Here is a 55,170-nt window from a genome sequence, read left to right as displayed (position 1 = left end):
TGGCGACGTCCCCGATCGCCGGTCCGCCTCGCGAGGACATCTGGTAGAACGCCGTCACCCGTCCACGGATCTCGTCCGGGGTGTCGATCTGCACGGCCGCGTGGCGGATGGTGGTCGCCATCGCGTCGAAGGCGCCGAGCAGGAGCGCCGCCCCGACGGCCAGCCAGACGAACGGTGACTGCGCCAGGGCGATCGCCGCGATGCCGTAGAGGAACGTCGACAGGAGCAGGATGCGGCCCTGCCGCCGCGAGTCCTTGACCACCCGGAAGATGGTGTAGGTGGCCAGCAGGGCACCGGCCGACGGAGCGCTGGACAGCACCCCGTACCCGGTGGCGCCGACGGCGAGGACGTCGGTCGCGAGCGCGGGCAGGAGGACCCGGTAGGCCGACAGCACCGTCGCCGAGAGGTCCAGCCCCATGAGGCTGGTGATCAGCGGCCGCCGGATGACGTACCGCGCACCCTCCGCGATGCTGGCGACGATCGACGTCGGCGCCGCCGGGCCGGCCACCAGCGGCGGTGTCCTGATGAAGGACAGCCCGACGACGAGGACCGCGTAGGTGACCACGTCGACCAGGTACATCAGCTCCGGACCGCCCGCGGCGATGAGCACCCCGGCCAGCAGCGGGCCGAGCAGCACCGCCACCTCCCGCGACGGGTTGAGCAGCGCGATCGCCTCGCCGATGTGCTGGCGCCCCACCAGCGCCGGGATGAGCGCCTGCCGGGCGGGCTGGTCGAACGTCGCTGCCGCCGTCGTGAACAGCACGCTGACGACGACGTGCCAGGCCTGCACCGCCCCGGAGAAGGTGACCACGGTCAGGGCCAGCGCGACGACGAGTGCCGCCGCCTGCGCCGCCTGCAGCAGCCGCCGGCGGTCGTACCGGTCGGCCAGAGCCCCGCCCAGCGGGCTGAGCAGGATGAGCGCCACCGCCTGCCCTGCGCCGACCAGCCCCGTGTAGGCGATGGAGTCGGTCAGCGCGTAGACGTGGAAGTAGTTCGCCGCGACGGTGCCGCGGGTGCCGATCTGGCTGAGGACGACCCCGGACCAGTAGAGCGTGAAGTCGCGGTTGCGGAAGAGGGTGGGCAGGGGCACTCAGTTCACCGGGACGAGGGAGATCTTCGACGGGTCCAGCTGCAGGTGCACCGAGGTACCGGACTCGATGGACACCGACGGGTTCACCCGCGCGCGGATCTCGTGCCGGCCCACCGAGACGACGTGGTCGACGGCGTCGCCGAGGAACGCGCGCGCGACGACCTCACCGGTCCACTCGTTGGCCGCCTGCTCCCCCTTGCTGGCGGTGGAGAGCTCGACCGCCTCCGGGCGGATGGACACCACGACCTCCGAGCCGACCGGGAGGTGGTGCGGCGACTCGAGGAAGAGGATGCCGTTGGACGTCTCGACGCAGTGCCGGCCGGCCTGCTGCGAGGCGACCGTCCCCGGGATGAAGTTCGACGTGCCGATGAACTCGGCGACGAACTTGTTGGCCGGCTGCTCGTAGACCTCGCGCGGCTTGCCCAGCTGCACGACCGCACCCCGCTCCATGACCGCGATCTGCGTGGAGAGGGCGAGCGCCTCCACCTGGTCGTGCGTCACGTAGACCGAGGTGATCCCCAGCTCGCGCTGCAGCCGCTTGAGCTCGTAGCGCAGCGACTCCCGGAGCTTGGCGTCCAGGTTCGACAGCGGCTCGTCGAGCAGCAGCAACGGGGGCTCGATCACCAGGGCGCGGGCGAGGGCCAGCCGCTGCTGCTGCCCGCCGGAGAGCTTCGTCGCCTGCCGGCCGGCCTGCTCGTCCAGCTGCATGGTGGCCAGCACGCGCTCGACCCGCTCGGCGATCTCCTTCTTCGGCGGGCGCTGGCCGCGGGGGCGCACCTGCAGCGGGAAGGCGACGTTGTCGAAGACGGTCATGTGCGGCCAGATCGCGTAGGACTGGAAGACCATGCCCAGGCCGCGCTGGTTGGCCGGCATGTTCACCCCACGCCCGCTGCCGGTGGAGGAGAACAGCACCCGGTCGCCGACGGCGATGGTGCCGCTGTCCGGCTTCTCCAGGCCGGCGATCGAGCGCAGCGTGGTGGTCTTCCCGCAGCCCGAGGGGCCCAGCAGGGTGAACAGCTCACCCTCCTTGACCTCGAAGCTGACGTCGTTGACTGCGAAGACCGCGCTGTGCCCGGCCTCGTCCTTCTTCTTGCCGCGGGCCTTCTCGCCGGCGAAGGACTTGATGAGGTTGTCGATCCTCAGCATGGGAATCAGGAGTCCTTTCCGACTCGGAGCACGTGCGGTGGATTCGGGTGGGTGTCGCGGTGCGGACGGGTGCCGGCGGTCGGGTCAGTCCTCACGCAGCCCCACCTTGGCGCCGAGCTTGTAGGCGATCGTGACCATCACCATCAGGGCGATCACCATGAGGACGCCGATGGCCGCCAGGACGTTGAACGACCCGTTCTCGAACTGCTCCCAGATGAGGATGGAGAGCACCTCGTTGCCCGGGCTGTACAGCAGGATCGAGCTCGACAGCTCGCGGAAGCTGACGACCAGGATGTAGATGAAGCCCGCCGTGATGCCCGGCGACAACAGGGGCAGCAGCACCCGGCGGAACGTGGTCCACCAGCTGGCGCCGCTGACCATCGCCGACTCCTCGAGCTCCGAGGAGATCTGCGTCATCGACGTGGTCGCGTAGCGCATGCCGTACGGCATGTACTTGGTGCAGTAGGCGATCAGCAGGATGAACAGCGTCCCGTAGATCGGCAGCGGGAACCGCAGGTACACGAAGGAGATCGACAGGCCCAGGACGATGCCGGGGATGACCAGCGGCACGAAGCTCAGCTGTTCGACGATGCCGCGCCCCGGGATGGTGGAGCGGATGGAGATCCAGGACGCGACCGCCATCAGCGCCATCACGATCGTCGCGGCGCTGAGGCCGAGGATCAGGCTGTTCTTCAGCGCCCGCGCCGCCGAGTTCATCTCGAAGACCTGGACGAAGTTGTCGAAGGTGAAGGTGGAGAACGCCTCCCACGACGGTGCCTGGTAGTACGGCAGCAGGGCGGCGTAGAGCAGCACCAGCAGCGGGCCGAGCACTGTGACGAAGAAGTAGAAGAGGATGCCGACGCCGACGACCGGCTTCCACTTGCCCAGGTCCATCGGGCGCGGGCGGAAGCCCTTGCCGGTGACCGTCTGGTAGGTCTTGCTGCCCTTGCCGGCCAGGATGCGGCTGACGGCGACGCCGATGACGGCGACGGCCAGGAGGCTCACCGCGAGAGCGCCGGCCGCGCCGAGGTCCTGCGGATAGCTGCGCAGCACGAAGTAGATCCGGCTGGTGAAGACGTAGATGCCGTTCTGCAGCCCGAGCAGCGCCGGGACCTCGAAGGACTCGAGGCTGGTGATCAGGATGACCAGGACCGAGGACAGCAGGGCCGGCCGCACCAGCGGCAGGGTCACCTTGCGCAGGGCCTGGAGCCGCGTGGCCCCCGACATCAGCGCCGACTCCTCGAGAGAGGGGTCCATCGACCGGAACGCCGCGACCATCAGCAGGAAGACGATCGGCGAGGAGTGCAGCCCCTCGACCCAGATCATCCCCCAGAGGCTGAAGATGTTGAACGGGGCGACGCCGAGGAAGGGCTCGAAGAAGGCGTTCAGCAGCCCGATCTGCGGGCTGGCCAGGAAGATCCAGGAAACGGTGTACAGGATGCCGGGGATGACCAGCGGCACGATGGAGGCGGCGAAGAACAGCGCCTTGAAGGGGACCGCCGTCCGCACGTTCAGGTAGGCCAGCGTCGTGCCGACCGTGATCGACAGCAGCGCCGCGCCGAAGGCGAAGGCGAGGGAGTTGCCCCACAGCTCGCCGATCCGGCCGTCGCCGTAGGCACGCTCGAAGCTCCCGAGGTCCAGGCCCTCCGCGTCGAAGAAGGTGCCCCAGACGAGGTAGCCGAGGGGGACCAGCGCCAGGTAGCCGATCGCGGCGGCCACCCCCGCGACGATGAACATCTTGGGGGTCAGCGGCCCCCGCCAGCGCCCCTTGCGGGGCTCCGGCGGGCCGTCGGTCGGCCGGGTCAGCTCCTCCGGCGTCACCGCCGGATCGGCCAGGTTGGCGGTCATCCCGGGGGATCACTCCTTCGTCTGTGGTGGTGCGAAAAGGTGTGGGGGCCGGCCTGACCGGCCTGGGGCGGGTCGGCGGACGGGGCGGCGCCACGCGGATGCGTGACGCCGCCCCGTCGGGGATCAGCCGCCGATGGTCTCGACGCCGGAGAGCAGGTCGTCGTAGCGCTGGCTCCACTCGGCGCCCTCGTCGAGCAGCTGCTGGCCGTCGACCGGGATGAGCTCGGACTCGATGTCCACGGTGGAGGGGGTGGCCGCCTGGTCGGCCAGCACGGCCTGGCCCTCGTCGAGCAGCCAGTCCATGAAGAGCATCGCGGTCGCGGGGTTCTGCGCGGTCTTCATGCAGCTGCCGCCGTTGGGCCGGGCGATGATCGGGTTGACGTAGGGCTGGGTCTCCAGCGGAGCGCCGTCGGCCATGGCGGCCTCGACGATGTAGGTGTAGTTCGACGAGGCGAGGCCGTACTGGCCGGCGCTCATGAGCTCGGCCATGACCGTGTGGCCCTTGACCACCTTGGCGCCGTCGACGATGTCGGCCCAGAGCTGGTCGACCTCCTCCTGGCTCATGCCCTGCTCGAGCCAGTAGCCGGTGAGCGCCATGTACCAGTCGTAGTCACCGAGCTCGAGGGCCAGCTGGCCGTCGTACTTGGGGTCGGCCAGGTCCTCCCACACCGTCGGCGGGTCGGTGATGATGTTGGTGTTCCAGCTGGGCGCGAACAGGTTGAACCGCGTGGCGACCCAGTCCTCGTACTTGCCGGCCTCGGGCACCTCGTCGATCCGCTCCGGGGACGCGCACTGCGCCATGACGTCCTCCTGCTGGAGGGCCATGAGCTCGGTGGCGTTGGTCTCGACGACGTCGTTGCCGGCGAAGTTCGCATCCTGCTCCTGGAGGATGCGCTGCAGGACGGTCTCCGACCCGGCGCGGTAGGTGCTCACGTCGATGTCGAACTCGTCGGTGAACGCCTCGGTGACGGCGTCGACCATGTCGGCGTTCATCGACGTGTACAGGTTGAGCCCGTCCTCCTCGGCGGCGAGCTCGACCAGCCGGTCCCGACGCTCCTGGCCGGAGAGCTCGGCGATCTCCTCGTACAGCTGCTCGGCCGCGCTCGGGCCGGACGCCGTGTCGCCGCCGCCTCCGCCGGAGTCCGACGAGGTCGGGTTGCCACCACAGGCGGCGAGGACCATGACCGCGCCGGCCGCCAGGGCTGTGCGGGCAAGAGTGCGGGGCTTGCGCATGAGGTGCTCTCTTTCTCGGAGGGGTCGGAACGGGTGTTCAGGCGGTGCGGCGGACGATCAGTCGGGCACCCGTCCCGCGGCGACGAGGTGCTCGGCCGGCCGGTGGCGGAGGACCGCCGCCGGCGGACCGGGCCGGCGGGTCGAGGTCAGGCGGGTCCAGGTCAGGCGGGTCCAGGTGCCGTTCGCCATGTACCTCTCCCTCGCGGACGGGCCTGTCGGCCCCTGGACGGGCTGTTCCTGTGCCGTCCCGGGCGATCCCGGGGCCCCTGTGCGGGTGTGATGCAGTCAACACATCGGTGTCGATATGGGCTAACCATTCGACCTATTGTTATCGGACCGTTATCCAGTCCCGCCGGGTCGCAGCGGCCCGTCGGCGAGCAGCCGGGCGACGTCGTCGACCGTCGTCCGCGCCATGACCTCCCGCGCCGTCGACGCCATCGGGATGTCCAGGCCGACCCGCTCGGCGAGGTCTGCGGTGTTGGCCAGGTCCTTCGCGTGCCAGGTCAGCCGCATCTGCTCGAGCTCGCGGAGCGTGCGCGAGTCGGTCGGCCCGTCCTGCAGTGCCGCGCGCATGGCCGGGACGGGCACACCGCCGCGGCGGGCCAGCTCCAAGGCTTCGGTGATCGCCGAGATCTGCGCCCAGTGCACGAGGTTGTTCGCCGTCTTCCCGACCTGCCCCGCCCCCAGCGGGCCGAGGTGGTGCACGGCCTTGGTCCAGGGCTCCAGCAGCGGCCGGACACCGGCGAGCACGCCGCCGTCGCCGCCGACCAGGAGGTTCACCTCCCCGGCCTCGGCGCCCCGCACACCGCCGGTCAGCGCTGCGTCGAGGACACCGACACCCGGCGGTGCGGCGTCGGCGACCGCCTCGCAGGTCTGCGGCCGCACCGAGGAGCAGAGCAGCACCACCGCGCCCGCCGCGCAGCCGGCGAGCAGGCCGTCGACACCGAGGCAGACGCTCCGCACGTCCTCGTCGGTGGGGACGACGACCACCACCAGGTCGGCCCCCCGCCCCACGTCGCGCAGCGCGGCCACGGCCCGGGCACCGAGGGCGACGGCGCGGTCGACCGCGGCGGGATCGAGGTCGTGGACCTGCACCGGGACGCCGGCGGCGAGGAGGTGCCGGGCGATCGGGTCACCCATGGCCCCCAGCCCGACGACGGCGACAGCTGCGCGATTCCGCACCATCGGGTCTCCTTCTCGCGGACAGCAGCGTGGTCGCCGTCACTTTTCGCTTAAGGTAATACCTTCAGACCAGTCGTCAAGGGGGTGTCGTCGGTGCGATGGCTCCCGACCCCTCGCCGACGGGGTGCGCCGGGGACCGAGTGCCGGCAGCCCTGGCGCGAACGAGCGTTCCGGTCCCTCCGGGTGCCGAACTACCGGATCTTCTTCACCGGTCACGCGATCAGCGTCTCCGGCACCTGGATGCAGCGGGTCGCCCAGGACTGGCTCGTGCTCGAGCTGTCGGACTCGGCGCTCGCCCTGGGGGTGGCCACCGCACTCCAGGCAGTGCCCACCCTGCTGCTCGGCGTGTGGGGCGGCGTCCTGGTGGACCGGCTGGACCGTCGCCGCACGATCATGGGAACCCAGGCCGCCAGCGCGCTCCTGGCCGCCGTCCTCGCGGTCCTCACGCTCACCGGCACCGTCGAGCTGTGGATGGTGTTCGCCCTGGCCCTCGGCCTCGGCCTCGTCACGGTCCTCGACGGACCGGCTCGGCAGGCGTTCGTCACCGAGATGGTGGGCCCCGACGACTACGTCAACGCCCAGTCGCTGAACTCCACCATCCACAACCTGGGCCGGCTGGTGGGCCCGGCCGCGGCCGGGTTGCTGATCGCCTGGGCCGGCAGCGGGCTGGCGTTCGCCGTCAACGCCGCCTCCTTCCTGGCGGTGCTGGCCGGCCTCTGGCGGATCGACCCCACCCGGCTCCGGCGCAGCGCACCGGCGCCGCGCCGCAGGGGGCAGGCGCGGGAGAGCCTGCGCTACGTCTGGGACCGTCCGGACCTGCGGGCGTGCATGCTCCTCGTGGCCGTCGTCGCCCTCTTCGGGCAGAACTTCCGCGTGGTCCTGCCCCTGTTCGCCCGGGACGTCCTCGGGGGTGGCGCGGAGACCTACGGGTGGCTGACCTCCGCACTCGGCGCGGGAGCCGTGATCGGCGCCCTGGGCAGCGCGGCGCGGGAGCGGGTCAGCACCTGGTCGCTGCTGCTGTGGACCGGCGGCTTCGCCGTGGCGAGCATGCTGTTGGCGGGAGCGCCCGGCCTCGCGGTCGCCCTTGGGCTGCTCGTCGGGCTGGGCGTCACGAACATCTGCTTCAACACCCTGGCGCGGGTCCTGCTCCAGCTGGGCGTCGACGCCTCGATGCAGGGGCGCGTCATCGCGCTGCACGCCACCGTGTTCCTCGGCAGCACCCCCATCGGCGGGCCGCTGCTCGGCTGGATCTGCGAGCACTTCAGCGCGCGGGCGGGGCTCTTCGTCAGCGGTGCGGCGCCCGCGGTCGCGGCCCTCGCGCTGCTGCCCACGCTGCGCCGCATGCGCCGGCGGGCCGACCAGCCGGGCCCGGTCGACCGGGCCGTCGATCCCGGCGGGCGGACGATGCCTTCGTGAGCCTCCCCGGTGCGGCCGGCGGCGGCCCGCACGCCCCAGGGGCGGTCCCCCGGGTGGGGAACCCGGGGGACCGCCCCTGGAGGCAGCGGGTCAGTAGCTGGCGGTGACCAGTTCCTGGAACGCCGCGGGCGACTCGAGGACCTCGGCGACGAGCGCCCCGGCCTCCTCGCCGCTCAGCGGGGCGAGCGGCCGCTGCTGGCTCTCCAGCTCGTCGAGCAGCTCCTGGTTCTCCACCGCGCACTGGAAGCCCTCACGGAGCGCCTCGACCTGGGCGTCCTCCATCTGCGGCGACACGATCAGCGAGCGACCCGTCTCCCCCATCGCCACGAGGCTGTCCACGATGGCCTGCGCGTCGGCGTCCGGCGCCTCGGTCTCGCTGATGGCGGGGGTGTCGGGCAGCAGTGGGTCCGGCTCCTCGTCCACGGTCACGACCGGCCGGACGTCGCCGGACTCGATGGCACCCAGCTGGCTGTCGACGGGCAGCGCGTGGGCGTCGGCGTTCCCGGCGACCACCGACTGACGGGCCTCGGTCGACCCGGCGAACCCGGTGATGATCTCGAACGGGAAGCCGTAGGCCTCGCCCAGGATGTTGGGGGCGATGAAGTCGTTGGCCCCCGGACCCTGCGCGACGAACCGCACCGTCTCGTCGGCGTCGACGATGTCCTCCCAGGTCTGGAAGGGGCTGTCGGGGGAGACGACCACCACGTTCGGCGGCGCGGAGACCCGCCCGATCCAGTTGAGGTCGTTGAGGTCGAAGTTGGCGCCCTCGGCCCCGGCGATCTGCGCGGACACCAGCCCGACCGTGTTCACGATCTGCAGCCGGTTCTCCGACGCCGGGGCCGCCGCGGTCTTGTTCGTGGCGACGAGGCCGCCTGCCCCGGGCTCGTTGCGGACGACGAGGCGCGCGCCGGTGCACTCCTCGAGGTACGGGGCCAGCGCGCGGGCGTAGGCGTCGTAGCCGCCACCGGGCTCGTAGGGGACCACCAGGTCGATGTCCTCGCCCTCGAACACCTGCTCGGCCTCCGCGGAACCGGAGGAACCCGAGCCGCCCTCGGACCCGCAGGCGGTGAGCGCCCCGGCCAGCGCGAGCGCCACGGTCACACGGCCGACCGGCCGCCACGAGGTCCTGCTGGTTGCCATCATGTCCACTCCTTCGTGGGGGAACCGGTCCGCGGCGAACCGGCTGGGGGTGCGGGGAAGCTGTCAGCCGGCGGGCTGCTCGACCGAGTCCAGGAAGGCGAGGATCCGCGCCGGCGCGGTGTCCTCGGTCTGCTCCACGACGGGGGCGTCCCAGTACTCGGCGTGCGGCAGGCACTCCTGCAGGTACCGGGCCGCCGAGGGCGCGTGCGAGTCGTCCTGACCCGGCACGACGAGCGTCGGGGTGGTCAGCTCGAGCAGGTCCTCGGGCTCCGCGCCGGGCACCGTGTCCCGGTCGAACATCAGCCGCGCCGTCCCGCTGACCAGCACCGCGTAGCGCTCGGGCGCGATCCGCGCATACGCGTCGGCGAAGTCGGGGTCGGCCCGGACGACGCTGTTCCAGGGGCCCACCCGGGGGTCCTTGGTGAAACCGGCCTGGGTGGCGCCCACCAGGTCCACGACCGCGCGGAGCCCCTGCTCCTCCACGAAGGCGAGGTGCTGGGCGAAGCGCGCGTGCTGCTTCATGCGGTACTTCACACCACCGGCCGGCGAGTACAGCACCATGCTCGACACCCGGTCGGGATGGGCCACGGCGACGGCCGCCGCCGTGGAGCAGCCCACGCAGCCGCCCATGAGGTGGGCGGATGCGACGTCGAGGTGGTCGAGGAGTCCCACGGCCTGCGCGACGTAGTCCTGCCAGCGGATCCGCTGCACCCGACCCCCGGAGGAGCCCGACTCCCGCCGGTCGAAGGTGATGCACGTGTAGCGGGTGCTCAGGTGGTCCAGCAGCGCCAGCCGGCGGTAGACGCCCACCGTCCGCCAGCTCTCCAGCGTGGAGTCGAAGCCCCCGGGGGAGAACATCAGCAGCGGCGGCCCGGAGCCGGTGACCTCGTAGCGCGTGCGGATCCCGTCGACGACGGCGGTGGGCACGGTGGCAGTCCTCTCGGTCGGTCGGGTCAGGTCGCTGCCGGGACCGGGATGCCCCCGGGCAGCTGCCGGGCGGCACGGACGTCCTCGGCGTAGGCGGTCATCGCCTCCAGCGTCAGCTGGGCGACGTTGACGTAGCTGTCGCGCGCACCGTCCAGAGCGGTGGCCGCGTATCCGATGGCGGCGTTCACCATCCGCATGCGGCCGTCGAGCCACGGACCGCCGCCGAACCCACCGACGACCGGGATGGACACCGCGTCGGCGACCGCGGCCCCGACGACCGGGCCGGAGTTGGTGAAGTTGAGCAGGGTGGCCCCCGCGTCCTCCAGCCGCTTGGCCTCGGCGACCATCTCGTCCAGCAGCTCCGCCGGCACCGCGTCGGCGGCCGACGGCACGGACTTGTACTCGACGCCGTAGCGCAGCGCCGTCTGCGGCGTGATGCCGAACTGCGCGAACACCGGGATGCCGGCCCGGTTCACGGCCTCGACCGCCTCCGGATAGTCCGAGGCGGCGTCGAGCTTGACCATGTCGACGCCGGCCTCCTTGACGAAGCGGACGGCCGCGCGAACGGCGGAGTCGGTGCCCTCCTGCAACGGGCCGAAGGGGAAGTCCACGCTGACCAGCGCCCGGGAGACCCCCCGGCGCACGGCCTTGGCGACGACGAGCATCTCCTCCATCGTCACCTCGAACGGGTTCGAGTGACCCCAGAGGTTGACGCCCACCGTGTCGCCCACGGAGACGAGCTCGACCCCGGCGCGGTCCACGATCCGGGCGACCTGGTAGTCCCAGGCGACGACCCCGACGATCTTGCGGCCGTCGTCCTTCATGCGCTGCAGGTCGCGCAGCCCCACCCGCTCAGACACGGAGCGCGCTCAGCAGGTCCACGACGTCGGCCTCGTCGGCCGACGGCAGGAGCACCCGGGCGTGCGGACGGAGCGCGGCCACGGCGGCGGACGCCGTCGTGCCGGCGTGCGTGCCGTCCCCGAGCACCAGGCCCGCGGTCTGGATGCCGCGCTCCCAGCAGGCCTTGCCCAGGCCGTGCGCGCAGGCCGCACCGGTGTCGTCGGTGGCGACCATGACGACGACCGACGCGCTGGCCAGCTCGTCGGCCAGCGTCGCCGGGCCGCCGTCGACATCGCGCAGGACGACGTCCTCCCCCTCGCCGGCGCCGGCCTCGCACACGTAGAAGCGCGCGTTGGCCCAGCCGTGCTGCGCCGTCCGGCGCAGGACGTCCGCCGCCCCGGGGTCCAGGGCGACGACCCGGCCGGCCCGCGACGGGGCGATGGGCCGGTCGATCCGGTAGCGCGCCTCCTCGGCCGTGGCCGCACGCGCGCAGCTGCTCAGCGTCTGGGTCTCCACGGCCACGATCAGACCGAGGAGATCGGGAAGCCGGGGCGGACCCGCACGTCGTCGCGGGCGGCGTCGAGGAACGCCTCCTTCTGCGGCAGGACGACGGCGGCCGAGCGGACGTGGTGGTGCGCCGGGTCGACCCCGGGCGGGGTCGCCCCCTTGTCCCGCAGGGCGGTGGCCGCCCGGTAGAGCTTCTGCCGGGCCTTGATGATGCCGCTGTCGGCCGGGACCAGGCGCTCCTTGGTGCGGTCGACGATCGGTCCCATGCTCTCCTGCAGGGAGGAGTCCTGGATCGCGATGCCCTCGACGCCGGAGTACCACTCCCCGGTCCGCTGCTTCTCGCGGTTCATCAGGTAGTCGTTGTCCATGTTGGCCTCGGGCCGGTAGGTGCCCGGGATGTTCTTGCTGTGCACCCCGTGGCCGTCGATCATGGCCTGCCGCTCCGCCTCGGTGAGGGGCCGCATGGGGTGGTAGTCGAAGCTGTACGCCCAGCAGTTCTCGTCGTCGATGGGGATCCAGAAGTGCCCGTGGATCGGGTGGTCACCGCGCGGGGGGACCATCGTGAACGACGGCATGACCCACGGCGTGATCCGCCAGTAGTACGACCCCTCCTCGGCGTTGCGCCGGGCACCGACGAACAGGCCGCCCTCGCTGTCGGCCACCTCGAAGAACGGCTTGGTGTCGTTGAGGTTGTACTGGTTTCCCTTGGCGCCCTTGAACAGCGGGTCGCTCTTCAGGCCACCGGAGTGCAGGAACGTCACGTGGCTGGAGTCGATGCCGCCCTCGAACGCCTGCAGCCAGTTGCTCTGCTGCCAGCGCTTGGAGGTGTAGTGGTGCTCCGCCGGCGTCAGGGCGAACTCGAACTCCGGGAGGGGCGGCTGCGACGCCGGGTCGCCCATGTAGGTCCAGAGCACGTCGCCGATCTTCACCAGCGGGTAGGAGGTGAGCTTCACGTTCTCGGCGAAGCTGGAGTTGTCGGCCTCGGAGGGGACCTCGACGCACTGGCCCGTGGTGTCGTACTTCCAGCCGTGGTACGGGCAGCGCAGGCCGCCCTCCTCGTTCCGCCCGAACCACAGGGACGCCCCGCGGTGCGCGCAGAACTCGTCGATCAGGCCGTAGTTGCCGTAGCTGTCGCGGAAGGCGACCAGGCGCTCGGACAGCAGCTTGAGCCGGATCGGCGGGCAGCCGTCCTCCGGCAGCTCCTCGGCGAGGCAGGCGGGCATCCAGTACTGGCGGAACAGCTCACCCATGGCCGTTCCTGGGCCGGTCCGGGTCAGCAGCTCGTTGATGTCCTTGCGAAGCACGGGTCTCTCCTGTCCTCAGCCGCGCGATGGGCTGTCTGTCGTGCCCGGGTAGAGGGGCGTCACCTGGCGACTCACGGTTGCTCGGGCGGCACGTCCACGGTCAGCCCGTCCAGCTCCGGCGACACGGGGATCTGGCAGCTCAGCCGGCTGCTGTCGCGCGGCTCGGACACCGCCATCTCCAGGAGGTCCTGCTCCAGCTCGTTCGGCTCGCCGACGAGCTCGGTGTACTCCGCGCGCACCCACACGTGGCAGGTCCCGCAGGAGGCATTCCCCCCGCACTCGCCGATGATGCCGGGCACGCCGTTCTTCACGGCTGCGGCCATCACGGACTCTCCGACGGCCGCGTCGACCGCGTGCTCTTGACCGGAGCCCCCGACGTAGACAACCTTCGGCACGGCGTCCCCTCCGTAGTACCTGGCCGCCTGCGGGGCCTCCCTGCATTGGTATGTCCATTAGACCACATTGTGTCTAGGGTCACGACATGCCCGGCCTCGTCCTCCTGCGCCACGGAGAGAGCACCTGGAACGCGCGCGACGTCTTCACCGGGCAGGTCGACGTCGACCTCACCCCCCGCGGCGAGGAGCAGGCCCGCCGCTGCGGGCTGGTCCTCCGCGAGGCAGGACTGCTGCCCGACCGCGTGCACACGTCCACCCTGACCCGCGCGGTCCGCACCGCACGGCTCGCCGTCGCGGCCGCCGGCCACCCCGCGACACCCGCCCGCCAGGACGCCCGGCTCGACGAGCGCAGCTACGGGGCCCTCGAGGGGGTCCCGCGGAGCGAGGTGCTCGCTCGCCACGGGGCCGAGCAGTACCAGCGGTGGCGGCGGTCGTGGGACGCCGCCCCGCCGCCCGGGCGGACCGGAGGCGTCCTCCGCCCCGGCGAGAGCCTCGCCGACGTCCTCTCCCGCCTGCGACCGTGCTGGGAGGAGGTCCTGGCGCCCGACCTCCGGGCCGGGCGCACCGTCCTGGTGGTCGCGCACAGCAACTCGCTGCGGGCGCTGATCGCCCTCCTCGACCGGGTCGGACCCGACCGGGTGCCGGACCTGGAGGTCCCGATCGCGGAGCCACTGCACTACCTGCTGGACGACGCCGCGCGACCCGTCGTACCGGGTGGTCGGTACGTCCGGGCGACCTCGGACCGGTGAACACGGGGCGGTGGGGCCACTCGGGAGCGGGACCGGCCCGTCTCGTACGGGGTCCCCGCTGCTGAGGGTCGCCTAGGATACGGGGGTGATGACGCCGGAACGCACCGTGGCCGCGACGCCCGAGAGCCCTGCGGTGGGCAAGGGGGACCTGCTCAGCCGCGTGAGCGTGGGGCGCATCTCCGAGGTCATCGTCGACCAGATCCGGATGCTCGTCCGGCAGGGGCAGCTGACCGCCGGCGACCGGCTCCCGTCCGAGCGCGAGCTGTGCGAGCGGTTCGGCGTCAGCCGGGTCACCGTCCGGGAAGCGCTGCGGGTGCTCGAGGCCAACGGCCTGGTCGAGATCCGCGTGGGCGCCCGCGGCGGCGCCTTCGTGACCGCCCCCAGCAGTCGCCTGGTGGGGGCCGGCATCGCCGATCTCATCTCCCTGGCCACCCTGACCGCCGTCGAGGTCACCGAGGCACGGATGGTGTTCGAGCTCGGCATCGTCGCGCTGGTCTGCGAGCGGGCCACCGACGACGACATCGCCGCGCTCCGGGAGATCTGCGACCGGAGCAGCGCCGCTCTGGAGAACGACGACTACCCGCTCGAGCTCTCTGCCGAGTGGCACACCCGGTTCGCCGTGGCGACGCACAATCGGGCGGTCGCCATGCTGGTGGAGTCGCTGCACGACCCCCTGGTGCACTCCCTGGAGCAGGCCCGGGAGGTGGCCCCGCTGCACGGCCGCCAGGGCGTCGAGGAGCATCGCGCCCTCGTCGAGGCCATCGCCGCCCGGGACGTCGGAGCCGCCACCGATCTGATGCGCACCCACCTCCTGCGCACGGCCGAGCGCGTGAGCGGCATGGAGTCGGCCGCGCGGAGCTGAGCCGCCCGGGGTTCGGTCCCCCGGCTCACTCCCCCATCTCGGCGCCGAACACCAGCGACTTGATCGTGACCGGGACCGTCTTCGACGGGTAGCGCAACCGGCCGAGGTCGACGTAGTCGAAGTCCCGCAGCGCGAGACCGTCCACGACGAGCACGTCGACGGTCACCCCGAGCTCGCTCTGGAGCAGCCGGCCGACGGTCATGGCCACGTCCCCGTCGAGCACGACGTACACCGCCCTGCCGGCGGCGATGCGTTCGGCGAGCCCGTCGCGCACGCCGCGGGCGAAGGCGACCACCCGGCCGTAGCTCGGCAGGCCCGACCAGGACATCGCGAGCACGACGTCCTGGTCTCCCGTGTCGAGGGCGACGAGGTGCCGGCGGATCGCCACGGCCACCGCGTCGGCGTCCACGGTCTCCCCGAGCTCGTGCACCGGGTGCACCACCTGCAGGTTGCGCCTCGGGAGCATGGCATCGGGGTCGGAGATCCAGCCGGTGTTGCCGCTGAGCTGGACGCTGTACTCCGACGCGCCGAGCGCAGTGGCACGGATGCACTCACCGGCGGGCAGCAGCGGGTACGGCAGCGCGCCCGCGTCGACACGGCGTCGCACCGCCTCCCCCAGCGGTCGGCCGAGGTCGCCGAACGAGGCGGCCTCGCGCCCGTAGACGTACTCGGCCACGCCCCCGGAGAACACGACCCCGTCGATCGGGCCGACGTCGGGGAGAGGATCGGTGAGGTACAGCGCCGCCACGTCCGGCGGGGGTTCGCCCCCGAGAGCGGCGATCAGCGCGTCCGCCATGCCCTCGGCCACCCGGTCGACCTCGTCGGGGGCGACCACGTCGCCCAGGGCCCAGGAGTGACCGGCGCGGGCGGCATGGTTCCGGCCGGCCGGTTCCAGCCGGACGATGGCCCCCGCCTCGTCGACGACCTGCAACCGTCCGCCGATGTGGACCGCCGCGGTGGCGACCACCCGGCCGCGGTCGAGCACGGACAGCTTGGTCGTGCCGCCCCCGATGTCGACGTTGAGGATCCTGCGGCCGGTCTCGTAGGACGTCCGGGCCGCGCCGGAGCCGTAGCCGGCCAGCATCGCCTCCATGTGGTGCCCCGCCGTGGCCGTCACCAGTTCTCCGCCGCGTTCGGCGAGGATCCCGGCGATCGCCTCGGCGTTGCGGCGGCGCAGCGCCTCCCCGGTGAGGATCACGACCCCGGTGTCGACGTCCTCCGGGCCGATCCTGGCCTCGCCGTAGGCGCGGTCGATGATGGTGCCCAGCGCCGCGGCGTCGATGTGGTCGGCGCTGGCGTACGGGGTCAGCGCCACGGGCGAGCGGTACACGGCCTCGCGGCGGACCACGATGTAGCGGCTGGTCAGGTCCTCGCCCATGCGGCGCAGGTGCAGCCGGGAGAAGACCACCTGCGTGCCCGACGAGCCGATGTCCATCCCCACGCTGTGCAGCGTCACGTTGTCCTGCTGCCAGATCGGGTTGTCCTCGAGCGGCAGCTCGTCGTCGTCGTGGTCGTGGTCGTGGTCGGGCGTGTGCGGCGAGTACACCGTCTGCGGCTCGGCGTGCTCACGGCCGTAGACCGGCTCGGCGGAGTGGGTGTGCGTCACGGAGCGCTCCGGAGGGGGACGACGACGTGCGGCCCGCCTACGGAGGGCGGACCGCACGTCGAGGTGGGCGGGGAGGCGGTCAGGCCGTCGGCAGCGGCGGCAGGTTCTCCTTCTCCTGCTCGTACGCGGCCTCCATCTGCGGCTCGAGGCCGTGCTTGGCCAGGGCCTCCGTGAAGGTCTCCCGCACGTACGACGACTCGTCGGCGTAGTCGATCTGGTCGCCGCCGATGCGCTGGCTGATCCAGGCCTTCGGCACACCCTGCGCGTTCCGGATGGACACGACCTCGTGCTTGAAGGCGAGGTAGCGGGCCGGCTCCGTGCCGGTGTTGAAGTGCTGGTGGTACCACATGTTCGGCGGGACGATCATGCTGCCGGCCTGCCACTCGTAGCGCCGCGGCTCCTCGCCCTCGGGCCACATCAGGCTGTAGCCCTCGCCCGAGAGGATGATCACGTGGGCGCCCGGACCGTGCCGGTGGCCCTTCTTGTACGTGGCGGTCGGGAACTGCGAGATGTGGCTGTTCATCGAGCCCCGGGCCATGTTGAAGCGGATGTGCCCGCCGCCGGCGCCGCGCTCCTTGGCCTCGATCAGGGGCAGGTTGACCGAGTCGGCCACGAAGTTGGTGTCCAGCAGCAGGCCCTTCTGCTCGCCCGTGGGCGCGAAGTAGTCCGGCTCGCCGTTGAAGCGCTTCGGGAAGTCGTGCGCGGTGCCGAAGACGAACTCGATGTCGTCGTAGAGGTTGATGATGCCCGGGGCGTTCGTCGAGGCGACGAACCGCGCCACCTCGGTGCCGGAGGCGTTGAAGTGCTGGTGGTTGGCGTTCAGCGGGATGGCGAACAGCGCACCCGGGCCCCACTCGAAGGTCACCTCGGCGCCGGCGTCGTTCCACACCTTGGTGGAGCCGTGCCCGGTGAGGACGAGGATCATCTCCTCGAACAGCTGCCGCTGCGGCGCGAGCTGACCGCCGGCCGGGATCTCGGCGACGTAGCAGTCGTTCGAGGTGCGGCTGGCCTCGTGGTTGATGAAGACGCCCCGGCCGCCGCGGCGGGCCCAGTCCTTGAGCTCGACGGTCTTGAGGTCCGGCACGTAGTGCGCCGCGATGATGTCCAGGCCCTCGTCGGCCACCCAGCGGGTGTACGGCGAGTCCTTCTCGGTGGCGAACTTCGCCGCGAGGCTCTCGTTGACGATGGCGTCCTTGGCCATGGGGCCTCCCTGGTCGACGGTGGGGCTCTCCGAACGGCACGGCGCACGAACCACCGGCCGGGATCGGTAGGACCATAAGACCAGCTGTGAGGTGTGTCAAAGGCCACTCGCAGCCCTGGCGGTTGGCCTACCTCATGGTCTAATCATTCGCCCATGGCATCGCCACGACGGAGGACGGCATGACCGAGCGACCCCAGGTGATCATCGTCGGCGGCGGCCCGGTCGGGGTGGGATTGGCGCTGGACCTCGGCCTGCGCGGCGTCCGCTGCCTCGTCGTCGAGCGGCGGGCCGCGCTGTCCGCCGTCCCGAAGGGCCAGGGGCTCTCGCAGCGGACGATGGAGCACGCCGCGCGCTGGGGCGTCGCCGACCAGCTGCGCGCCGCCCGGGCCATGCCGGAGGGGCACCCCATCGGCCAGGTCACCGTCTACGACAACCTGCTCGGGGAGTTCTGGAGCGCTCCCCCGGCGCGCGAACTGGTCCAGGACTACTACGCGCAGGCCAACGAACGCCTCCCCCAGTACCGCACCGAGGAGGTCCTGCGCCGACGGGTGGCGGAGGTGCCGGGCGTCGAGCTGCGCCTGGGCTGGCGGGCGACCGAGGTCGACCAGGACGACACGGGCGTCCGCGTCACCGTCACGCACGACGGGGGGACCGAGGTGCTGGAGGCCGACTTCGTGGTCGGCTGCGACGGCGGCCACTCCGTGGTCCGCGAGCGGGCCGACATCGAGCGCAGCGGCACCGACTGGGACGAGCTGGTGGCGCTGGTGGTCTTCCGCTCACCGGAGCTGCACGAGGCGCTCGGCCGGTTCCCCGCCCGCTCCACCTACCGCGTGATGCACCCCGATCTCCAGGGGTACTGGATGTTCTTCGGCCGGGTCGATGTCGGTGCCGAGTTCTTCTTCCACGCCCCCGTGCCGCCGGGCACCACCGCCGACGGCCCGGAGATCGTCGAGCTGCTGCACCGCGCCGCCGGCTTCCCGTTCGCCCTCGAGATCGACCACGTCGGCTTCTGGGACCTGCGCGTCCAGGTGGCACACCGCTACCGCGCCGGCCGCGCCTTCATCGCCGGGGACGCGGCGCACACGCACCCGCCGTACGGGGGGTTCGGGCTCAACAACGGCCTGGAGGACGCCGCCAACCTGGGCTGGAAGCTCGCCGCCGCGCTGGACGGCTGGGGCGGCGACGCGCTGCTGGAGTCCTACAGCCTGGAGCGGCAGCCGGTCTTCCGCGACGTGGGCGAGGACATCATCGGCGGGTGGATCCGGGACGACCGCGCCATGCTGGAGAAGTACCGCCCCGAGGACGACCCGGAGGAGTTCGCCCGCGCCTTCGAGGAGGCGGCCCGCGGTTTCGGTCGCCGGCTGCGGAGCTTCGAGCCGAACTACGAGGGCTCGCCCGTGGTGTTCGGGCCGCCCGGCGGGGTGAGCAGCGCCCACGGCGAGCACACGTTCCAGGCCCGGCCGGGACACCACCTGCCCCCACGGCGACTCGGCTCCGGGCGAGGGGTGTTCGAGGAGCTCGGCGCCGGGTTCACGCTCCTGGCCCTGGATGCGGACGACGCAGGCGTGGCCGGCTTCGAGGAGGCCGCCCGGTCCCTCGGGGTCCCGCTGACCGTCCTCCGCGATGCGGCCGCCGGGGAGCTCGCCGACTACGGGACGCGGCTGATCCTGGTCCGCCCCGACCAGTTCGTGGCCTGGACCGGTGACACCTTCCCGGCCGATCCGGTACGGGTGCTGGCGACCGCCACCGGGACCGAATGAGCTGCCGCACATTTCCGAGCCATTCCGGCTCGTGGATGTGACCCAGGCAATGGTGCCGGTTGAACGCGTGACCACCCTCACGCGCGCATGACGTAGTGCCGCATTCTGTTGGTCCTACCATTGAGCTGAGAAATTGGTAGGGCACAGAAGGAGCACACGTTGACGAGCACCACCGGGGCCCAGCCCTCCGTAGCCGGCCTCTTCGGGGCGCCGGACTGGTCCTTCCTGGCGCGGCTGCGTGCGATGAGCGCGTCCACCGCCGCCGTCGTGTCGCGTTCGCTCGCCTCGGCGCGGGCCTACGACGGCGCGCAGGGCACGGCGGCGCGGCGCGCGGTCCTGCGCGAGTTCGCCGGCACCCGCTGACTCACTCGCCCCGGGGCGCCGGACCGGTCAGCCCCGGCCGGCGCCCAGGACCTGCAGCGCACGGGCGGTGTGCAGCACCGACGCGTACTTGAGGCTCAGGTCGAACAGGCTCATCTTGTGCGACAGCGGGCTGCGGTCGAAGGTCGCCTCCTCGACCACCACGACCCGGTAGCCGGCTGAGTAGGCGTCCACCGCGGTGGCCCGAACGCATCCGCTCGTGGTCTCCCCCGCCACCACCAGCGTGTCCACGTCCAGGTCGCGCAGCCAGGTGGACAGCGGGGTGCCGAAGAAGGCGCTCGCCCGGCTCTTCCGCACGACGATCTCGCCGTCGCGGGGGCGCAGCGGCTCCACGAACTCGAGACCCGACGCGTCGTCGGCGCCCGGCACCGGGGCCCGCTGCGTGACCCCGCCGCCCGGAACACCTCCACGGGCGTCACCCGTCGTGTGCAGCACGGGCACCCCCGCCGCCCGGCCCGCCGCCAGCAACGCCTCCAGGTGGGGCAGGGCCGACCACCCGGCCAGCCCGCAGGACGAGGGGAACTCCTCGATCGCGTCGGCGAGCGGCTGCGGCCGGTCCCCGAACACCTTGCGGTAGCAGTCGACGAGCAGCAGCGCCGGACGTCGACCGGGCGGCCGGGGCCGGTAGCGGGTGGCGACCAGCCGCTCGTCGTCCCCGATGACGTCGTCCCAGCAGTGCCGCTCGGGCTGCGGGTCCATGGGCCACTCCTCCGACGGAGACCGCCCCGGCCACCGGGCGGGGCGCCGACCGCGGCCGGCGGTGCCCGGGGGCACCGCCGGCCGCGGCGCTCGGGTCAGTACAGGGTGGCCAGCAGCTCGCTGTAGGCCGGCGGGGCGTCCATGAGGTCCTGCACCAGGCCCTCCAGCTCGTCGCCCGGCAGGAACGCCAGCTCGCGCTCCTGCTCCTCGGACTCCTGCACGAGCTCCGGGTTCTCCATCGCGGCGGCCATGGCGGTGCGCAGGCACGACGTCGCGGCCTCGTCCATCCCGGGCGGGCCGATGAAGGGCCGGCCGAGCTCGATGAGCGCCAGATGGGCGTCGAGCAGCTCGGCCTGCTCCTCCGTCGTGTCGAGCTCGGCGACCGTCGGCACGTCGTCGGAAAGCCAGTCGGGGGACTCCTCGCCCACGACCAGCACCGGCGTCTGCGTGCCGTCCTCGACCGCACCGCGGCGGCTGGTCAGGTTGCCCGACATGCCGTCGATCGAGCCCTGGACGACGGCCAGCTCCGTCTCGCCCGAGCCCGGGAAACCGGTGACGACCTCGCCCGGGATGTCGAACACGGCGCTGATCAGCGAGGAGGTCACGTAGTCCTCGGCCCCCGGCCCGGTCGAGCCCCAGCGGAACTCGTCGGCGGCCAGGATGTCGTCGAACGTCTGGTACTCCCCGGCCGCGCTGGTGACCAGGAGCGACGGGTCGCTGGCCACGCGGCCGATGTAGGTGAAGTCGTCGAGGGCGAAGTCGGCGCCTTCCGCGCCCGCGATGGACGAGCCGCCGGCACCGACGCCGTTCATGATCGCGAGCTTCGTGCCGTCGGCGTCCTCGGCGCGCAGGCTGTTGAGCGCCAGCAGGCCACCGGCGCCGGGCTGGTTCTGCACCGCGATCGTGGCGCCGATCTCCTCCTCGAGGTAGGGCGCGACGAGCCGGGTGTAGGAGTCGTAGCCGCCACCGGGCTCGTAGGGGACGACGATGGTGATGGTCTCCCCCTCGAGCGAGGCGCAGTCGCCCCCGCCCGAGGCGGCGGGCTCGGAGTCGCTCGAGCAGCCGCTGAGCACACCGGCGCCGACGCCCAGGGCGATCAGCGACCGGAGGCTCCGCCGGTACGGCATGGCAGTGTTCATGGGTTTCCCTCTCGGAGACGGCGACGGGTACAGGGGTGGTTCAGTCCAGGAAGAGACCGGGCGGCACCGGGATGCCGAGCGCGAGCTCGAAGGCCGCGTACAGGACCACGCCGACCACGACGGCGTAGATCGCGCAGAAGACCCACGTCCGCCGGCCGGCGAAGCGCAGGTAGAGGAAGGAGAACAGCGGCGCGGTCACGAACAGGCCGGCGACGTAGAGCAGCACGAAGAACGCTGTCACCCAGGCGACGGCCTCGGTCCAGCGCCGGGCCCCCGCGGTCTGGAAGACGTACTCGACGTCGTCCTCGTTGACGTCGTCCTCCGAGGTGGTGCCGGCCGCCTGCGGCACGGCCTCCGCCGGCGCGGCCCCCGGCACCGGACCGATGGGTCCGGCCGGGCTGGTGGCCGGCGTCGGGTCGGCCGCGGCCCGGCGGCCGCGCGCCAGCCGCAGGAGCGACTGGACGACCTGCAGGAGCGCCACCGTGAAACCCAGGCCCGTCACGATGCGCGGGAAGAGCGCGGCCTTGAACGACCAGTCCGCGGCTTCGAGGAAGGCCCAGCCGAACACCGCCACCATGAACAGCCCGAGGACGACGTCGGCCACGGCTCCCGTCGACGGTCGCCGCGACTCGTGCTGCTCGGGGACTGCCATGCCGATCTCCTCGGTCGGGACGGGGGAGGCCGTTCGCCTCGGCTCTGCGGTGCTCATGCCGACACGTCGCTCTTCTGCTCGGCGGTCCGGACCCGGCTCCGCGCCCGCGCCCGCCGCACGATCGGCCCGACGATCGCCAGCACCATGACGGCGGCGATGGCCAGGACGATCGGCCGGGTGAGCCAGTCCCACTCGAAGAGCGAGTAGGAGAGGAAGAGGTACCGCTCCGCGAGGGCGCCGAGGACGACGGCGAGCAGGAAGGGCACCCGCGGCCAGTCGTACCGGATGCAGATCACGCCGACGATCGCGGCGACGATCATCACCAGCACGTCGGCGAAGCTGTTGCTGGCGGTGTAGGCGCCCAGCGCGAGCAGGAGCAGCAGGAACGGCACGAGCAGCGGGCCGGAGATGAAGGTCAGCTTCGTGAGCGGCTTGAGGACGAAGAACGCCGCGGCGACCGCGATGAAGTTCGCCAGGACGGTCACCCAGATCATCGAGAAGGTGACGTCGAGGGACGTCGTCAGCATCTCCTCGCCGGGGTTCAGGCCGACGATCAGGAAGGCCGACAGCAGCACGGCGCTGCCGGCGCCACCGGGGATGCCGAAGCCGATCGTCGGGATCAGCGAGCCGCTGTCCTTGGCGTTGTTGACCGCGCCCGAGGCGATGACGCCCTCGACGGCACCCTTGCCGAACATCTCCGGCGTCTTCGAGCTCTGCTGCGCCGCGCCGTAGGCCATGAACTGGGCCACCGAGCCGCCCAGGCCCGGGACGATGCCCACGCCGGTGCCGATGGCGCTGGACCGGATGACGAGGGGCCAGTGGTGCAGGACGTCACGGATGCCCTGCCCCACGCCGCTGAGGGAGGCCTCCGGCGTCGCACCCGGCTCGGCGCGGGCGATGCTCCGCTTGCTGAGCATCAGCTGGAGCACCTCGGCGCCGCCGAAGAGGCCCACGACCAGGGGGACGATGCCGATGCCGTCCCACAGGTAGAGCTGCTCGAAGGTGTAGCGCTGGGTGCCCTCCTGCGGGTCCAGCCCGACCAGTGCGACCAGCAGGCCGAAGGCCGCCATGATGAAGCCCTTGAGCAGGTGCTTGCCCGACAGCGCGACGACGAACGTCAGGCCCAGCATCGTCAGGGCGAAGAACTCCGGGGGCGCGAAGGCCAGCACGACCGGGCGGATCACCGGGATGGCCAGGGCCAGGACCAGCGCCCCGAAGACGGCTCCCAGGGCCGAGCTGAACAGGACGGCCCCGAGCGCGCGCCCGCCCTCGCCCCGCTTGGTCATCGGGTGACCGTCGAGCACGGTGGCGGCCGAGGTCGCCTCACCGGGCACCCCGAAGAGGACGGAGGTGATGTCGCCGGTCGTCGAGGTGACCACCCACATGCCCAGCAGGAAGGCGAAGGCCTCGACCGGCTGCATGTCGAAGGTGAACGGCAGCATCAGGGCCAGCGTGACGGCGCCGCCGAGGCCGGGGAGGATGCCGACCACGAAACCGATGGCGACACCGAGCAGCATGAGCGCCAGCGGAAGCGGCTGGAAGACCTGGGTCAGGCCACTGATCGCCTCGGACAGCATGTTGCCTCTCTCCACTCCGGGCCCCGGGCGCCTGCGGGTCCGGCGCACGCCGCAGGGACTGCGCACGTGGTCGGACCATTAGGCCAATGACGTGGAACCGTAGTACACGTGGCCTGCGTCACCAAGCCCTGGTGACCGGTCCGTGATGGAGGGGAGCCTGGAGCTGGCCGGGGCGACAGGGACACCCGCCCCCGGCCCTCCCGTCCGAGGGGTCAGCCGGCGAGTGCCGGCTCGGTGGCGTGCTCGGCCGGCACGTGCAGCAGCCGCTGGAAGACGGCGACGACGACCGCGGCGATCCCGGCGGCGACGGTGGCCACCGAGAATGCGGTGTTGGCGCCGTAGACGTCGACGAGCTTGCCGGCCACGGAGGCGCCCAGGGCCACACCCAGACCCAGGGCCGTCCCGATCCAGGTGAACGCCTCGGTGACCGCCGCACGAGGCACGAGCAGCTCGGCGAGGGTGAAGGAGCTGATCAGCGACGGCGAGACGGCGATCCCGGCGACGACCACGAACGGCACCATCAGCCAGACGTCCCGGACCAGCATCAGCGGCACGGTGAGCACGGTGAGCACCACCAGCGCGACCGCCAGCCGCCGCCGCAGCGGCACGCGCCAGTGGACGACGCCCCAGCCGATGCCGCTGGCCATCGACCCCACCGCCAGCCCGGCGATGAGCACGCCGGACAGCGACATAGCGTCCTGCTCGTCGGCGAAGGCGACCAGCGCGATCTCCAGCGTGCCGAGGATGGCGCCCACCGCGGCGCCGACGACGAACAGCACCCGCAGGCCCCGCGTGCGGATCGCCGACGGGCCCTGCCGGCTGGCGTGCCCGTGCGGCTCCGGTTCGGTCCGCCGCTGGGCGGCGAACAGCAGGCTGCCCACGGTGGCGAGGGTGAAGGCGGTGACGACACCGGAGGTCGCGTGCCCCGTGGTGGACAGGAAGGTGACCAGCACCGGGCCGACGATGAAGACGAACTCGTCGACGACGGACTCCATCGACAGCGCCGTGTGCAGCCGGTGGCTGCCGCGCAGGAGGTGGGTCCAGCGGACGCGGATCATCGAGGAGACGGGCGGGATGCAGGCTCCGGCGACACCGGCGGAGACGAAGACGATCCACAGTGGCCACGCCTCGCGCACCGAGAACAGGAAGACCAGCCCGGCCAGGACGAAGACCAGCAGCACCGGCAGCAGGACGCGACGCTGACCGTAGGTGTCGGCCCACCGGCCGAGCATCGGTCCGGCGATCGCCGTGGTCACCGCGCCGACGGCCGCCACGGCCCCGCCGAGACCGTAGGAACCGGTCTCCGACGCGATGAGCAGCACCGACCCCAGCCCGACCATGGACAGCGGGAGCCGGCCGATGAAGGCGGCGAGCACCATCGGCAGGGCGTGCGGCGTTCGCAGCACCTGCAGGTAGGGATTGGGCACGAGTGGGGTTGCCTCCGCAGAACGGGAAGGGGCGCAGCCACGCTAACCGACGCGGGGCCCACCCGCCGTGATGACCACTCGCTGCCCGCGATGATGATCAGCTCTCCTGATCATCATCGCGTCCTCCCTCACGACCGGTGCTGAGGGAGGACCCAGAACGATCAGGTCTCCTGATCATCGGGGAGCGCGCGAGGGACGGGTGTCGAGGGCCCGGACCACGGCTGCGGTCGGGACCCTCGGCGCGCCGGTTCAGGCGAGGCGGCTCTTGAGGATCTCCAGCTCGTCCCACATCGTGCTGGGCAGCTTGTCGCCGAACTTCTCGAACCATTCGGTGATCTGCGGGATCTCCGCCTGCCACTCCTCGGGCTCGACGGCGAGCGCGGCCTCGACCTGCTCGGGCGTCATGTCCAGGCCGGAGACGTCGAGGGAGTCGACCGTGGGCACGTGGCCGACCGGCGTCTCGACGGCGGCAGCGGTGCCCTCGAGGCGCTCGATGACCCACTTGAGCACGCGGCTGTTCTCGCCGAAGCCCGGCCACAGGAAGCCGCCCTCGTCGTCCCGGCGGAACCAGTTGACGTAGAAGATCTTCGGCAGCTTGGTGGCGTCGGCCTGCTTGCCGGTGTTCACCCAGTGGCCGAAGTAGTCGGCGGCGTTGTAGCCGATGAACGGCAGCATGGCGAAGGGGTCACGGCGGATGACACCGACCGCGCCGGTGGCGGCGGCGGTGGTCTCCGAGGAGAGCGTCGCGCCCATGAACACGCCGTGGTTCCAGTCCCGGACCTCGCTCACCAGCGGGATCGTGGTCTTGCGGCGGCCGCCGAAGAGGATGGCCGAGATCGGCACGCCCTTGGGGTCGTCGTACTCCGGCGCGAGGATCGGGCACTGGGTGATCGGCGTGCAGAAGCGGCTGTTCGGGTGGCTGGAGAGCTCGTCGCTGTCCGGCGTCCAGTCCCGGCCCTTCCAGTCGGTCAGGTGCGCCGGGGGCTCCTCGGTCATGCCCTCCCACCAGACGTCGCCGTCGTCGGTGAGGGCGACGTTGGTGAACACCGAGTTGCCCTTGTCGATGGTGCGCATGGCGTTGGGGTTGGTGTCCCAGCCCGTGCCCGGGGCGACGCCGAACAGGCCGTACTCCGGGTTGGTGGCGTAGAGCCGGCCGTCCTCGCCGAAGCGCATCCAGGCGATGTCGTCACCGATGGTCTCCACCTTCCACCCGGGGATGGTCGGCTCGAGCATGGCCAGGTTGGTCTTGCCGCACGCCGAGGGGAAGGCGCCGGCGACGTAGTAGGTCTTCTGCTGCGGGCTGGTGAGCTTGAGGATCAGCATGTGCTCGGCCAGCCAGCCCTCGTCGCGGGCCATGGCGGAGGCGATCCGCAGCGCGTAGGCCTTCTTGCCCAGCAGCGCGTTGCCGCCGTAGCCGGAGCCGTAGGACCAGATCGTGCGCTCCTCGGGGAACTGCACGATGTACTTGGTCTGGCTGCACGGCCACGGGACGTCGGCCTGGCCGGCCTCGAGCGGGGCGCCGAGGGAGTGCATGGCCGGGACGAACGGTCGGTCGGTACCCAGGGCCTCGAGCACGCGGCTGCCGATGCGCGCCATCACGCGCATGGAGACGACGACGTACTCGGAGTCGGTGATCTCGACGCCGAACATCGGGTGCTCGGCCTCGATCGGGCCCATGCAGAACGGGATGACGTACATGGTGCGGCCACGCATGGAGCCGCGGTACAGCTCCGTCATGACCGACTTCATCTCGGTCGGTTCCATCCAGTTGTTGGTGGGACCCGCGTCGGCCTCGTCGACCGAGCAGATGAAGGTGCGGTCCTCGACGCGCGCGACGTCGCTGGGGTCGGAGGCGCACCAGAAGGAGTTGGGCTTCTTCTCCAGGGGGCGGAAGGTGCCGGCCTCGACGAGCTTCTGGGTGAGCCGCTCGTTCTCCTGCTCGCTGCCGTCGACCCAGACCACCTCGTCCGGCGTCGTCAGCTCGGCCATCTCGCGCACCCAGGCCAGCAGGCGGGCGTGCGTGGTGGGGGCGTTCTCCAGACCAGGGGTGGCCACGGTGGTCACGGCGTCTCCGTCCTCATGGGGTGCCGGAGCGGGGTCACGCCCGGCGGTGCTGCCCTGCGAGCCGCGGTCGCGCGCGACCGACCGGCGGATCGGGTCAGGTTACGAGCGCGAACCCCAGCTGTCACTGCGATGAGTGTTACGTATAGGACGTCTTGTTTTCTCGGCCCGGAAGAGGCTGACCAGGGGCGTTGTTGGCCACATCTCGTGGACACCCCGACCCTGCTCGCACCCCTACCCCTCCGCGGCGTGACCCTCCGCAACCGCCTCGTGGTCGCCCCGATGTGCCAGTACTCGGTGACCGACGGCTTCGTCGGCGACTACCACCTGGTGCACCTGGGCCGGTTCGCCCTGGGCGGCTTCGGCCTGGTGATCGTCGAGGCCACCGGCGTCACGCCGGAGGGCCGGATCAGCCACGGCGACGTCGGCCTCTGGTCCGACGACCACGTGCCCGGGCTGGCCCGGGTGGTGGAGTTCCTGCACGCCCAGGGCGCCGCGGCCGGCATCCAGCTGGGCCACGCAGGCGCCAAGGCCAGCAGCCGCCGCCCGTGAGACGGCACCGGCCCGGTCACCGCGGAGAACGCGCGGCCCGGCGAGACCCCGTGGCCCACGGTCTCGGCATCGGCCGTCCCGGCGGGCCCGGAGTGGCCGGTGCCGCACGCGCTCACCGTCGAGGAGCTGGCCGAGGTGCGCGACGCCTTCGTCGCCGCCGCCCGCCGTTCGCAGGCCGCCGGGTTCGACGTCGTCGAGGTGCACGCCGCGCACGGCTACCTGCTGCACCAGTTCCTGTCGCCGCTGACCAACCGGCGGGAGGACGTCTACGGCGGCTCCCGCGAGGCGCGGATGCGCTTCCCGCTCGAGGTCGTCGAGGCCGTGCGCGCGGTGTGGCCGCGGGAGTTGCCGCTGCTCGTCCGGGTCTCCGCCGTCGACGGGACCGAGGACGGGCTCACGATCGAGGACACCGTCGCCTTCGCCCGGGAGCTGACCACGCTCGGCGTGGACGTCGTCGACGTCTCCGGCGGCGGTATCGGGGGCGGCTGGGAACACCCGATCGGGTACGGCTACCAGGTCCCCTACGCCGCGGCGGTCCGCGGGCAGGCGGGCATCGCCACCATGGCCGTCGGGCTGGTCGTCGACGCCCGGCAGGCCGAGGCCGTCGTCGCCGGCGGCGCCGCGGACCTGGTCGCCGTCGCCCGGGAGGCCCAGGACGACCCGAACTTCGCCGTCCACGCCGCCCGGGAGCTGACCGCGGGCTACGACACCTACCCGCTGCAGTCCGGCGCGCGGCTGGAGTCCCGCGACCGGCTGCTCGGCCGGCTGGGCCCGTGGACCGGGCCGGACCCGGTCCAGGTGGTGACGTCGTCCTGACGGCTCAGGCCCGGTAGCCGGGGCCGACCTCGGCCCAGAACGCGTCCCAGTCGACGGGTGCGGTCCCGCCGGTGAGGACGGCGTCGAGCTTGTCCAGGTACCAGTGCCAGCCGCCGGCGAAGTCGGCGACGTCGGTGCCCGCGGCGAAGAACTGCACGAACCGCAGCACCGTCCGGCCGTCCTCCTCGGACAGGTCGAGGTCGATCCGCCAGACGCCGGAGCCCTCCTACTCCTGCACCCAGGCGACGACCAGCCGGTTCGGCGGCTCGCAGACCTCGATGGTCATGGGCTCGCCGACCGGCTGGTCCTCGTGCGTCATGGTGAACGTGCCGGTGCCCCCGGGCCGCCGGTCGCCGTCGAACGTGCCGATCCAGCGGGCCAGCCGGTCGGGCTCGGTGAGCGCGGACCACACGTCCTCGACCGGGTCGGGCCAGGAGCGTTCGAATTCCAGCCGCTGCCGGCCGTCCGGCGTGGTGGTGACCGTTCCTCGGCGGCTGCGTGCGGTGTCGGTCATGTCGGCTCTCTCCTCGTCCGTGCCCGCCGTCCGCGGGCGATCTCGGTCTCCAGGGCGTCCAGGCGCTGGGCCCACAGGTCGCGGTAGGGCTCCAGCCACTCGTCGAGCCGCCGCAGCGGCTCCGGGTCGAGCGCGTAGTGCCGTTCCCGGCCGTCCGCCCGCACGCTGACCAGGCCGCTCTCCCGGAGCACCCGGAGGTGCCGGCTGATGGCCGGGCGGCTGACCGGGAAGCGGGCCGCCAGCTCCCCCGCCGTCCGCTCGCCGCCGGCCAGCAGGCCGATCAGCTCGCGCCGCGTCGGGTCGGCGAGCGCCTGGAGTGCCTCCACGGCTAATGCGTAACACATGAGTTACGCATCACGCGAGGGGTTCGTGCGCGGGACGTCGGGATAGGACCGAGCACATGACCGTCACCGATCCCGACACCCCGGACCCCCTCAACGACCCCCGCACCACGCAGGCCGACCCGGGCGCCTACGCCGAGGGCGCCGACCTGGCCTCGACCGTCGACGACCCGGCGGCCACCGGCGAGGAGGAGCTGGCCACCAGCCGGACGCTCTCCGACGAGGCCGGCGGCGGTGACGTCACCGGCGGCGCGTTCTCCGACGGCCCGTCCACCTGAGGGTGTGACGGACCGGTCCTCCCGGGTATGTGGCGGCGGTCACGCCCGCTCGACCCGAGGAGGACCGATGGCCACCGGCGAGACCGGCTTCGAGGACGTCTACTACGACCTCATCTCCGTCCAGTACCACTCGCTCAAGGCAGGTCACGACTACGGCCAGTACGTCCGGGACGCCGAGAACGCCGGCCTGGACGACGTGGCGAAGTTCTTCCGCAAGGTGATGGAGCAGGACTCCAAGCGCGCCGCGAAGTGCCACGAGTTCCTCGGCCGCCTGCAGGGCACCGGCAAGGGCGGCCCTGCGGCCAAGTGACCTCCGGGCCACGATGGTCGGCATGATCAGGACTGCGCTGACCCGCCGCTTCGACCTGGGGACGCCGGTCGTCGGTGCACCGATGGCCGGCGTCTCGGGCGGGGCGCTGGCCGCCGCCGTCTCAGGCGCCGGTGGCCTCGGGATGATCGGCGTCGCCGGCAACCACAGCGCGGAGTTCGTCGCCGAGCAGTGCGCGATCCCCGAGGGTCTGCCGTTCGGCGTGGGGCTCATGGCCTGGGTGCTCGACGACCGCCCGGACCTGCTCGAGGCGACGATCGCCGCGCGGCCGGCGCTGGTGTCGGTGTCCTTCGGCGACCCCGGCCCCTACGTCGGGCCGCTGCGCGACGCGGGTATCGCCGTGGCCACGCAGGTCAATACGGCGGACGACGTGCACCGCGCCGTGGCCGCGGGCGTCGACGTGATCGTCGCCCAGGGCAGCGAGGCCGGCGGGCACACCGGGCACCGCGCGACCCTGCCGCTTCTGCAGGAGGTCCTGACGCTCACCGACCTGCCGGTGGTCGCCGCGGGCGGGATCGCGACCGGGCGTGGGATGGCCGCCGCGCTGGCCGCGGGGGCCGCCGGCGTCTGGATCGGGACGCCGCTGCTGGCGTGCCCGGAGGGGCTCAACTCCCCCGCCGCGCGGGCCCGGGTGCAGGCGGCACACGGCGAGGAGACGGTGCTGACCCGGGCGTTCGACGTCGCCCAGCGGCTGGCCTGGCCGTCGCGCTGGCCCGGCCGGGCGCTGGTCAACGAGTTCAGCCGGGAGTGGCACGGCCGCGAGGACGAGCTGGCGCACGACGACGCCGCGTCCCGCCGGGTGGTCGAGGCGCGGAAGAGCGACGACCTGGAGCAGGCGCCGCTCTACGCCGGGGAGTCCGTCGGGCTGGTGACGACCGAGCGGTCGGCCACCGACGTCGTCGGCGACCTCACCGCGGCCGCCGAGCAGGCGCTGCGCCGGGTGGCCGAGCTCCTCGACTAGACGGAGCAGGTGCCGTCGGCGCAGCCCTCGGCGGCCGGAACGGTGATCAGCGGGTTGGCGTCGGCCCAGGCGCGCTCCAGCATCTGCAGCAGCAGTTCCGCCGGCTGCGCGCCCGCGGCGCCGTACTTGCGGTCCACCACGAAGAACGGGACGCCGGTGGCGCCCAGCGACTGGGCGGTGGCGCTGTCCTGACGGACGGCGGCGAGGTAGCGCCGGTCGCCGAGCGCCTCGCGCACCTCGGACTCGTCCAGTCCCAGCTGGACGGCGAACGGGACGAGGGAGTCGACGTCGAAGACCGACCGGCCCTGCTCGAAGTAGGCGTGCAGCAGGAGCTCCTTGAGCTCGTTGCGCTTGCCGTGCTCGGCGGCCAGGTGCAGCAGCTCGTGGGCCAGCAGGGTGTTGCCGCTGACGGCGTCGGTCAGGTGGTACTCCAGGCCCTCGCCGGCGGCGACCTGCTCGACCTGCGCCATGTTCTGCCGCATCTGCTCGACGCTGGTGCCGTACTTGGCGGCCAGAGCCGGCAGCGTCGGGTGCACCTCACCCTCGGGGGCGGAGGGGTCGAGCTGGAAGGAGCGCCAGACGACCTCGACCTGGTCGCGGTGCGGGAACTGCTCCAGAGCCGTCTCCAGCCGGCGCTTCCCGATGAAGCACCACGGGCACACGACGTCCGACCACACCTCGATCTGCATGATCGGCACCAACTTGCGTGAGCGCTCAAGCATTCCTGCGCCTCGGGCTCACGAGGCGGCGGCGACCTCGGGGACGTAGTCGCGGCCGATGCGGATGACCTCGTCCAGCCGCTCCCGGGCCTTGGAAAGCTCGGCGATCTGCCGGTCGATCCGGCCCCGCTGCTCCAGCAACAGGGCCATCATCGCCGGCGTGGCGACGCCGGTGTGCACGCACGGCAGCAGCGCGAGGACGTCCTTGCTGGTCAGCCCGGCCGCGTAGAGCTGCTGGATGAACCGCACCCGGTCCACGGCGTTCTCCGGATATCTGCGCTGGCCACTTGCGGTGCGCTCGGCGTCGAGCAACCCCTGCTCCTCGTAGTAGCGCAGCGCCCGCACGCTCACGCCGGACCTGGCGGCGATCTCGCCGATACGCAGCATCCGGAGCTCCTCAGTGGTCGGGCTCACAGTTGACCCTGACGTCAGCGTGAGGTTCTAGCGTCCCGGACAGCACCCCCCGAGCGCAAGGAGAACCACCATGGACATCACCGGATCGGTCGCCCTCGTCACCGGCGCGAACCGCGGCCTCGGCCGCCAGTTCGCCCAGCAGCTCCTCGAGCGCGGCGCCGCCAAGGTCTACGCCACGTCCCGCCGTCCCGAGCTGGTCGACGTCCCGGGCGTCGAGGTGCTGCCGCTGGACGTCACCGACCCGGAGTCGGTCGCGGCGGCAGCCGCTGCCGCCGGCGACGTGACCCTGGTGGTCAACAACGCCGGTATCACCACCGGCTCGAACCTGGTCACCGGCGACCTGACCGAGATCCGGCGGGAGATGGACACGCACTTCTTCGGCACGCTGGGCGTGGTCCGGGCGTTCGCGCCCACGCTGGCCCGCAACGGTGGCGGGGCCATCGTGAACGTGCTGTCGGCGCTGTCCTGGTTCTCCTACGACGGCGCCAACGCCTACGCGGCGGCCAAGGCGGCGGCGTGGAGCCTGACCAACGGCGTCCGCCTCGAGCTCACCGGCCACGGCACGCAGGTGACCGGGGTGGTGCTGGGGGCGGCCGACACCGACATGATGGCCGGCTACACCGGCCCGATGAGCGCCCCGGCAGACGTCGTGCGGGCAGCGCTGGACGGTGTCCAGGCCGGCGACTGGGAGGTGCTGGTCGACGACTGGAGCCGCGGCGTCAAGGCCTCACTGGCCGCCGACCCGCGCGAGTTCTACAGCCGGCCCGCCGTCTGAAGCCCAGCGGCGGGGGGACGCAAGGGTCCCCCCGCCAGGGGTCAGCGGACGCCGACGAGGTCGACGACGAAGACCAGCGTCGCGCCGGGCTTGATGACGCCGCCGGCACCGCGCTCGCCGTAGGCCTTGTGCGCCGGGATGGTCAGCCGGCGGCGGCCGCCGACCTTCATGCCGACGATGCCCTCGTCCCAGCCCTGGATGACCATGCCCACGCCCACGCGGAACTCCAGCGGGTCGCCGCGGTCCCAGGAGGCGTCGAACTGCTCGCCGCCGTCGTGGGTGACACCGACGTAGTGGGTGTTCACCAGGTCGCCGGCCTTGGCCTCCTGGCCCTCGCCGACGACGAGGTCCTCGATCACCAGGTCGTCGGGCGCCGGTCCGCTCGGCGGCTCGACCTCGGGTCGGGTCAGCTCGGCCACGGTTCTCCCTCCCGCGCCGGGTCGGTCCCGGCGCCGTCGTCCCCCATCCAAGCAGCGCACCGCGACCGGTGCCGGAGACGGTTCGCTGCCGCTACGGTCCGGCCGTGATCGACCACCTGGGTCTGCAGTGCGCCGACGCCGCGGCGGCCGCCGCCTTCTACGAGCGGGTGTTCGCGCCGTGCGGGGTGCGCGAGCTCATGCGGTACGAGACGCCGCACGGGCCGGTGATCGGCCTGGCCGGCCCGGGCGGGCAGCCGCAGCTGTGGACGTCGCCACTGGAAGGGCCCGGGAACCGCCCGGTGCACCTGGCGCTGGCGGCGCCGTCCCGCGCGGCGGTCGACCAGGTGTTCACCGCCGCCCGGGAGGCCGGCGCGGAGATCCTGCACGAGCCGCGCGAGTGGCCGGAGTACCACCCGGGCTACTACGGCGTCTTCTTCCGCGACCTGGACGGCAACAACGTCGAGGCCGTGCACCACGGCTTCCCGCCGGCCTGACCGTGCGGGCCGGCCCACCGCGTGCTGGGCTGGGCCCCATGGCCGCTGACCAGCCCGCGTGGTGGACCCGTGCCGTCGTCTACCAGGTCTATCCGCGCTCGTTCCAGGACTCGGACGGCGACGGCATCGGCGACCTCGGCGGTGTGCTGCAGCGGATCGACCACCTGGCCGACCTGGGCGTCGACGTCCTGTGGCTGTCCCCGGTCTACCCCTCGCCGCAGGCCGACAACGGCTACGACATCAGCGACTACCAGGGCATCGACCCGCTGTTCGGCACGCTCGAGCAGCTCGACGAGCTGATCGCCGCCCTGCACGCACGCGGGATGAAGCTGCTGATGGACCTGGTGGTCAACCACACCAGCGACGCCCACCCCTGGTTCGTCGAGTCCCGGTCGTCGACCGACAACCCGAAGCGGGACTGGTACTGGTGGCGGCCGCCGCGGGAGGGCATGGCGGCCGGCGACCCGGGGGCGGAGCCGACCAACTGGCAGTCGTTCTTCTCCGGGCCCGTCTGGGAGCTCGACGAGGCCAGCGGCGAGTACTACCTGCACCTGTTCGACCGCCGTCAGCCCGACCTGAACTGGGAGAACCCCGAGGTCAGGGAGGCGGTGTACGCGATGATGCGGTGGTGGCTCGACCGGGGGGTCGACGGCTTCCGCATGGACGTCATCAACATGATCAGCAAGGACCTCCGAGGGAGGGACGGGGCCGAGGACGGGCACCTGCACGACGGCCCGCCGCTGCCCGGCTCGTCGCTGGGTGACGGCTCGGCGTCCTATCTCGGCGGGCCGCGGATCCACGAGTTCCTGGCCGAGATGCACCGCGAGGTCTTCGCCGGACGGAACGGAACGTTCCTCACCGTCGGCGAGATGCCCGGCGTGACCGTGGAGGAGGCCCGCCTGTTCACCGACCCGGCGCGCGGCGAGGTGGACATGGTCTTCCAGTTCGAGCACGTCGGGCTGGACCACGGGACGTCGAAGTGGGATCTCCGCCCGCTGCGGATGCGCGACCTCAAGGCCTCCTTCGGCCGGTGGCAGGCGGGGCTGGCCGACGTCGGGTGGAACTCCCTCTACTGGGACAACCACGACCAGCCGCGCGCCGTCTCCCGCTTCGGCGACGACTCCCCCGAGTTCCGCCGCGACTCCGCCACCTGCCTGGCCACGCTGCTGCACCTGCACCGCGGGACGCCGTACGTCTACCAGGGCGAGGAGATCGGGATGGCCAACTTCCCGTTCAGCTCGCTGGAGGAGTTCCGGGACGTCGAGTCGCTGAACCACCACGTCCAGGCGGTGTCGGCGGGGCAGGATCCCGCGGAGGTGCTGGCGGCGCTCCGGACGATGAGCCGGGACAACGCCCGCACGCCGGTGCAGTGGGACGACTCCCCGAACGCGGGGTTCACCAGCGGGACGCCCTGGCTGCCGGTCAACCCCGACTCCGCGGAGTGGAACGCGGCGGCGCAGCGGGACGACGCCGGTTCCGTGCTGGCCCACTACCGGCGGCTGATCGCGCTCCGGCACGAGCTGCCGGTGGTGGCCCTCGGCCACTTCACGATGCTGCTGCCCGACCACGACGAGGTGTACGCCTTCACCCGCTCGCTGGACGACGTCACGCTGCTCGTCGTCTGCAACCTGTCGCGGACGGCGTACCGGCTGGCCGAGCTGCTGCCCGAGGCGCCCGCGGCCGAGCTGGTGCTGGGCAACCTCCCGGACGACGACCCGGCCGAGCTGCGCCCCTGGGAGGCCCGCGTCCTGCGGCTGCCCACCTGAGCCGGCGACGGCGACGGCGTCGGCGTCGGCGTCGGCGTCGGCGTTGACCCGCTGCAGGACATCTCGCCCCGGAGAATGACCTCTGGCGGGCCAACGCCCCCGGGATGCCGCGACGCCGTCGCCCGCCGGCACGCCTAGGGTCTCCTCCTCGTGGGCCGGATCGTCGATGCAGTGCTCCCGGTCCGCATGGGCACGCCGTTCCGCTGGCTGGTGGGTTCGGCCTGGGCGGGCAACCTCGGCGACGGCATCGCGCTGGCCGCCGGCCCGCTGCTGGTCGCCTCGCAGACCTCCGACCCGCTGCTCGTCGCGCTGGCCGGCCTCCTGCAGCGGCTGCCGTGGCTGCTCCTCGGGCTGCACGCCGGCGTCCTGGCCGACCGGCTGGACCGCCGGCGGGTGGTGATCGTCGGGGACCTGCTGCGCGCCGTCGTCCTCGTCGTCCTCGTCGCCGCACTCGTCACCGACGCGGTGAACGTCCCCGTGGTGCTGGCCGCGATGTTCCTGCTGGGCACCGCCGAGGTCTTCGTCGACACCACCACCGGCACGCTCCTGCCGATGGTCGTGCACAAGACCGACCTGGGCATCGGCAACGCCCGGCTGACCACGGCGCGGATCACGATGAACGAGCTGGCGGGCCCCGCGCTGGGTGCCGCCCTCTTCGCCGCCGGCCTGGCCTGGCCGTTCGTCGTCCAGGTGGTGTGCCTGCTGCTCGGCGCGCTGCTCATCGCCCGGATGGCGGTGCCGCGGCTGCCCGCGCCGGAGGGGCCGCGGCACGTGCGCCGGGACATCGTCGAGGGGTTCCGCTGGACCTGGGGCAACCGCGCGGTGCGCACCCTGACGCTGACGATCGTCACGTTCAACGTCACCTACGGCGCGGCCTGGTCGGTGCTGGTGCTCTACGCGACCGAGCGGCTCGACATGGGGCCGGTGGGCTTCGGCCTGCTGACGACGGCCGGGGCCGTCGGCGGACTGGTCGCGTCCCCGGCCTACGACTGGCTCGAGCGGCACGCCAGCCTGGGCTCGATCATGCGTGCCGGCCTGATCGTCGAGACCTTCACCCACCTGGGCCTGGCGCTGGCCACGACCGGCTGGGTCGCCGTGGGAATCATGTTCGTCTTCGGGGCGCACATCTTCGTGTGGGGGACGACGTCGCGCACGGTCCGGATGCGGGCGGTGCCGGCCGAGCTGCAGGGGCGCGTGGGCAGCCTCTACCTGATCGGGCTCTTCGGCGGGATCGTCGTCGGCCAGGCGCTGGGCGGCGTCATCGCGCGGATCTGGGGGATCACCGGCCCGTTCTGGTTCGCCTTCGTGGGCTCGGCGATCATCCTGGTCCTCATCTGGCGGGAGCTGGCGCACATCGCGCACGCCGACGAGGAGATCCTCGCGAGCTGAGCCTTCCCCGGCGGGGCGGCCGGCTCAGGCGCTGCGCAGCGGGGCGACCTGCGGGGTCAGCCCGAGCACGCTGCCGTAGTGGCTGATCAGCTGGTCGCCGATGCGGGCCCAGGTGCGGTGCTCCACCGACGAGCGGGTGCGGGCCGCGACGGCCCGCAGCGCCAGCCGGTCGTCCCGCAGCCCGGCGACCATCGCGGCCAGCACCTCGGGATCGGCGCCGGCCCACAGCCAGCCGTTCTCGCCGTGCCGCACCAGGTCCAGCGGCCCGCCCGACGCCGCCACGACCGCGGGCACACCGGCGGCCAGCGCCTCCTGCACCGCCTGGCAGAACGTCTCGTCGGGCCCCGGGTGCACGAAGAGGTCGAACGAGGCGACGATCCGGGCGAGCGCGTCCCCGGTGCGCTGGCCGAGGAAGACCGCCTCGGGCAGCGCCTGGGCCAGCCGCCCCCGGCAGGGGCCGTCGCCCACCACGACCAGCCGGACACCGGGCAGCCGGCTCACCCCGGCCAGCAGCTCCAACCGCTTCTCCACGGCCAGCCGCGCCACCACGCCGACCAGCAGCTCGCCGTTCGGGGCCAGCTGGCCGCGCAACCACGCGTCCCGCCGTCCCGGCGCGAACTGGACCAGGTCGACGCCCCGGGCCCACTGCGTCACCGGCCCGATGCCGTGCCGGCGCAGCAGCGCGGCGGTCGACGAGGACGGTGCGAGCGTGAGGTCGGCGCTCGCGTGCACCGCCCGCAGCGCCCGCCAGGCAGCGGCCGCCCCGCCGGGCACGCGGTAGCGCCGCGCGAAGGCGGCGAGGTCGGTCTGGAACACGGCCACCGAGGGGATGCCGAGCGTCCGCGCCGCGCGGCCGGCCGCTGCACCGAGGACCGCCGGCGAGGCCAGGTGGACGACGTCGGGCGCGAGGTCGGCGAGCACCCGCGTGACGTCGAGGCCCGGCCGGGCCAGCGGCAGGTGGCGGTACACCGGCAACCGCATGGACGGCACCGTCACGACCGGGATCCGCGCTCCGCAGGCCGACTCGTAGGACGAGCCGCTGGGCGCGAGGACGATCGGCTCGTGCCCGCGGACGGCGAGGTGGTCGACGGCGCGCAGCACCGAGCCGACGACGCCGTTGACCGCGGGACGGAAGGTCTCGGCGACGACGACGACGCGCAGGCCGTCCGGCGTCGCGCGCCTGCCGGGGATGGGTGGGGAGAGCGGTCGCACAGCGTTCACGGCGGGTCTCACCTCGGAACGGAGGGCCCACGGCGGGTCCCGGACGCGCCCAGGATCAGCAGCCGAGGTGTCCGGTGGGTGCACGGCGCCCGACCACGCCACGACGGTCCGCCGCCACTCTTCCGCGACAGCACCGCGGACCCCACCCGCACCACGCCGTCGGGCACTGTTGACCCTCGACCGGGTCGAGGCCCGACGGTTCGAGTCGTGGAGGAGCGCATGCGGGGGATCGGCCAGATGGCACGCGAGAGCGGCCTGACGGTGAGCGCGCTGCGGTTCTACGACGGCGCCGGCGTGCTCGTGCCGGCGCACGTGGACCCGTGGACGAACTACCGCTGGTACAGCGACGAGCAGGTCGTCGTCGCGCGCCTGGTGGCCCGGCTGCGGCGGGTGGGTCTGCCGCTCGCCGAGATCGGCCGGGTGCTCGAGCACCGGGACGACCTCGCGGTCGTCGACGCCGTCCTGGAGACGCACCTGCGGCGTCTCCAGGACGGTCTGGCCGATGCCCGCCGTGAGCTCTCCTCCGCCCGATCCCTACTGGCCAAGGAGAACCCGATGACCTCGATCAGCACCACGACCTGCGCCCTCCTCGACGCCCTGCGCGCCGTGCGCTTCGCCGTCGGCACCGACCCGGAGCTGCCGATGCTCACCGGCGTCCTCGTCGACGCCGACGACGACGCCGTCCGCCTCGTGGCCACCGACCGCTACCGGCTGGTCGTGCGGCACCTGCCCGGCGCGGTCCTCGACGGCGGGCCGGTCAGCGCCATCGTGCCGGTGGCCCTGGCCGACGAGGCGCTGGCCGCGCTCGACGGCGACGGCCCGCTCACGCTGGAGGTCGACGGGACCGACGTCGTCCTGGTGGCGGGCGGGCGTTCCCTGCGCGGCCGCCGCGTGGACGCCGACTTCCCCGACTACCGGCGGCTGCTCCGGGACGCCGGCAGCGAGCAGGTGGAGCTCGACGTCGCCCGGTTCCGCGACGAGCTGGCCGCGGCGCCCACCCGCACCGTGCCCACCGGCCCGGACGGCGCCGAGGAGACCGCCACCGTGCTCACGCTCGGCGCCGTCGAGTTGGGCGTGAACCGGGAGTTCCTGCTCGAAGCGCTCGACGCGGAGGCGTCCGGCCAGCTGGTGCTCGACCTCGACGGCCCGCTCGCGCCGCTGGCCATCCGGGACCCGCGCCGCCCCGGCGACGTCAGCCTGCTCATGCCGATCAGCCTGGGCTGACGCCGCCCGCCGTCCGTTCCAGCACGAGCCGCACGGTCTCCTCGGGCTCGTCCCACAGCGGGAAGTGGCCGGACCGCGGGAACCAGTGCAACTCGGCGTCGGGGAACGCCTCGGCGGCCCGGGCCGCCTGACGGGCCAGGGTGACCCGGTCCCGGCGTCCCCAGCCGATGGTCAGGCGGCCCGGGAGCGTGCCGGCCGGCGCCCCCTGCTGCTTCGGGCCGCGGGCCAGGTCGTCGAGCACCGCGCCGAATGACGGCGAGTCGAGGTAGCCCTCGAGCTCGGTGCGCACGACGTCGGCGTCCAGGGCCCACGGTCGGGCGGAGAACTGCGCCAGCAGCGCCGTGCGGCCCGCCGGGTTGCCCAGCAGTCCGGGCAGTACGGGGCGGATGCGGCGGAGCAGGCCCACCGACGCGGCGATGCTGGTGCGGAAGACGGCCGCTTCGCGGTCGGTCCAGAACCCGCCCGGGTCGAGGGCGACGTTGTCCGCACCCGTCCCCCGCCGGCTCAGTTCCAGCACCATCCGGGCGCCCAGCGAGCTGCCGACCAGGGATGCGTCGGCCAGCCCTTCGGCGCGCAGCCACTGCTCGAGGGCGTCGGTGAGGCTGGCCATGGACGGATCGGGCAGCGGCGGGGTGCCGCCGGCGAACCCCGGGAGGTCGACGGCGACGACGGTGCGGGAGGCGCTCAGCCCGGCGAGCACCGGCTGCCAGGTGCGCCACGACCCCCCGAGACCGTGCACCAGCACGAGCGGAGGTCCGGATCCGGCGCGGTGCGCGGTCATCGTCACCGCAGGCCCCTACCCGCCAGGGCGGGGCGTGACCATCGTGCGGCGGCCCGGCCGGCGTGACTGCGCGCTGATCGACGTCTCAGCGGGATGCGAGACGTCGATCAGCGTGCAATGGCTCAGCTCAGGGGCGAGCGGGGCAGCAGGCGGTCGCTGATGATCCGCTTCTGGATCTCGCTGGTGCCCTCGAAGATCGTCGTCAGGCGGGCGTCGCGCCAGTGCCGCTCCACCTGCCGCTCGGTGGTGTAGCCGTTGCCGCCGTGCAGCTGCATGGCCTGGTTGGTCACCCGGATGGACATCTCGGTCGCCTCGAGCTTCACCATCGACGCCTCCTTGGCCACCGGCAGCCCCAGGTCGAGCAGGTGGGCGACCTGGCGGTAGAAGGCGCGGGACTGCTCGATCTGCGACGCCATCTCGGCGACGTTGAACCGCAGCGCCTGGAAGTCGGCGATCGGGTGGCCGAACTGCTCGCGCTCCTGCAGGTAGCGGATGGAGTCCTCGAGCGCGGCGCGGGCCAGGCCCACCGCACGCGCGGCGGTGTGCACGCGGGCGGTGTTGAGGAACTTCTGCGCCTCGGCGAACCCGGCCTGCTTGGCGGCGTCGCCCTCCTCGGCGCTGTCCTCCTGCGCGGCCCTGGCCTGGTCGATGACGTTGTCCTTGGGGATCCGGACGCCGTCGAAGGTGAGGTCCCAGGTCAGGAAGCCGTGGTAGCCGATCTTGTCGATCGGATGGCCGGTGAGGCCCTCGGGGAACTCGCCGCGCTTCTTCTCCAGGAGCAGGTTGATCAGGCCGGCCGAGCGGGACTCCCCCTCCTCCGGCTCGCGCTCGCGCACCAGCACCTGGATGAAGTCGGCGGCCTTGGCGTTGCCGCACCAGCGCTTGTGCCCGGTGACCACCCACTCGTCGCCGTCGAGCACCGCGCGGGTCTGCACGCCCGCCAGGTCTGATCCGGCGTCGGGCTCGGACAGCGCGATCGCGCCGATCCAGTCGCCGCGGGCGCTGCGGGCCATCAGGTCGTGCCGGCGGTCGGCGTCGAGCACCGCCGTCCCGAGGCCCTGCGAGCGGGCCAGGATGCTGGCGGTCGACATCCAGGCGCGGGCCAGCTCCTCGCTGACCATGCAGTACTCGAAGACGCCGAGCCCGAGCCCGCCCTGCTCGGCAGGCACGGTGATGCCGAAGTAGCCGAGCTCGGCCAGCCGCTGCAGCAGCGACGCCGGGATCTCGCCCTTCTGCGGGTCCAGCTCGTCGGCGACCGGGAGCACCTCGTCCATCGCGAACCGGCGCGCCTGCTCCATCAGCGCCTCGCGCTCCGGGGTGTGCCACGGCGGCAGCAGCACCGGCGGCTGCGGCTCCCAGATCTCGTTCTCGCTCGACGTCATCGTCGGTCGTCTCCACTCGTGCGGCGGATGATCACGTACACCTTGGCCGGTGCACCTTCCCGCCGCACGCCGTCGTCACCCGTGAGGTGACCGGCCTCACCCGGTCGACGAGCCGGAGCCACGCTGCCGGGCGAGCTCGATGTAGTGCTCGACGAGCGAGGCGTCGTCGACGGTGCCGGTGTTGACCGCCTTCGCCGGGTCCACCCCCTGGAACAGCCGCTTGAGCGGCACCTCCAGCCGCTTGCCGGTGCGGGTGTGCGGCACGCCGGGCACGGCGATGACCTCGTCGGGCACGTGCCGCGGGCTGGCCTGGGTCCGGATCGCCGCCCTCAGCCGGTCCACCAGCTCGTCGGTGAGCTCCTCCCCCGGCGCCAGCTGGACGAACAGCGGCATCCAGTAGCCGCCCTCGGGCAGCTCCACGCCGAGGACGACGCAGTCGACCACCTCGGGGAAGCCCTCGACGGCGGCGTAGATGTCGGCGGTGCCCATCCGCACGCCGCCGCGGTTGAGCGTCGAGTCCGACCGGCCGGTGATCACGCAGGTGCCCCGTTCGGTGATCTCCAGCCAGTCCCCGTGCCGCCAGACGCCGGGCCACGGCTCGAAGTACGCCGCCCGATAGCGGGCGCCGTCCGGGTCGTTCCAGAACTGCAGCGGCATCGAGGGCATCGGCTCGGTCACCACCAGCTCGCCGAGCTCGCCGACCACCGGCTCACCCGCCTCGTTCCAGGAGGCCACCGCGACGCCGAGCAGCGGGCGCTGCAGCTCACCGGCCGTCACCGGCAGCAGCGGCGAGCTGCCGATGAACCCGGTGGCGACGTCGGTCCCGCCGGACGCGGACGTCAGCTGCAGGTCGGTGCCCACGGCGTCGTACACCCACGAGTAGGTGGCCGCGGGCAGCGGCGACCCGGTGCTGGCCAGCACCCGGACGGAGGAGAGGTCGTGGTCCTCACCGGGGCGGACGCCGGCCTTCTGGCAGGCCGCCAGGTAGCCCGGACTCGTGCCCAGGTGGGTGAACCGCACCCGCTCCGCGAGGGCGAACTGGGCGTCGACCGTCGGGTAGGCCGGGGCGCCGTCGTGCAGCACCGCGGTCGCCCCGCTGAGCAGCGAGGACACCACGACGTTCCACATCATCCAGGCCGTCGAGGTGTACCAGTAGAAGCGGTCACCGGGCCCCAGGTCGCTGTGCAGAGTGCCGGACTTCCGCTGCTCGAGCACCACGCCGCCGTGCCCGTGCACGATCCCCTTGGGCAGCCCGGTGGTGCCCGAGCTGTAGACGATCCACAGCGGGGCGTCGAACGGCGTCGGCTCGAAGACCGGGTCCTGCTCGTCGGCGACGGCGTCGGCCCACGACAGCGCGTCGTCGGGCACGTCGTCGGGGAACAACCGGGGGACGGCGATCGTCGTCCGCACGGTCGGCAGCCCGGCGCGCAGCTCGGCGACGACGTCCCGCCGGTCGTGCTCGCGTCCGTTGAACCGATAGCCGTCGACGGCGACCAGCACGGTGGGCTCGATCTGGGCGAAGCGGTCGAGCACCGCGCGGGTGCCGAAGTCCGGCGCGCAGGAGGACCACACCGCCCCGACCGCCGCGGCCCCGAGGAAGGCGACGACGGTCTCGGGCACGTTGGGCAGGTAGCCGGCCACCCGGTCGCCCGGGCGGACGCCGAGCCGGCGCAGGGTGGCGGCGAACGCGCCGACCTGTCCGCGCAGGGACGCCCAGGAGATCTCCCGCGGCTCGGCGTCCTCCGCGACGGCGATCAGCGCCGGCCGGTCGTCGGACGCCTGCCGGAACACCTGCTCGGCGTAGTTGACGGTCGTTCCGGGGAACCAGAGGGCGCCCGGCATCTCCCGGGAGGGAAGGACCTGGTCGTCGGCGACGTCGAGCACGCCCGTCCAGCGCGCGAGGTCGCCCCAGAACTGGTCGAGGTGCTCGACCGACCAGCGCCACAGCGCGTCGTAGTCCACCGGATCCCCGAAGGAGAGCCCGCGGCGCGCGGCCACGAAGGCGGCGAAGGCGGCCGTCCGGGTGGCGCGGATCGAGTCGGGCGTGGGCTGCCAGAGGACCTCGGGGGACGACGGTTCGGCGGTCACGGCCGCACGATGCCATCCTGGGCCCGCGCCGGCCACGGCGACGACCCTCCCGGCCCCCAGGAGCGACCGTGCTGCCCGACCCCGACGACGAGCGCAACGTCCTCGGCGGCCCGCTCGAGCCGTGCGGCACCGATCCGGTCACCGGCTTCTACCGCGACGGGCACTGCACCACCGGCCCGGACGACCTGGGGCGGCACACCGTCTGCGCCGTCGTCTCCACCGAGTTCCTGGCGATGCAGCGCGAGCTGGGCAACGACCTGAGCACCCCGCGCCCGGAGTACGGGTTCCCGGGCCTGAAGCCGGGCGACCGGTGGTGCGTCGTCGCCGTCCGCTGGCTGCAGGCCTACCAGGCCGGCGCCGCGTCGGGCGTCGTGCTGGCCGCGACCAACGCCCGCGCGCTGGAGATCGTGCCGATGGAGGCCCTGCGGCGGCACGCCGTCGACGTGCCCGACGACGCCAGCAGCCTGGAATGAACGGGGTCGCCGCGGCGCTGCGGCGGCCATGAGCGACCTCCTCGACGTGCCCGTGACCACGCTGCAGGGCGAGCCCGCCACCCTGCGGGAGCTGACGGGGGGCCGCCCCGCCCTGGTGGTCAACGTGGCCAGCCGCTGCGGGCTCACCCCGCAGTACGCCGCGCTGGAGGCACTGCAGGAGGAGTACGGCAGCCGCGGCTTCACCGTCGTCGGCGTGCCGTGCAACCAGTTCATGGGGCAGGAGCCCGGCACCGCCGAGGAGATCGAGGAGTTCTGCTCGGCCACCTACGGCGTCACCTTCCCGATGACGGAGAAGGTCGAGGTGAACGGCGAGGGGGCGCACCCGCTCTTCCAGCGGCTGACCGCGACCCCGGACCTCGACGGCGCGGCGGGCGACGTCCAGTGGAACTTCGAGAAGTGGGTGCTGGACGGGACCGGCGAGGTGGTCGCCCGCTTCCGGCCGCAGACGGTTCCCGACGCCCCCGAGGTGCGCGCCGCGATCGAGTCGGTCCTCCCCGGCTGACGGCCGCCTCCGCAGCGCCACGACCGCCGCGCTGCAGAGCGGCGGTCGTCACCACGACGCGGCGGCGGCCGGGAGGACCTACCGTCGATCCATGAGCGACGCCGACCTCCGCTTCTGGTTCGACCCCGTGTGCCCGTTCGCCTGGATGACCAGCAAGTGGGTCCGCATGGTGGCCGCCCAGCGGGAGTACGCGGTGGAGTGGCGGTTCATCTCGCTGCGGCTGCTCAACGCGCACGTCGACTACGACAGCCACTTCCCGCCCGAGTACGAGGCCGGCCACACGTCGGGGCTCCGGCTGCTGCGCCTGGCCGCCCGCACCCGCGCCGAGCACGGCCCGGACGCCGTCGCCCGGCTGTACGAGGCGCTCGGCGGCCAGGTCTTCGAGACGCCGAACCAGCCCGGCGACGAGACCCGCCGGGGCACCCGCGAGTTCGCCGAGTCGGTCCTGGCCGGCCTCGGGCTGCCGACCGATCTGGCCGCCGCCCTGGACGACGGCTCCTGGGACGCGCAGATCCAGGCCGAGACCGACGAGGCGCTGGCCCTGACCGGCAAGGACGTCGGGACGCCGATCCTGCAGTTCCAGCCGCCGGAGGGTGTGGCGTTCTTCGGCCCGGTGATCAGCCGGCTGCCCGGTGAGGACGAGGCCGTCGAGCTGTGGGACCACGTTCTCGGGCTCGCCTCGTTCCCGGGGTTCGCCGAGCTCAAGCGCAGCCTCCGCGAGCGGCCGCAGCTGGTCGGCTTCGGCTGGCGCCCCGACGAGGGCGGCGTCGAGGAGGACTGGCACGGCGGGAGCCGACGGCAGAAGAAGTGACGACGCCGGTGGGCGACCCCGGCGCGGCGAGATAAGGTAAGCCTTATCTGACCTCCACCGCCGTCCCGGGAGCTGCTCGTGGCCACCACGGTCGACGTCCCGGCCCGGGACCCTGCGCGCACGCCTCCGCGCTCGATGCGGGCCCGGCGGCTGGCCACCCTGGTGCTGCTGCTCGTGCTGGTCGTGGCGGCCGCGCTGGCGAGCATCGCCGTCGGCACCCGGGCCATCGGCCTGACCGACGTGTGGCGCTCGCTGCTGGACTCCGCGCTCACCACCGACGACGCCGTCGTGGTCCGGCAGCTGCGGGTGCCGCGCACGGCGCTGGGCCTCATGGTCGGCCTCGCGCTGGGCATGGCCGGGGCGCTGATGCAGGGCCACACCCGCAACCCGCTCGGTGACCCCGGGCTGCTCGGCGTCACCGCCGGCGCCAGCCTGGCGGTCGTCCTGGCGATCTCGCTGCTGGGGCTGACCTCGCCGTCGAGCTACGTCTGGTTCGCCTTCGTCGGGGCCCTGGCCGGCACCGTGCTGGTGTACGCCATCGGCTCGGCCGGCCGCGGCGGCGCCACCCCGCTGACCCTGGCGCTGGCCGGCGCCGCGCTGTCGGCGCTGATGTACGCGCTGGTGCGCACGGTCCTGGTCAGCGACCAGCAGACCCTGGACAGCTTCCGGTTCTGGGTCGTCGGATCCCTGGCCGGGCGCGGTGCCGACGTCGCCGTGCAGGTGGCCCCGTTCATCGCCGTCGGCCTGGTCCTGGCGCTGGTCAACGCACCGGCGCTCAACCTGCTCGGACTGGGCGAGGACGTCGCGCGCGGGCTCGGCCAGCGCATCTGGCTGGCGCGGGTCGTCGGGCTCGCCGCGATCACGCTGCTCTGCGGGGCGGCCACCGCGGCCTGCGGGCCGATCGCCTTCGTGGGCCTCGTCGTGCCGCACGTCGTCCGCGCGCTGACCGGCCCCGACCACCGCTGGCTGCTGCCCTGCTCCGGGCTGCTCGGCGCGGCGCTGCTGCTGGCCGCCGACGTGATCGGCCGGATCGTCGCCCGCCCGGCCGAGCTGCAGGTGGGCATCGTGCTGGCGCTCATCGGCGCGCCGTTCTTCATCGCCCTGGTCCGCCGGCGGAAGGCGGCCGGACTGTGAGCGTCGAGGCCGTGGACGTCGACGCGCCGTCCCGCCCGCCGGAGGGCACCGCGCGCCCGGTCCGCAGCGGCCGGACGGTGCGCGTCGGGCGCATCTCCGGGGTGCTCCGGTGGCGCGACCTCGCCGTCCCGCTCGCCGCGCTGGTCCTGCTGGTGCTGCTGTCGGCGGTGAGCATGGGCCGCGGCGACTTCCCGATCGGCGTCGTCGAGGTGCTGCGCACGCTGGCCGGGCTGGGCGAGGGGCCGCAGGAGTTCATCGTCCTCGAGCTGCGCGCCCCGCGGGTCGTCGTCGGGGCGCTGGTCGGCCTGGCCCTGGGCGTGGCCGGTGCGCTGTTCCAGACCTTCGCCCGCAATCCGCTGGCCTCCCCCGACACCCTGGGCATCACCACCGGCGCCTCCGCCGGTGCCGTGGCGGCGATCGTGCTGTCCGGTGGCTCCTCGGCGGGGGCGGTCCTGGGCGGGCTGGGCGTGCCGCTGGCCGCGCTGCTCGGGGCGCTCACCACCGGGTTCCTGCTGTTCGCGCTCACCTGGCGCGCGGGCGTGGACGGGTACCGGCTGGTGCTGATCGGCATCGCGCTGTGGTCGGTCGGCACCGCGCTCACCGACTGGCTGCTCACGAACGCCGAGATCTACGACGCGGCGTCGGCCTACGTCTGGATCACCGGCTCGCTCAACGCCACCACCTGGGACGACGCTCTCCCGCTCGCTCTCGCCCTGATGGTGCTGCTGCCGCTGGCCCTCGCCACGAGCCGGCTGCTCGCGGTGCTGCAGTTCGGCGACGACACCGCCCGCGGGCTGGGCGTGCGGCTGGCACCCACGCAGACCGCCGTGGTGCTGCTCGCCGTCGGGCTGGTCGCGTTCGCCGTCTCCGCCGCCGGGCCCATCACCTTCGTCGCGCTCGTCGTCCCGCAGATCGCGGTGCGGCTCACCGGGGGCGCCCGGCCGCCGCTGCTGGCGTCGGGCCTGCTCGGCGCCCTGCTCGTCGTCGGCGCCGACCTGGTCACCCGCACCGTGCTCCCCGAGGCGCTGCCCGTCGGCATCCTGACCGCCGTCATCGGCGCCCCCTACCTGCTCTGGCTCCTGGTCCGCGGAAGGCGGCGGAACACTTGAGGACGACACGACCGTGACCATCGAGACCGAACTCGCGCCCCCCGCCACCTCCACCGCACCGGTGCGGCTGGCCGCCGAGCACGTGCGCCTGGCCTACGACGACCGCGTGGTGGTCGACGACCTCGATCTCGAGCTCACCGAGGGCTCCTTCACCGCCATCGTCGGCCCCAACGGCTGCGGCAAGTCCACGCTCCTGCGGGCGCTGGGCCGGCTGCTGCGCCCCACGGCCGGCCAGGTGCTGCTCGACGGCCGCTCGATCGCCCGCACGCCGACCCGCGAGGTGGCCAAGGTGCTGGGCCTGCTGCCGCAGACGCCGGTGGCGCCGGAGGGTCTGACCGTGGGCGACCTCGTGGCCCGCGGCCGGCACCCGCACCAGACCTGGCTGCGCCAGTGGTCGCGGGACGACGAGGCCGTGGTCGCCGAGGCGCTGGCCTGGACCGACATGTCCGACCTGGCCGAGCGGCCGGTGGACGCCCTGTCCGGCGGTCAGCGGCAGCGGGCCTGGATCTCCATGGCGCTGGCGCAGGGCACCGACCTGCTGCTGCTGGACGAGCCCACGACCTACCTGGACCTGTCGCACCAGATCGACGTCCTGGACCTGGTCGGCCGGCTGCACGCCGAGCGGGGCCGGACGGTCGTCGTGGTGCTGCACGACCTCAACCTCGCGGCCCGCTACGCCAAGCGCCTGGTGGCGATGAAGGACGGCGCGCTGGTGGCGTCGGGGACGCCGGCCGAGGTGCTCACCGAGCAGCTGCTGGCCGACGTGTTCGACCTCGAGGCGCGCGTGCTGCCCGACCCGGTGGCCGGCACCCCCATGGTCGTCCCGGTGCGCCGGCTGCGCTGACCCCCTGGTGGTCCGGAGTTAGGGCAGGCTAACCTTCCTCGCGACCGGGATGATCATGCATCCCCTTCCCGAGGGAGTTCCGTTGCACCGCACCTCTCGCCGCCTCCTCGGCGGCCTCCTCGTTCTGGGCGTGACCGTCGGTCTCGCCGCCTGCGGTGGCCCCGACGCCGCCGACGAGCCGTCCGCCGAGGGCGGCTGGGAGTTCACCGACGACCTGGGCCGGACCGTGGAGCTGGACGAGGCGCCCGAGCGGATCGCCGGCCTCAACGACCTGACCGCGTCGCTGTGGAACTACGGCATCGAGCCGGTGGCCACCTTCGGCCAGACCTCGGCCGAGGACGACGTCGCCTTCGAGGGCCGCGACCTCGACGACGTGGCGATCGTCGGCAGCGCCTACGGCGAGATCGACCTGGAGGCGCTGGCCGCCGCCGACCCCGACGTCATCGTCACCACCATCTACCCGACCGACTCCACCGGCGAGATCCCCGAGGGCACACCCGGGTACGGGTTCAACGACCTGGCGCAGCAGGAGCAGGTCGCCGAGATCGCGCCGATCATCCACATCGCCTACCGCGGATCGGCCGCCGACGTCATCGAGCGCGTCGTCGACCTGGCCGACGCCCTGGGCGTCGACACCGAGGGCGGCGAGGTCGCCGAGGCGCGCGCCGACTTCGAAGCGGCGGCGGAGCAGCTCTCCCAGGCGGCGTCGAACGGGGTCAGCGTCCTGCCGGTGTTCGCCACCCAGGCCGACGGCTGGTGGATGGCCAAGGCGCAGGACGACCCGCAGCTGGCGATGTACGCCGACCTCGGCGTGGACTTCGTCGACCCGGGCGGCGACGGCTACTTCTGGAACTCCGTCGGCTGGGAAGAGGTCCCGAACCACCCGAGCGACGTGCTGCTCTACTCGCTGCGGTTCAGCATGACCCCCGAGGAGATCGCCGCGCAGCCCACCGCCGCGCTGCTCCCCGCCGTCCAGGCCGGGCAGCTCCACCCGTGGAAGTACATCGGCCCGGACTACGTCGCGCAGGCCGCCTACATGGCGGAGCTGGCCGGCCACCTCGAGCAGGCCGAGGACGTCACCGCCTGAAAATGGACCCCGTTCTCCTCACCGCTCGCACGCTCGCGGCGAGCCTCTGAACGAGGCCTCCGGCCCCGCCGTCACGTCGACAGCGGGGCCGGGGTCTCCGGCAGCGGCGCGGCCGACGCCGGCCGCGCCGTCCGGGCCGTCTGCGCCAGGGCGATCCCGGTCAGGACGACGAGCCCGCCGGCCACCTGCCAACCGGTGAGCACCTGCTCCAGCCACAACCAGGCGACGACGGAGGCGAACACCGGCTCCACCGTGGCGACCAGGCCCGCGGTGGTGGGCGGCAGGTGTCGCAGCGCGGAGATGGAGAGCCAGAACGGCACCACCGCGCCGAGCACGACGATCCACCCGATCAGCAGCCACAGCGGCAGGCGGACGTCGCCCACCGACACCGGCACCTGCTCGCCGAGCACCGCGGCGTCGAAGGCCCACCACGGCGCCGCGACCGCCCAGAACAGCGCCGCCGCCACGAAGCTCCAGCAGGTCAGCGTGACCGGGTCGCGGCCCACCGTGCCCCGCTCCCCCAGCAGGTAGTACGTCGCCAGGCAGAGGGCCGCGGCGAGCGCCGCGGCGACGCCGATGCCGTCCAGCGAGCCGCCGCCCTGCCAGACCTGGGCCACCAGGACCAGCCCGCCGAGCGAGAGCAGCAGCGCGAACCACAACCGGCCGCGCACGGCCTCCCGGCGCACGAGCCACACGTAGAGGGCGATCCACACCGGCGCGGTCATCTCGAAGACCAGCGCGATGCCGACCGGCAGCCGCCCGATCGCCACGTAGTAGAGGAACTGGGTCAGCGCCACGCCCACCACGCCGAAGACCGCGAGCAACGGCAGCTCCCGCGCCCGTACCCGCAGCCGGCGGGGCGAGGTCGTGGCCAGGAACGCGACCAGCAGGACCGCCGCGCCGGTGCAGCGCAGCGCCGTCAGCCGGGTGGGCGGGATCCCGGCCTCCAGCGCCAGCGTGGAGACCGTGCCGTTGACCGCGAAGAACCCCGCGGACGCCAGCGTGAAGGCATACCCGAGGCCTGGGCGGACGGCGGAGCTCACAGCGGCACTGTAGCGGGCAACCGTCACCTAGACCCCTACCGGACGGTTCCCAGGCGCGCCCGGTACAACGGAGATGGAGCCCGACCCGAGGAGGGAGCCCGTGCCGGATCGACCGCCGTGGTCCGACCGCCGTCGCCGCACGCTGCTCGTGCTCGCCATGGGCGCCGTCCTCGGCGGCCTCGGTGCTGTCGGCCTGCCCGGCGGGGCCGGGGTGACCGCCGGGGTCCTGGCCGCGCTGTGCGCCTTCCTGCTCGTCGCTGCGGTCGTCGTGTTCGTCGCCGTCCCCGGGCCCGGCACGGCCGGCACCCTCGCCCGCTCTGCACCGGTCGCCGGGTCAGCCCTGGTGGTGTCGGTGCTGCTGGTGCTCTCCACCGCGGCCGAGCAGCGCTGGATCTGGGCGCTGGTGGCGGTTGCCGCCGCCGGCTGGACCGGCTACGCCGTCTGGGAGACCCGGCGGACCGGGGACTGACCCCGCTCGCCAGACTGCCGGGATGGAGCTGCCCGCTGCCCTCTACCTCCCCTCCGGCGACGGCGCGTTCACCGCCACCGCCCTGACCATCGGGCCGTGGGACGTCGGGCTGCAGCACGCCGGCCCGCCGGCAGCGCTGCTGCTGCGCGAGGCCGAGCGGTGCAGCGGCATCGAGGGTGGGCAGACCGTGCGGCTGGCCTACGACATCTTCGGCCCCGTGCCGGTGGGCCCGGTGCGGCTGCGCTCCTCCGTCGTCCGCCCCGGCCGCCGGGTGGAGCTGGTGGAGACCGTGCTGGAGGTCGACGAGCGGCCGCTGATGCGGCTGTCCGCCTGGCGGATGCGCACCCGCCCCGACGACCCGGCCGCCGCCGTCGCCCAGGAGGCCGGGCCAGGTCCCGCTCCCCGGGGCCCGGCGGACAGCCGCCCGGAGGTGCCGGCGTTCTTCACCACCGAGGTCGCCTACCACCGCGCGCTGGAATGGCGCTTCGCCGCGGGCAGCTTCAACTCCCCCGGCCCGGCGACGGCATGGACGCGGACCGGCTGCGAACTGGTGGCCGGCGAGCCGATGACCCCGCTGCAGCACCTGCTGGTGATGACCGACGCGGCCAGCGGCATCTCCGCGGCACTGGACTGGAACACCGCGACCTTCGCCAACGTGGACCTCGGCGTGGCGCTGCACCGCCCGCCGCGCGGCGAGTGGCTGGGCATGGCGGCCCGGACGGTCCTGGGCGGGACGGGCGCCGCGCAGTGCTTCGCGGAGCTCTTCGACGAGGCCGGCACGATCGGCCGGTCCAGCCAGTCGCTGTTCGTGGAGCCGCGCCCACTGGCGTGACCCATCTCGCCCGGAACCCGCGGGTCCCACTGGCACCGGACGGCGGGCTTCGGGGAGGGTGGAGGGGTCGACTCTTCCCCCGACGATCGGAGTGCTTCGCCCGTGGCCGCATTGAGAGACGTGCTCGACTGGCTGTCCGGCCGCGGTCTCGAGGTGGTGCTGATCATCCTCGGGTCCGTGTTGCTGGCGCGGTTCGTCTCCTGGGCCGGCACGCGGGTCACCGACCGGATCGACCGCAACTCCACCGGCGGCGACGCCCTCGTGCGCTCCGAGGCCGCGAAGCACCGGCACTCGCTCACCCAGGTGCTCACCTGGGCGGCGATCGTGCTCATCTACTCGATCGCGGTGTTCTTCGTGCTCGACCGGATCGGCGTGCCGATCACCGGCCTGGTCGCCCCGGCCACGGTGCTCGGCGTCGGGCTGGGCTTCGGCGCCCAGCGCATCGTCGGCGACGTGCTGGCCGGCTTCTTCATCATCACCGAGCGGCAGTACGGCTTCGGCGACGTCGTCTCCATCCAGGTGGTCGGCGGCGGCGACCCGGCCACCGGCACGGTGGAGGACGTCACGCTCCGGGTGACCCGCGTCCGCTCCCCCGACGGCGAGGTCGTCACGGTGCCCAACGGGCAGATCGTCAAGGTCGTGAACCTGTCCCGCGACTGGGCCCGCGCCGTCGTCGACGTGCCGGTGCCGACCAGCGTGGACGTCAACCGGGCCAACGAGATCCTCCGCCAGGTCGGGCGGGAGGCGTTCCGCGACCCGGCGATGCGCCCGCTGCTGCTGGACCCGCCCACCGTCATGGGCGTGGAGACGCTCGGCCTGGACGAGGTCAACGTGCGCGTCGTCGCGCGCACGCTGCCCGGCAAGCAGTTCGAGGTGGGCCGCGACCTGCGCGCCCGGGTGGTCCAGGCCTTCCGCAGCCAGGGCATGCAGGTGCCGCAGCCGACCACCACCCAGGACGAGGACGACGCCACCACGGTGCAGGAGGGGATCCGATGACCGAGCCGGCCCAGGACCGCACCCCGACGACGCCGGACGCGCCCGCCGGCCCCTCGGTGAGCACCGCTCCCGCCGGGGCGGACAGCACGACCCCCGACGTCGCCCCCCGCAACCGCTGGTGGTCCGCGGTGCCCCACCACCTGGGGCGCGCCCGCACCTCCACGGTCGTCCTCGGCGTGCTGTTCGTGGCGGTCTTCGCGCTCTGGCTCAACGTCCGCCCGCCGACGGACGGCACTCCACGGACGCCCAGCGAACCCGCCGACGTCAACGCCCCCGTGGTGCCCGGCCTCCCCGAGGAGACGGAGCCGGCGGAGACCGAACCGGCACCGACCACCACCGCCCCGCGCCCGACGACCAGCGCGCCGGCGACGACGTCCCCGAGCCGCACCAGCGCCCCGGCGACGTCCACGACCCCGGAGCCGACGGCGGGCACGACGCCGTCGGCACCGGCCGAGGACACCACCGACGAGACCGTTCCGGACTCCCCGACGGGCTGAGCGACGGCTCAGAACGACGTCACGACGGCGATGCCGGGCCGCCGTCCCACCTCGGCGAGGGCTGCACCGGCCTCGCCGAGCGGGAGCTCGCGGGTGATCAGCGGCCGCGGGTCGAGCCGGCCGGCGGCGATCAGCCCGAGCAGCTCCGGATAGGCGTGTGCAGCCATGCCATGGCTGCCCAGGACCTCCAGCTCCAGGGCGACGACCCGCGCCATCGGCACGTCGGCCCGTCCCTGCTCCGGCGGCAGCAGCCCCACCTGCACGTGACGCCCGCGTGGACGCAGGCTCAGGACGGAGTTGGCGCAGGTGACCGGGGCACCCAGCGCGTCGAGGGAGAGGTGCGCCCCGCCGCCGGTCAGCTCGAGAACGGCGGCCGGCACGTCGCCCGCGCCGTCCACGGCGTGCTCGGCGCCGAGAGCGCGGGCCAGTGCCAGCGCATCGGGAGCGACGTCGACGGCGACGACGCGGGCGCCGGCGGCCGCCGCGATCTGGACGGCGGAGAGGCCGACCCCGCCGCAGCCGTGCACGGCGACCCACTCCCCCGCCCGCACCCGGCCGATCCGGACGACCGCCCGGAAGGCGGTGGCATAGCGGCAGCCCAGGGCCGCCGCCGTGGCGAGGTCGAGCTCCTCGGGCACCGCGACCAGGTTCACGTCCGCGGCGTCGAGGGCGACGAGCTCGGCGAACGAGCCCCAGTGGGTGAAGCCGGGCTGGGTCTGCCGGGCGCACACCTGGTGCTCCCCGGCGGCGCACTGCGCGCAGCGACCGCACGCGTTCACGAAGGGGACGGTCACCCGGTCACCGACCCGCCAGTTTCCGACGCCGTCGCCCACCGCCGCCACCGTGCCGGCCAGCTCGTGCCCGGGCACGTGCGGCAGGACGACGTCGGCGTCGTGCCCCTGCCAGGCGTGCCAGTCGCTCCGGCAGATGCCGCTGGCGCCCACCCGGACCACGACGCCGCCCGGCCGCGGCTCGGGGTCGGGGACGTCCCGCACCGAGAGCGGACCACCGAAGGACTCGAAGAGGAGCGCGCGCACGGACCCCAGCCTCCCCTGGCGGCCACGGCGACCGATCCGTGGGACGGATGTTTCACGTGGGACACCGATCCCCTAAGATTCCGCCTGGCTCCTGAGAGGCAGCGCGAAGCACCTGGCTGGCTGCCCGGCAACCTCAACTCCGTCTGAGGTGCTCCAGGGGAAGAGCCGGCTGGACGGCGACCGCCGCCCGGCAAGGACGGAGCTCCTGCGCGCCGCGGGATCTCCCGTGAGCGATGAGGAGACGGCGCATGACCGACCCCCAGGCCTGGAGCTTCGAGACCCGGCAGATCCACGCCGGCACGAGCCCCGACCCGACGACCGGCGCCCGGGCGCTGCCCATCTACGCCACCACCGCCTACCAGTTCCGCGACAGCCAGCACGCCGCGGACCTGTTCGCGCTGGCCGAGATGGGCAACATCTACACGCGGATCATGAACCCGACGCAGGACGCGCTGGAGCAGCGCGTGGCCTCCCTCGAGGGCGGCGTGGCCGCGCTGGCGGTGTCCAGCGGCCAGTCGGCGACGACGCTGTCGATCCTGAACCTCGCCGAGTCCGGCGACCACGTCGTGGCGTCGGCGTCGCTGTACGGCGGCACCTACAACCTGCTGCACCACTCGCTGCCGAAGATGGGCATCACGGTCTCCTTCGTGGAGAACCCGGACGACCCGGAGGCCTGGCAGGCACTCGTGCAGGAGAACACCCGGGCGTTCT

Annotated in this window: 57 protein-coding genes, 1 pseudogene and 1 riboswitch (2 of these 59 running past the window's edge); of the genes and pseudogenes, 26 read left to right on the top strand and 32 right to left on the bottom strand. The window is 73.0% G+C overall.

Translation table 11 applies throughout. The annotated features are described in order from the left end of the window. The 6 genes from GCU60_RS09330 to GCU60_RS09310 form a co-directional block, all read right to left on the bottom strand. On the bottom strand, positions 1 to 1,090 hold the 5' portion of the coding sequence (locus GCU60_RS09330; protein ID WP_163204506.1) for an MFS transporter. The gene continues 206 nt to the left of window position 1, outside the view; the window shows 1,090 of its 1,296 coding nt (coding positions 1-1,090); the start codon lies at positions 1,088 to 1,090; its stop codon lies off the left edge, out of view. Next, positions 1,091 to 2,236 (bottom strand): ABC transporter ATP-binding protein, encoded by a 1,146-nt coding sequence (locus GCU60_RS09325; protein WP_163204504.1) that lies wholly within the window; start codon positions 2,234 to 2,236, stop codon positions 1,091 to 1,093. A gap of 84 nt (positions 2,237 to 2,320) precedes the next feature. Next, entirely contained in the window at positions 2,321 to 4,084 is a 1,764-nt protein-coding gene (locus tag GCU60_RS09320; RefSeq protein ID WP_163204502.1) for an ABC transporter permease, read from the bottom strand. 123 nt (positions 4,085 to 4,207) lie between these two features. Beyond that, complete coding sequence (locus GCU60_RS09315; RefSeq protein WP_163204500.1) at positions 4,208 to 5,317, bottom strand: ABC transporter substrate-binding protein; 1,110 nt, start codon at positions 5,315 to 5,317, stop codon at positions 4,208 to 4,210. A 57-nt stretch (positions 5,318 to 5,374) separates the two neighbouring features. Further along, positions 5,375 to 5,506 (bottom strand): hypothetical protein, encoded by a 132-nt coding sequence (locus GCU60_RS21025; protein WP_275585485.1) that lies wholly within the window; start codon positions 5,504 to 5,506, stop codon positions 5,375 to 5,377. Between the two features lie 150 nt (positions 5,507 to 5,656). Further along, the gene (locus GCU60_RS09310) at positions 5,657 to 6,502 is read right to left on the bottom strand and encodes an NAD(P)-dependent oxidoreductase (RefSeq protein WP_163204498.1); all 846 of its coding nucleotides are present in this window, start codon (positions 6,500 to 6,502) and stop codon (positions 5,657 to 5,659) included. A gap of 81 nt (positions 6,503 to 6,583) precedes the next feature. Between GCU60_RS09310 and GCU60_RS09305 the strand changes: the two genes are divergently transcribed. Further along, positions 6,584 to 7,915, top strand: a complete 1,332-nt coding sequence (locus GCU60_RS09305) for an MFS transporter (RefSeq protein WP_345770501.1) — start codon at positions 6,584 to 6,586, stop codon at positions 7,913 to 7,915. 90 nt (positions 7,916 to 8,005) lie between these two features. On the opposite strand, the gene GCU60_RS09300 is transcribed toward GCU60_RS09305, so the two are convergent. The 6 genes from GCU60_RS09300 to GCU60_RS09275 all read right to left on the bottom strand — a co-directional run bounded on the left by GCU60_RS09300 (position 8,006) and on the right by GCU60_RS09275 (position 13,028). Further along, positions 8,006 to 9,058, bottom strand: coding sequence for a tripartite tricarboxylate transporter substrate-binding protein (locus GCU60_RS09300; protein ID WP_163204494.1), 1,053 nt, complete (start codon positions 9,056 to 9,058; stop codon positions 8,006 to 8,008). A 60-nt stretch (positions 9,059 to 9,118) separates the two neighbouring features. Next, positions 9,119 to 9,982 carry an alpha/beta fold hydrolase gene (locus GCU60_RS09295; RefSeq protein WP_204261726.1) on the bottom strand — a complete coding sequence of 288 codons (864 nt, stop codon included), beginning with the start codon at positions 9,980 to 9,982 and terminating at the stop codon, positions 9,119 to 9,121. A gap of 26 nt (positions 9,983 to 10,008) precedes the next feature. Continuing rightward, positions 10,009 to 10,842: a 3-methyl-2-oxobutanoate hydroxymethyltransferase gene (locus GCU60_RS09290; RefSeq protein WP_163204492.1), complete on the bottom strand. Its 834-nt coding sequence runs from the start codon at positions 10,840 to 10,842 to the stop codon at positions 10,009 to 10,011. After that, a complete protein-coding gene (locus GCU60_RS09285; protein WP_163204489.1) occupies positions 10,835 to 11,344 on the bottom strand; it encodes a 3-methyl-2-oxobutanoate hydroxymethyltransferase in 510 nt (169 codons plus the stop codon). The genes GCU60_RS09290 and GCU60_RS09285 overlap by 8 nt, the downstream gene beginning before the upstream one ends. Positions 11,345 to 11,346: 2 nt before the next feature. Next, a complete protein-coding gene (locus GCU60_RS09280; RefSeq protein ID WP_163204487.1) occupies positions 11,347 to 12,633 on the bottom strand; it encodes a Rieske 2Fe-2S domain-containing protein in 1,287 nt (428 codons plus the stop codon). A gap of 71 nt (positions 12,634 to 12,704) precedes the next feature. Further along, a complete protein-coding gene (locus tag GCU60_RS09275) occupies positions 12,705 to 13,028 on the bottom strand; it encodes a 2Fe-2S iron-sulfur cluster-binding protein (RefSeq protein ID WP_163204485.1) in 324 nt (107 codons plus the stop codon). Positions 13,029 to 13,114: 86 nt separating this feature from the next. Between GCU60_RS09275 and GCU60_RS09270 the strand changes: the two genes are divergently transcribed. Together GCU60_RS09270 and GCU60_RS09265 are read left to right on the top strand one after the other, a co-directional pair. Then, positions 13,115 to 13,777 carry a 2,3-bisphosphoglycerate-dependent phosphoglycerate mutase gene (locus GCU60_RS09270; RefSeq protein WP_163204483.1) on the top strand — a complete coding sequence of 221 codons (663 nt, stop codon included), beginning with the start codon at positions 13,115 to 13,117 and terminating at the stop codon, positions 13,775 to 13,777. Between the two features lie 88 nt (positions 13,778 to 13,865). Then, positions 13,866 to 14,639: a FadR/GntR family transcriptional regulator gene (locus tag GCU60_RS09265; RefSeq protein WP_163204588.1), complete on the top strand. Its 774-nt coding sequence runs from the start codon at positions 13,866 to 13,868 to the stop codon at positions 14,637 to 14,639. Between the two features lie 25 nt (positions 14,640 to 14,664). On the opposite strand, the gene GCU60_RS09260 is transcribed toward GCU60_RS09265, so the two are convergent. Both GCU60_RS09260 and GCU60_RS09255 read right to left on the bottom strand, forming a co-directional pair. After that, complete coding sequence (locus GCU60_RS09260) at positions 14,665 to 16,245, bottom strand: ethanolamine ammonia-lyase reactivating factor EutA (protein ID WP_163204481.1); 1,581 nt, start codon at positions 16,243 to 16,245, stop codon at positions 14,665 to 14,667. Positions 16,246 to 16,324: 79 nt separating this feature from the next. After that, the gene (locus GCU60_RS09255; RefSeq protein ID WP_163204479.1) at positions 16,325 to 17,446 is read right to left on the bottom strand and encodes an ethanolamine ammonia lyase-activating protein; all 1,122 of its coding nucleotides are present in this window, start codon (positions 17,444 to 17,446) and stop codon (positions 16,325 to 16,327) included. A 179-nt stretch (positions 17,447 to 17,625) separates the two neighbouring features. On the opposite strand from GCU60_RS09255, the gene GCU60_RS09250 reads away from it, so the two are divergent. Then, positions 17,626 to 19,206: an FAD-dependent monooxygenase gene (locus GCU60_RS09250; protein WP_163204477.1), complete on the top strand. Its 1,581-nt coding sequence runs from the start codon at positions 17,626 to 17,628 to the stop codon at positions 19,204 to 19,206. 159 nt (positions 19,207 to 19,365) lie between these two features. Then, positions 19,366 to 19,569, top strand: a complete 204-nt coding sequence (locus GCU60_RS09245) for a hypothetical protein (RefSeq protein WP_163204475.1) — start codon at positions 19,366 to 19,368, stop codon at positions 19,567 to 19,569. Between the two features lie 27 nt (positions 19,570 to 19,596). Here the strand turns inward: GCU60_RS09245 and GCU60_RS09240 are convergent, their stop codons facing one another. From GCU60_RS09240 to GCU60_RS09215, 6 genes are all read right to left on the bottom strand, one after another. After that, positions 19,597 to 20,286, bottom strand: coding sequence for an isochorismatase family protein (locus tag GCU60_RS09240; protein ID WP_163204473.1), 690 nt, complete (start codon positions 20,284 to 20,286; stop codon positions 19,597 to 19,599). A gap of 95 nt (positions 20,287 to 20,381) precedes the next feature. Beyond that, positions 20,382 to 21,425 carry a Bug family tripartite tricarboxylate transporter substrate binding protein gene (locus GCU60_RS09235; RefSeq protein WP_163204470.1) on the bottom strand — a complete coding sequence of 348 codons (1,044 nt, stop codon included), beginning with the start codon at positions 21,423 to 21,425 and terminating at the stop codon, positions 20,382 to 20,384. 40 nt (positions 21,426 to 21,465) lie between these two features. Next, positions 21,466 to 22,134, bottom strand: a complete 669-nt coding sequence (locus tag GCU60_RS09230) for a tripartite tricarboxylate transporter TctB family protein (RefSeq protein WP_163204468.1) — start codon at positions 22,132 to 22,134, stop codon at positions 21,466 to 21,468. Further along, a complete protein-coding gene (locus GCU60_RS09225; protein WP_163204466.1) occupies positions 22,131 to 23,654 on the bottom strand; it encodes a tripartite tricarboxylate transporter permease in 1,524 nt (507 codons plus the stop codon). The genes GCU60_RS09230 and GCU60_RS09225 overlap by 4 nt, the downstream gene beginning before the upstream one ends. A 212-nt stretch (positions 23,655 to 23,866) precedes the next feature. After that, positions 23,867 to 25,081 carry an MFS transporter gene (locus tag GCU60_RS09220; protein WP_163204464.1) on the bottom strand — a complete coding sequence of 405 codons (1,215 nt, stop codon included), beginning with the start codon at positions 25,079 to 25,081 and terminating at the stop codon, positions 23,867 to 23,869. Positions 25,082 to 25,330: 249 nt separating this feature from the next. After that, positions 25,331 to 27,145 (bottom strand): phosphoenolpyruvate carboxykinase (GTP), encoded by a 1,815-nt coding sequence (locus GCU60_RS09215; RefSeq protein WP_163204462.1) that lies wholly within the window; start codon positions 27,143 to 27,145, stop codon positions 25,331 to 25,333. A 15-nt stretch (positions 27,146 to 27,160) separates the two neighbouring features. On the opposite strand from GCU60_RS09215, the pseudogene GCU60_RS09210 reads away from it, so the two are divergent. Beyond that, positions 27,161 to 28,510, top strand: a pseudogene (locus tag GCU60_RS09210) (NADH:flavin oxidoreductase/NADH oxidase). A 4-nt stretch (positions 28,511 to 28,514) separates the two neighbouring features. Here the strand turns inward: GCU60_RS09210 and GCU60_RS20255 are convergent. Genes GCU60_RS20255 through GCU60_RS09200 form a run of 3 tightly spaced genes read right to left on the bottom strand, consistent with a single transcriptional unit; the run spans position 28,515 to position 29,350 of the window. Beyond that, positions 28,515 to 28,679, bottom strand: coding sequence for a hypothetical protein (locus GCU60_RS20255; RefSeq protein WP_239520789.1), 165 nt, complete (start codon positions 28,677 to 28,679; stop codon positions 28,515 to 28,517). A gap of 57 nt (positions 28,680 to 28,736) precedes the next feature. Continuing rightward, a complete protein-coding gene (locus tag GCU60_RS20250; protein WP_239520787.1) occupies positions 28,737 to 29,024 on the bottom strand; it encodes an SRPBCC domain-containing protein in 288 nt (95 codons plus the stop codon). After that, positions 29,021 to 29,350 (bottom strand): metalloregulator ArsR/SmtB family transcription factor, encoded by a 330-nt coding sequence (locus GCU60_RS09200; protein WP_163204460.1) that lies wholly within the window; start codon positions 29,348 to 29,350, stop codon positions 29,021 to 29,023. Before GCU60_RS09200 ends, GCU60_RS20250 begins: the two co-directional genes overlap by 4 nt. A gap of 74 nt (positions 29,351 to 29,424) precedes the next feature. On the opposite strand from GCU60_RS09200, the gene GCU60_RS09195 reads away from it, so the two are divergent. From GCU60_RS09195 to GCU60_RS09185, 3 genes are all read left to right on the top strand, one after another. Then, positions 29,425 to 29,643 carry a hypothetical protein gene (locus tag GCU60_RS09195; RefSeq protein ID WP_163204458.1) on the top strand — a complete coding sequence of 73 codons (219 nt, stop codon included), beginning with the start codon at positions 29,425 to 29,427 and terminating at the stop codon, positions 29,641 to 29,643. Between the two features lie 67 nt (positions 29,644 to 29,710). Next, complete coding sequence (locus tag GCU60_RS09190) at positions 29,711 to 29,953, top strand: acyl carrier protein (protein WP_163204456.1); 243 nt, start codon at positions 29,711 to 29,713, stop codon at positions 29,951 to 29,953. A 22-nt stretch (positions 29,954 to 29,975) separates the two neighbouring features. Next, positions 29,976 to 30,932, top strand: a complete 957-nt coding sequence (locus GCU60_RS09185; RefSeq protein ID WP_163204455.1) for an NAD(P)H-dependent flavin oxidoreductase — start codon at positions 29,976 to 29,978, stop codon at positions 30,930 to 30,932. Here the strand turns inward: GCU60_RS09185 and GCU60_RS09180 are convergent. After that, complete coding sequence (locus GCU60_RS09180; protein ID WP_239520785.1) at positions 30,929 to 31,654, bottom strand: DsbA family oxidoreductase; 726 nt, start codon at positions 31,652 to 31,654, stop codon at positions 30,929 to 30,931. The two genes, GCU60_RS09185 and GCU60_RS09180, sit on opposite strands and share 4 nt — an antisense overlap. A gap of 15 nt (positions 31,655 to 31,669) precedes the next feature. Then, a complete protein-coding gene (locus GCU60_RS09175; RefSeq protein ID WP_345770500.1) occupies positions 31,670 to 32,065 on the bottom strand; it encodes a MerR family transcriptional regulator in 396 nt (131 codons plus the stop codon). Positions 32,066 to 32,135: 70 nt separating this feature from the next. Between GCU60_RS09175 and GCU60_RS09170 the strand changes: the two genes are divergently transcribed. After that, on the top strand, positions 32,136 to 32,840 hold the full coding sequence (locus GCU60_RS09170; RefSeq protein WP_163204453.1) for an SDR family oxidoreductase: 705 nt from the start codon (positions 32,136 to 32,138) through the stop codon (positions 32,838 to 32,840). A gap of 41 nt (positions 32,841 to 32,881) precedes the next feature. Here GCU60_RS09170 and GCU60_RS09165 read toward each other — a convergent pair whose 3' ends face one another. Next, positions 32,882 to 33,259, bottom strand: coding sequence for an FKBP-type peptidyl-prolyl cis-trans isomerase (locus GCU60_RS09165; protein WP_163204451.1), 378 nt, complete (start codon positions 33,257 to 33,259; stop codon positions 32,882 to 32,884). Positions 33,260 to 33,363: 104 nt separating this feature from the next. Here GCU60_RS09165 and GCU60_RS09160 point away from each other — a divergent pair, with 104 nt between their 5' ends. From GCU60_RS09160 to GCU60_RS09150, 3 genes are all read left to right on the top strand, one after another. Next, positions 33,364 to 33,753, top strand: coding sequence for a VOC family protein (locus GCU60_RS09160; RefSeq protein ID WP_163204449.1), 390 nt, complete (start codon positions 33,364 to 33,366; stop codon positions 33,751 to 33,753). Positions 33,754 to 33,791: 38 nt separating this feature from the next. Beyond that, entirely contained in the window at positions 33,792 to 35,519 is a 1,728-nt protein-coding gene (locus tag GCU60_RS09155) for a glycoside hydrolase family 13 protein (protein WP_163204447.1), read from the top strand. 150 nt (positions 35,520 to 35,669) lie between these two features. After that, positions 35,670 to 36,908: an MFS transporter gene (locus tag GCU60_RS09150; RefSeq protein WP_163204444.1), complete on the top strand. Its 1,239-nt coding sequence runs from the start codon at positions 35,670 to 35,672 to the stop codon at positions 36,906 to 36,908. Positions 36,909 to 36,932: 24 nt separating this feature from the next. Here the strand turns inward: GCU60_RS09150 and GCU60_RS09145 are convergent, their stop codons facing one another. Then, the gene (locus tag GCU60_RS09145) at positions 36,933 to 38,129 is read right to left on the bottom strand and encodes a glycosyltransferase (protein ID WP_345770499.1); all 1,197 of its coding nucleotides are present in this window, start codon (positions 38,127 to 38,129) and stop codon (positions 36,933 to 36,935) included. A 207-nt stretch (positions 38,130 to 38,336) separates the two neighbouring features. Between GCU60_RS09145 and GCU60_RS09140 the strand changes: the two genes are divergently transcribed. Beyond that, a complete protein-coding gene (locus tag GCU60_RS09140; protein WP_204261722.1) occupies positions 38,337 to 39,353 on the top strand; it encodes a MerR family transcriptional regulator in 1,017 nt (338 codons plus the stop codon). Here GCU60_RS09140 and GCU60_RS09135 read toward each other — a convergent pair. The 3 genes from GCU60_RS09135 to GCU60_RS09125 all read right to left on the bottom strand — a co-directional run bounded on the left by GCU60_RS09135 (position 39,340) and on the right by GCU60_RS09125 (position 43,604). Then, positions 39,340 to 40,134 (bottom strand): alpha/beta fold hydrolase, encoded by a 795-nt coding sequence (locus GCU60_RS09135; RefSeq protein WP_204261721.1) that lies wholly within the window; start codon positions 40,132 to 40,134, stop codon positions 39,340 to 39,342. The two genes, GCU60_RS09140 and GCU60_RS09135, sit on opposite strands and share 14 nt — an antisense overlap. A gap of 122 nt (positions 40,135 to 40,256) precedes the next feature. Beyond that, positions 40,257 to 41,516, bottom strand: coding sequence for an acyl-CoA dehydrogenase family protein (locus GCU60_RS09130; protein ID WP_163204440.1), 1,260 nt, complete (start codon positions 41,514 to 41,516; stop codon positions 40,257 to 40,259). A 96-nt stretch (positions 41,517 to 41,612) separates the two neighbouring features. Beyond that, positions 41,613 to 43,604, bottom strand: a complete 1,992-nt coding sequence (locus GCU60_RS09125) for an acetoacetate--CoA ligase (protein WP_163204438.1) — start codon at positions 43,602 to 43,604, stop codon at positions 41,613 to 41,615. A 68-nt stretch (positions 43,605 to 43,672) separates the two neighbouring features. Between GCU60_RS09125 and GCU60_RS09120 the strand changes: the two genes are divergently transcribed. From GCU60_RS09120 to GCU60_RS09090, 7 genes are all read left to right on the top strand, one after another. Further along, complete coding sequence (locus tag GCU60_RS09120; protein ID WP_104529375.1) at positions 43,673 to 44,077, top strand: DUF2237 family protein; 405 nt, start codon at positions 43,673 to 43,675, stop codon at positions 44,075 to 44,077. 28 nt (positions 44,078 to 44,105) lie between these two features. After that, complete coding sequence (locus GCU60_RS09115; protein WP_163204436.1) at positions 44,106 to 44,600, top strand: glutathione peroxidase; 495 nt, start codon at positions 44,106 to 44,108, stop codon at positions 44,598 to 44,600. A gap of 91 nt (positions 44,601 to 44,691) precedes the next feature. Continuing rightward, entirely contained in the window at positions 44,692 to 45,411 is a 720-nt protein-coding gene (locus GCU60_RS09110; RefSeq protein WP_163204434.1) for a hypothetical protein, read from the top strand. 78 nt (positions 45,412 to 45,489) lie between these two features. Continuing rightward, positions 45,490 to 46,545: a FecCD family ABC transporter permease gene (locus GCU60_RS09105; protein WP_345770498.1), complete on the top strand. Its 1,056-nt coding sequence runs from the start codon at positions 45,490 to 45,492 to the stop codon at positions 46,543 to 46,545. Then, complete coding sequence (locus tag GCU60_RS09100; RefSeq protein ID WP_345770497.1) at positions 46,542 to 47,654, top strand: FecCD family ABC transporter permease; 1,113 nt, start codon at positions 46,542 to 46,544, stop codon at positions 47,652 to 47,654. The genes GCU60_RS09105 and GCU60_RS09100 overlap by 4 nt, the downstream gene beginning before the upstream one ends. 13 nt (positions 47,655 to 47,667) lie before the next feature. Further along, entirely contained in the window at positions 47,668 to 48,498 is an 831-nt protein-coding gene (locus GCU60_RS09095; protein ID WP_163204432.1) for an ATP-binding cassette domain-containing protein, read from the top strand. Between the two features lie 130 nt (positions 48,499 to 48,628). After that, entirely contained in the window at positions 48,629 to 49,585 is a 957-nt protein-coding gene (locus tag GCU60_RS09090) for an ABC transporter substrate-binding protein (RefSeq protein ID WP_204261720.1), read from the top strand. Between the two features lie 71 nt (positions 49,586 to 49,656). On the opposite strand, the gene GCU60_RS21565 is transcribed toward GCU60_RS09090, so the two are convergent. Next, positions 49,657 to 50,628: an EamA family transporter gene (locus GCU60_RS21565; protein WP_163204428.1), complete on the bottom strand. Its 972-nt coding sequence runs from the start codon at positions 50,626 to 50,628 to the stop codon at positions 49,657 to 49,659. A gap of 100 nt (positions 50,629 to 50,728) precedes the next feature. On the opposite strand from GCU60_RS21565, the gene GCU60_RS09080 reads away from it, so the two are divergent. The 4 genes from GCU60_RS09080 to GCU60_RS09065 all read left to right on the top strand — a co-directional run bounded on the left by GCU60_RS09080 (position 50,729) and on the right by GCU60_RS09065 (position 53,422). Continuing rightward, positions 50,729 to 51,097, top strand: coding sequence for a hypothetical protein (locus GCU60_RS09080; RefSeq protein ID WP_163204426.1), 369 nt, complete (start codon positions 50,729 to 50,731; stop codon positions 51,095 to 51,097). Positions 51,098 to 51,119: 22 nt separating this feature from the next. Further along, positions 51,120 to 51,929 (top strand): thioesterase family protein, encoded by an 810-nt coding sequence (locus tag GCU60_RS09075; protein WP_163204424.1) that lies wholly within the window; start codon positions 51,120 to 51,122, stop codon positions 51,927 to 51,929. A 102-nt stretch (positions 51,930 to 52,031) separates the two neighbouring features. Further along, positions 52,032 to 52,925 (top strand): mechanosensitive ion channel domain-containing protein, encoded by an 894-nt coding sequence (locus GCU60_RS09070; protein WP_163204422.1) that lies wholly within the window; start codon positions 52,032 to 52,034, stop codon positions 52,923 to 52,925. After that, entirely contained in the window at positions 52,922 to 53,422 is a 501-nt protein-coding gene (locus tag GCU60_RS09065) for a hypothetical protein (RefSeq protein WP_163204420.1), read from the top strand. The genes GCU60_RS09070 and GCU60_RS09065 overlap by 4 nt, the downstream gene beginning before the upstream one ends. An 8-nt stretch (positions 53,423 to 53,430) precedes the next feature. Here the strand turns inward: GCU60_RS09065 and GCU60_RS09060 are convergent, their stop codons facing one another. After that, a complete protein-coding gene (locus tag GCU60_RS09060) occupies positions 53,431 to 54,459 on the bottom strand; it encodes a zinc-binding dehydrogenase (protein WP_163204418.1) in 1,029 nt (342 codons plus the stop codon). A gap of 87 nt (positions 54,460 to 54,546) precedes the next feature. Beyond that, positions 54,547 to 54,662: riboswitch (SAM riboswitch) on the top strand. 45 nt (positions 54,663 to 54,707) lie between these two features. On the opposite strand from GCU60_RS09060, the gene GCU60_RS09055 reads away from it, so the two are divergent. Continuing rightward, a protein-coding gene (locus GCU60_RS09055; protein WP_163204416.1) for a bifunctional o-acetylhomoserine/o-acetylserine sulfhydrylase crosses the window boundary here: on the top strand, positions 54,708 to 55,170 show its 5' end (the start). It continues 830 nt past the right edge of the window; 463 of the gene's 1,293 nt are visible here — the first part of the coding sequence; its start codon is at positions 54,708 to 54,710; its stop codon lies off the right edge, out of view.

This window comes from Blastococcus saxobsidens, from assembly GCF_010682065.1.
GTDB lineage: Bacteria > Actinomycetota > Actinomycetes > Mycobacteriales > Geodermatophilaceae > Blastococcus > Blastococcus saxobsidens_B.
Note: the sequence above shows the minus strand (reverse complement) of the source record. Positions and strands in the feature narration are given on the sequence as shown.

What these genes read in the sequence shown, in the direction of transcription:
- GCU60_RS20250 (WP_239520787.1), bottom strand. Translation starts at nt 29,024, where the DNA reads ATGACCGACACCGCACGCAGCCGCCGAGGAACGGTCACCACCACGCCG.
- GCU60_RS09135 (WP_204261721.1), bottom strand. Translation starts at nt 40,134, where the DNA reads ATGACCGCGCACCGCGCCGGATCCGGACCTCCGCTCGTGCTGGTGCAC.
- GCU60_RS09115 (WP_163204436.1), top strand. Translation starts at nt 44,106, where the DNA reads ATGAGCGACCTCCTCGACGTGCCCGTGACCACGCTGCAGGGCGAGCCC.
- GCU60_RS09155 (WP_163204447.1), top strand. Translation starts at nt 33,792, where the DNA reads ATGGCCGCTGACCAGCCCGCGTGGTGGACCCGTGCCGTCGTCTACCAG.
- GCU60_RS09240 (WP_163204473.1), bottom strand. Translation starts at nt 20,286, where the DNA reads ATGGACCCGCAGCCCGAGCGGCACTGCTGGGACGACGTCATCGGGGAC.
- GCU60_RS09265 (WP_163204588.1), top strand. Translation starts at nt 13,866, where the DNA reads ATGACGCCGGAACGCACCGTGGCCGCGACGCCCGAGAGCCCTGCGGTG.
- GCU60_RS21025 (WP_275585485.1), bottom strand. Translation starts at nt 5,506, where the DNA reads ATGGCGAACGGCACCTGGACCCGCCTGACCTGGACCCGCCTGACCTCG.
- GCU60_RS09325 (WP_163204504.1), bottom strand. Translation starts at nt 2,236, where the DNA reads ATGCTGAGGATCGACAACCTCATCAAGTCCTTCGCCGGCGAGAAGGCC.
- GCU60_RS09250 (WP_163204477.1), top strand. Translation starts at nt 17,626, where the DNA reads ATGACCGAGCGACCCCAGGTGATCATCGTCGGCGGCGGCCCGGTCGGG.
- GCU60_RS09195 (WP_163204458.1), top strand. Translation starts at nt 29,425, where the DNA reads ATGACCGTCACCGATCCCGACACCCCGGACCCCCTCAACGACCCCCGC.
- GCU60_RS09310 (WP_163204498.1), bottom strand. Translation starts at nt 6,502, where the DNA reads ATGGTGCGGAATCGCGCAGCTGTCGCCGTCGTCGGGCTGGGGGCCATG.
- GCU60_RS09255 (WP_163204479.1), bottom strand. Translation starts at nt 17,446, where the DNA reads ATGGCCAAGGACGCCATCGTCAACGAGAGCCTCGCGGCGAAGTTCGCC.
- GCU60_RS09185 (WP_163204455.1), top strand. Translation starts at nt 29,976, where the DNA reads ATGATCAGGACTGCGCTGACCCGCCGCTTCGACCTGGGGACGCCGGTC.
- GCU60_RS09235 (WP_163204470.1), bottom strand. Translation starts at nt 21,425, where the DNA reads ATGAACACTGCCATGCCGTACCGGCGGAGCCTCCGGTCGCTGATCGCC.
- GCU60_RS09180 (WP_239520785.1), bottom strand. Translation starts at nt 31,654, where the DNA reads ATGCTTGAGCGCTCACGCAAGTTGGTGCCGATCATGCAGATCGAGGTG.
- GCU60_RS09225 (WP_163204466.1), bottom strand. Translation starts at nt 23,654, where the DNA reads ATGCTGTCCGAGGCGATCAGTGGCCTGACCCAGGTCTTCCAGCCGCTT.
- GCU60_RS09130 (WP_163204440.1), bottom strand. Translation starts at nt 41,516, where the DNA reads ATGACGTCGAGCGAGAACGAGATCTGGGAGCCGCAGCCGCCGGTGCTG.
- GCU60_RS09300 (WP_163204494.1), bottom strand. Translation starts at nt 9,058, where the DNA reads ATGATGGCAACCAGCAGGACCTCGTGGCGGCCGGTCGGCCGTGTGACC.
- GCU60_RS09075 (WP_163204424.1), top strand. Translation starts at nt 51,120, where the DNA reads ATGGAGCTGCCCGCTGCCCTCTACCTCCCCTCCGGCGACGGCGCGTTC.
- GCU60_RS09110 (WP_163204434.1), top strand. Translation starts at nt 44,692, where the DNA reads ATGAGCGACGCCGACCTCCGCTTCTGGTTCGACCCCGTGTGCCCGTTC.
- GCU60_RS09190 (WP_163204456.1), top strand. Translation starts at nt 29,711, where the DNA reads ATGGCCACCGGCGAGACCGGCTTCGAGGACGTCTACTACGACCTCATC.
- GCU60_RS09230 (WP_163204468.1), bottom strand. Translation starts at nt 22,134, where the DNA reads ATGAGCACCGCAGAGCCGAGGCGAACGGCCTCCCCCGTCCCGACCGAG.
- GCU60_RS09065 (WP_163204420.1), top strand. Translation starts at nt 52,922, where the DNA reads ATGACCGAGCCGGCCCAGGACCGCACCCCGACGACGCCGGACGCGCCC.
- GCU60_RS09170 (WP_163204453.1), top strand. Translation starts at nt 32,136, where the DNA reads ATGGACATCACCGGATCGGTCGCCCTCGTCACCGGCGCGAACCGCGGC.
- GCU60_RS09315 (WP_163204500.1), bottom strand. Translation starts at nt 5,317, where the DNA reads ATGCGCAAGCCCCGCACTCTTGCCCGCACAGCCCTGGCGGCCGGCGCG.
- GCU60_RS09270 (WP_163204483.1), top strand. Translation starts at nt 13,115, where the DNA reads ATGCCCGGCCTCGTCCTCCTGCGCCACGGAGAGAGCACCTGGAACGCG.
- GCU60_RS09320 (WP_163204502.1), bottom strand. Translation starts at nt 4,084, where the DNA reads ATGACCGCCAACCTGGCCGATCCGGCGGTGACGCCGGAGGAGCTGACC.